Genomic DNA, 57,169 nt, shown 5'->3' on the forward strand with positions numbered 1-57,169 from the left:
TGCCTGTGCCAGGAAGATGCTCATCTTCGTCAACGCCGTGGTGGCTCGCGGCACGCCGTGGTGCGGCGAACCACCGATGCGATCATTCCCTGTTACTTAGTTCGACCGGCACGCGTTTCTTCGTCCCGACCTGCGGCTGCTCACGACGTCGCGCGCAGCGGCGGTCAAGGATGGCCGTCGCTCGCCCTAACCTCACCTGATCTTCCGCCAGGCCACGCCTTGACCGACGCGAGCACGGCGTCATCATGGGAAGACGCAGACGACCCCAAAAGGCAGCTACCGTTTAATGGTTGCTACGAAGCTGTCTGAGCGGTCCGCGCCTCCGTTCACAACACTGTTATTGTGGCCACTGACGCCCCTCGCGCCAACTGGGCGTTTTGCACGTGGTGTTGTAGCTTGCCGGCAGCAGCTGCACCGCTGGCAGGAGGAACTGACATGACCAAGGTCGTACTCACCCGCCGCAACCTCCTCGCGGCCGGCGGCTCCGTCCTCGCAACCGGGCTTCTGGCAACCGGCGCTTCCGGCCTCCTGCTGCCGGCCCGTGCGAGCGGCCTCGCGCCGACCGAGTCAATGTTGGGCGGCGCGAACAATTACCGCAAGGGCGCGGCGATCGTGGAGCGGATCGGCAAGGGCGGTTTCTGGATGAGCGGCACCGTGCGCCGCGCCGGCGACGGGGCTCCGCTGGCCGGGCAGCGCATCCAGATCTGGGCGCACACGGTCGAAGGGCGGGAGCACGAGCCGCAGAGCCACGGCGCAACGCTCACCGACAAGGACGGCAAGTTCCGTCTGGAGATGCCGCAGATCATTCCGATCTTCGGCCAGCCGCACGGCCACCTCGCCTATGACAGCGGCGAGTTCAAGACCGTCTTCCTGCGGCCGGTGATGCGGAGCGCGAAGGAGACCAGCCTCGAGGCGCACTTCGTGCTGCAGCCGGCTTGAACCCGACTTGCAGATGACGCGATGGAGATCGGCCCGGGCGCCCCTGATCTGGGTCGCCCTTGCCTTGGCGATTGGCGTGCCGGTCGCCGCTGCCGCGGCCAGCGAGCAGCTCGCCTGGCGCGATCCGGTCTACATCCTCGCCGGCTTCGCCGGGATCATCGCCCTCGGACTCGTGCTCGTGCAGCCCTTGCTGATCGGCGGCTATCTGCCGGGATTGTCGGCCTATCGTAACAGGCGCGCCCATCACTGGATCGGCGGCGCGCTTGCTCTGGCGATCCTGATCCACGTCGCCGGCCTCTGGATCACCAGCCCGCCCGACATGGTCGACGCGCTGACCTTTTCATCGCCGACGCCGTTCTCTCCCTTCGGCGTGATCGCGATGTGGGCCATCTTCGCGGTTGCGCTCCTGGCTCTCTTGCGAGGGCGATTGGGATTGCGGCCGCGAACCTGGCGCATCATCCATATTCCCCTCGCCATCGTCATCGTGGTGGGCAGCGTGGTCCATTGCCTGCTGATCGAGGGAACGATGGAGACGATCTCGAAGGCGGCGCTTTGTGCGCTCGTGCTCGCCGCAACGGTGAAAGTCATGATTGACCTGCAGGTGTGGCGAAAGCGGCGGACGCTGCGCGGGGAGAATGTCGCGCCGCAATGAGCGATGGACCTCACCGCGCCATTGCGAGGAGCCCTTGCGACGAAGCAATCGAAACTGGCTCCGCGGACACATTCGTGGATGCTTCCGTGGATGCTTCGCGGAGCCTGTTATCGGGCCGCGCTTCGCGCGGACCCGTTGGCTCGCCATGACGGAACCTGGCTGCGCCGCCTTGCTTGCCGCGATCATTGCCCCGGCGTAGCCTCGCGCAATGACTGTCACGCCCCCCGATCTGAAAGCGTTCCTGCTCGCGACGCCGTTCTTCGGCGGTCTTTCGGAGGCAAGCCTCGACCTCTTGATCTCGATGCTGGTCGAGCGCCGCTTCGAGGGCGATGCGACCGTCGTGGCCGAGGGCGAGCCGGGGCGCTCGATGTTCATCGTCAAGTCCGGCCGGCTGGCGGTGAGCAAACGGACGCATGCGGGCAACGTCATCCCGATATCGCGTCTGGAAGCTGGCGATTTTTTCGGCGAGATGACGCTGATCGAAATGCAGAACCGCTCCGCCACCGTCGTCGCCGAGGCACCGACGGTGCTATACGAGCTGACGGCCCAAAAGCTCTATGCCTGCTACAAGGCCGACATCCACGCCTATGTGATCGTCCTGCAGAACATCAATCGCGAGCTGTGCCGGCGGCTGCGCCGGGCCGATGATCGCTTCGCGGCACTGCAGAGGAATGGCGACAATTGACGGTCCGCAGGAGACAGAGCCGTCGCGAAACCATCATGTTTCGCTACCGGAGATCGGCCTCGACGGATCCTGGCGATCACGACTTGTCGTGAGCGTACTTCTCCAGGACCAGCCGATTATACTCGTCCCTGACGGCTCTTCTGGAAACATGCCCCTTCCGGTCCTTGGCGATTTTCAGAAGATCGGGGTCGGTCGGTGCCTTCGATTTCCGCCGAAATCTCGCAAAGAGAGGGGTCGTCGGCTCCGACATCCTTCCAAACAGGCGGTCGAACCATCCCATTGTGTCCTCCCGGACAGGTCGCGAGCGAAAAGACTATCACCATGAAATGAGGGGTCAACGTGCCGTGTGACCGCACCTTTTCAAAAAAGCGCGCCAGCACATCGTTTGCAGCGGCCGCGGGCTTGAGCGACGCAGGTCAAACGTCTGGCGCCTCGCGGGCGCGCCCCACCGAACGTAGATCCACCAGCTCTTGTGGCTCGCTTGATGAGCTGCGAACCGACTGCATTCGACAGACAAATTTAGTCTATGGCTGAGGCGCAGGAATTGGAAGAATGCTCGTGATCTTCCAACCGTCGCCTGTTTTCACCAGCACTTGATTCATCAGGAACCGTGTAGGCTGCGCAGTCTGTCCAGGCGGTGAAATCATGAAGGTCACTGGCACATAGAGTTGCGCCACGCCCGTCTGCAATTCGATGACCTTCAGTTCGTCCATTTTCGGGTCAAGGGACCATGTGCCTTGATACAGGGTCTCGAAGCGCTTGATTGCTGCGGCGTGACCCCAGACAGGGGCGCCACGCGTGATCCACAAGAACTGAGCTGAGTCTTGCAAGAGCTCACCAACCTCCTTGAGGTCATGAGCGTTTTGTGCGGCAACAAATCTTGTGAAGAGAGCCTTCACTTCGTCCTCGCTGCCCGCGCGAACCGGGTCAGCCGTCGTCAAAAGCAGGAATGAAGCGAAGAAAGCAAGATGACTTCGTGCGCGGAAGGTCATGATCGTCCTCCCTTGATGTCGCGGCGAAATGATCCGCTCGCGGTTATCCGTTGCAACAGAAAATTACTCCAATGAGGGTCCAAAGACCACGTGATTTCAGCCGGCATGTCCGGCGGTAGGATTTCCGCCTCGGGTCAAAACCCGAGATCGACCGTAACGCTTCTGGCCCGTCGGGCAAAACACCACTTCTTCGGCGCAAGCCCCGTCAACCCCCCTTTCCGCGAAAATATTCCACTTTACCGAAATTCGGAATTGCAGTATCCATCGCGCATCCCGGCCCAAGGAGAGGGGCGATCGTACGTCGTCACGAACGAGGGCCAGGGTGCGGTGGACGCGGCTGCGTCGGGCACGCGGGGTGGACCAGGGCGAGATGAACCTCGTGAGGTCCCGGCCAGTGTGCGGAACGGACGGCGCCAACATCCGGCGAAGCCTCTTGGCGGAGCCGGAAGCTGCGTACGGCAAAACCGTGTGGTCCTGACCGTCGTTGCTACGGTCAAGCCTTGCGGAGATGCTTTTGGGCTCAACCGGGCCTGGCGGCATCGTCAATTCGCGAGGCGACGGAGGCCAGAAGGAACTCGGCTCCGGGGAGAGCAGGCATAAGCCGTCAAACCATCGCGCAGGGAAGGCCGTGTGTTGGGCTTCACCTGTATGCCGCTGTGCAGTTTTCTGCGTGTGCTTTCGCACAGCGGACCGTGGGTGCCAGCCGGCACCCGGCCTTCCCTGCGCCCTCTTCATAGAAGAGGGACACGGAAACGAGCAAAACTCGGGCGTTTCGGGTCGCGAGAACGCCGGTCTGTGCGCGGGCGAGCGCGACGCGAATGGCGCTGCCAGACAGGATCGAGCTCAGGCAGTCATTCAATATTGTATCAATTTGATCCTATTTCCTTGGCCCGGCGCTGTGATTTCGTGTGGCAGTCCTGCGTGGGGCAGTCGGCATCGATGAGCAAGCGATGATTTCGTCAACTCGGCGCATCGAAGTTCAACCCATGGGTACCTTTTGAGCGCGTACATGACCAGGATACTCGTCGGCTTTGCGATCGTCTTGATCGGCGCGGTTGCGGCCGGGGGTTCCATTGCCAAGAAGCAGGCGTTTTTCGAATCGCACCGCCGGAGCCGGCAAGTCATCCTTCACTATACGCTGTCCCGGGTCGACAACCCCATCATCGTTCTCGGCGACAGCATCGTCGAAGCCTCTGCGCTGCCGCGCGAACTGTGCGGCCATGCCGTCGTCAACGCCGGCCTCGACGGTGCCTCCACGACGAGCGACTTGGGCAATTGGTTGATGGACGTGCTCGACGGCAGACCGGCGGCCGCGATCGTGATGGCCTTGGGACTCAACGATGCGCTGGGAGCGGCGCGTGATCTGCCGGAGTTCAAGGCGAACTACAGCGCACTCCTGGTGCAGCTTTCGGAGACGAAAGCCCGCATCGTGGTGCTCGCGGTTCCACCGCTCGAGGTCTCACCTCGTCTGACCGCCGAGGCACAGACGAGAGCAATGCGCCTGATCGAGAGCTACAATTCCGCCTTGCCCGAGCTCGCGCTTCGTGGCGGCGCGACCTTTGCCGCCCTGCCGGCAATGCCGGCGCCGCACACGATCGATGGGGTGCATCTGAACGCCGCCGGATACCAGCTGTGGAATCAAGCCATCCTGCAGGGAGCGTCCGTCGCATGCAGGGCGAGCTGACATCAAGAGTTGCTCCCGTCCGAGCCAACAAGCTGCTCGGTTTGGAGTTGCTGCGCTTCCTGACGGCTTTCGCGATTCTGGTGTTTCACTATCGCCAATTCGCCTTCGTCGGCGACAGGGAAGTCGGGCTTCTCTGGGATCAACTACCGATCTATTGGTTGCTAGCGCCATTCTACTCCAGCGGTCCCTATGCCGTCCGGATGTTCTGGTGCATCAGCGGTTTCATCTTCTTTTGGAAATATCGCGACGCGATCGCCGATCGGGCGCTCGACGGCTGGAGATTCTTTGTCCTGCGTTTCTCCCGGCTCTACCCCTTGCACCTTGCGACGCTACTAGCCGTGGCGCTGTTGCAGCCCCTATATTTCAACGTCAATGGATCGTGGTTCGTCTATCAGAACAACGATCTTGCGCATTTCGTGCTGCAGCTGTTGATGGCCGGCAACGCGACCTCTCAGGATGCGCTGAGCTTCAATGGTCCGATCTGGTCGGTATCCGTCGAAGTGCTGGTTTATTTCTTCTTCTTCGTCATGTTGCTGGCGACCCGTTCCTGGCTGCTCAATGTGGCGCTGATCGCCTTCAGCTTGACGGTTCCTGGAGAGATTGCGGACTGCTTTGGTTTCTTCTACGCCGGCGGCCTCGCGGCGATGGCGCGCCAGTCCCTGCAGTCCTCGCCCGCTCGTGCGTTGGCGGCCGAAATCGCGGGCTGGCTGATTGTCGTGTCGTTGACATGCGGATACTGGCTGATGGGCGGCCGACTGGAATCGATCGGCTTGCTGCTGCTTCTGATCTGCACGCCGATGCTGCTTTACTCTCTCTCGCGCGAGTTGGTTTTGCCGGCCCGGCTTCAGCGGATTCTCGAGGCGGCGGGCAACGTGACCTATTCAAGTTATCTGCTGCATTTCCCGATCCAATTGGCGATGGTGCTGGGCTTTCATGTCATGCAAGCCTCGATTCCACTCTATGACGACGCCTTCTTCGGACTATTCATCGGCATCACGCTTTTGGCGTCGCATTTCACCTACCGTTATTTCGAAGCGCCGGCGCAGGGGCTGATCCGGGCCGCGTTGCTGCCGGTCCGCGGCGGGATTCGCCGGCCGGCCATGGCCTGACCACGCTGCGGTGTTTCGCAGTCATTTCTTAACCAACAAATTCGGCTCCGGCTGGACTCGGTTTGATGTTTACCCGACCTTAGATGCACTCAACCATAAGGCGATGGTCCGCTGGCGCGGCGCAAGCCGGGAACGCAGTAGCTTGCAAGGCTCGCATCGGAGGTCAGGGGGCCGAGATGTCCGCGCTTGAGCTTTGGAACGGTCTTCGATCCGAACGCGAGAGGCCGAACACGGCCAATCTCGGCGGATACGCCATCTATATTTTTCTGATTTCGTTGGCCTGCCTTTACTACGCGGCAAACGCACAGCTCTTGCTCGGGCATTATGATCTCGGCTGGCACTTGGCCGCCGGGGATCTCATCAGGGATCGAGGCAGCATCCCATTCCAGGATCCCTGGGCGTTCACACTTGGCGACAAGCAATGGATCAATCTGTCCTGGCTTTGGGATGTCATCGCCAGCTTGGTCTATGAGTACACCGGCTTTGCCGGCATCGCGATCCTTGTCGTTGCCTGTGGCGCGATCATCGTCGGCTATCTGACCTGGATCACCTTGGGCAACGGCGCCTCGGCGCTGGCGGTTTGCACAGCCGTATCGGCCGCTTCCGTGTTCTATCCGGAGTTTGCCACACCGCCCAATATCTACCTCGCCGCATCGCCGAATACGTCGACAATGCTGCTGTCCGTCGTTTTTTACGCGTTATGCCTGAGGAAGATGCGATATCTGCTGCCGCTCCTCATGATCCCCTGGGCGAACCTGCACGGTGGCTTCGTAATGGGTCTGCTGATCATCGGACTCTTTGCTGGCATGGCGCTGCTTCGCCGCGACTGGGCGAGCTTCAAATACCTTGGCTTCACCGGTGTTGCCTGCCTCGCCGCCACCCTCATCAATCCGCTCGGCTGGCACATTTACGTCGGCGTCATCGAGACACTTGGTCACTTCGTGCAGGCCTGCATCACCGAGTGGAGGCCATACTTCGAGAACTTCCGAGTGCCTGGAAGCATCGCCGGCCTGGCGTATATCTTGATCTTCGTTGCGCTCGAGTTGCGCAACGGACGCTCGGTTGCCGTTCCCCTGGAGGCAAGGCTGTTCGCTTGGCTGTTCCTGGGGCTCGGATTCTACGAGTACAGGTACATGTCCTTCTTCTACCTGTTCTCGACCATTCCGCTCGCACTTCACTTTGATCTGATCCTGCCAAGGCAGCTGAAAGTGCTGGCCGCGGAGGGTCGTCTTCTCACCTCGGGTGTCATCATCATTTGCGCGCTGCCATTGGTGTTCATGTTGAAGGCGCCGGCTCTTACGTTCTCGGACGATTTGATTTCGGAGCAGGACGCCGCTTATCTCGAGGCCAACCTTTCACATGCGCGTGTTCTGAATCATTGGAACGTTGGCGGTCCTCTGATCGCCCGTACGCATGGCGCGGTGCCCGTGTTCATTGATGGTCGGGCGGCAACCGCCTATCCGGATTCGCTGCTGCGCGACTATTTCAGACTGGCCAAATGGAACATCGACGAGTCCGCGTGGGTCGAGATTATCGAGAAATATCAGATCGATGCTGTGCTCTGGCCCACCGGGCACGACGTGCTGAGACGCTTCCTCGTCGACAAGCGCGGCTGGAAGGAACAATATGTTGGTATGCACGAGACGCTTTATGCCAAGCCGTGACCGATGATGATTCTTGCGACGTCCCGCCTGCGCATTTGCGTGTGCAAATTCAGCGGCGGGCGGCGATCGCCGTCAGCTCCAGCTTGACGCCCGCGCCGAGATCCGCAACGCCAATTGCGGCACGCGCCGGCAGATGCTCCGCGGTGAAATAGCGCTTCCACACCTGGTTGAACGCGGCCTTGTCGGCGAGGTCAGCCACGAAGATCGTCACCTGCAGAACGCAGGACAGATCGGAGCCGGCCCCCTCAAGCAGGGTCTTCATCTGGCGCAGCACATCGTCGGCCTGGCCGGCCATGTCGAGCCCGGCATCTTCAGGGACGATGCCGCCGAGATAGAGCACGCCATTATGCTCGACGATCTCGTGGAGCAGTCCTTCATAGGGCAGGGAACGGGTGATCACGATCGCATCCGTGGGTGTTGCGGGCTCGCTGCCGGGCGGAGGGCTCGCGTCGGTGAGGAAAGCTGGTGCTGCCAGACAGGATTGAACTGTCGACCTCTCCATTACCAATGGAGTGCTCTACCACTGAGCTACGGCAGCATGTGCTGGGACAAGAATCGGCCGCCCGAGGGGCCTACCAAGCGGGCCGATATCTGCCACAAGCCCCCCTCCTGTGCAAGCTTGCCAGCCCCGCCAAAACGAGAAAATCGGGCCGATATCGGCGCCAAAATGCCCGTTTTCGCCCGAACTGACCGACTTCACGCCGATTCGGGGTCTGATATCCCTGCCCAACTGGTCAGTTGGCCTGGGGTTCGGATTCGATCCATGTCGCGTTTCGCAAGGGTCCTATCGCGTCGCCTCTTGAGCTGCCACACTTCGATGGCATCCTGCTGCCGGTTGCTGTGATGGAGCCGCGATGGCTGAGGAGACTGACAAGAGCGCGAGCCAGGCGAGGGCGTCCCGGGACGACCGGCTGAAATCGGCGCTGCGCGAAAACCTGAAGCGGCGGAAGGTGCAGGCGCGCGAACGCGCCGCAATCACCGACCCCTCGCAGAACGACGATGGTTCCCTAAATGAGGGGGCCGCCGGCAAGACCTCGCGTTGAACGCCGGCGGCTGGAAATTTGGAGTGCATGCAGTGGCCATGGGGCAGGACGAAACACAACGAATCGACCGTGATGCGCAGCTGTTGCGGTTCACCCGCCCCGAGCAGACTTTTCCGGCGCTGATGCCCGCCGAGATCGAACGGATCAGGCACTTCGGCGAAATCCGCACCTATGCGGACGGCGAGTTGCTGTTCGAGACCGGCAAGCCCGGGCCCGGCATGTTCGTGGTGCTGGCGGGCCACGTCGCCATCACCCAGCGCGACGGTCTCGGTCACGTCACTCCGGTGATCGATCAGGGGCCGGGGCAATTTCTGGCCGAGCTCGGCCAGCTCTCGGGCAGGCCGGCGCTGGTCGACGGCCGCGCCGAAGGCGATGTCGAGGTGCTGCTCGTCCCGCCGGACCGGCTGCGCGCGCTGCTGGTGGCCGAAGCCGAGCTTGGCGAGCGCATCATGCGCGCGCTGATCCTGCGCCGGGTCAATCTGATCCAGGGCGGCATCGGCGGCCCCGTGCTGATCGGGCCGTCGAACTCCGCCGGCGTGGTGCGCCTGCAGGGCTTTCTCACCCGCAATGGCCAGCCGCATCATCTGCTGGATCCCAGCAGCGAGCATGACGCCGCCGAACTGATCGCGCGCTATTCGCCGAAGCCGGAGGATTGGCCGCTCGTCGTCACGGCCGGCGGCACGGTGCTGCGCAATCCCAGCGAGACCGAGCTCGGCCGCGCCATCGGCATGATCGGCGGGGCCAAGGACGACCGCATCTACGATGTTGCCATCGTCGGCTGCGGGCCGGCGGGGCTCGCGACCGCGGTCTATGCGGCGTCCGAAGGTCTCTCGGTCGCGGTCGTCGACACCCGCGCCTTCGGCGGCCAGGCCGGCGCCAGCGCGCGCATCGAGAACTATCTGGGCTTTCCGACCGGCATCTCCGGCCAGGCGCTGGCGGGCCGCGCCTTCACCCAGGCGCAGAAGTTCGGCGCCGACATCATGATTCCGATGTCGGTGAGCTCGCTGGATTGCTCGCGCGCCAACGGCACCTTCGCGCTGGCGCTGGATTGCGGCGACATCTTGCGCTCCCGTTCGGTGGTGGTCGCGAGCGGCGCGCGCTATCGCCGTCCCGATATCGCCAACCTCGACAAATTCGAGGGACGCGGCGTCTGGTATTGGGCCTCGCCCGTGGAGGCGCGGCTCTGCGCCGGCGAGGAGGTGGCGCTGGTCGGCGCCGGCAATTCGGCAGGCCAGGCGGCCGTGTTCCTGTCGGGGCACGCGAAAAAAGTGCTGATGATCATCCGCGGCGGAGGCTTAGGCGCCAGCATGTCGCGCTATCTCATCGAGCGCATCGAAGCGACACCGAACATCGAATTGATGTTCAACACCGAGATCACCGCACTCGAGGGCGACGAGGCCTCGCTGCTGCGGCGCATCCGCTGGAAGAGCCGGCTGTCGGATGACGAGGATTCCGCCGACATCCGCAATCTCTTCCTGTTCGTCGGCGCCGATCCCGCCACCTCCTGGCTCGACGGTTGCGGCGTGACGCTCGATCGCGGCGGCTTCGTCGTCACGGGCGCGCAGTCGGAGCAGAACCAGGGCAAGCTGGTCGCGCCGCTGGAGACCTCCGTGCCCGGCGTCTACGCCGTCGGCGACGTCCGCTCCGGCTCGGTCAAGCGCGTCGGCGGCGCCATCGGCGAGGGCGCGCAGGTCGTGGCCTCCCTGCACGGCTATCTCGGCGACGCCGCAAAACCGGCGCTTTAGGCAAGGACAAGACAAGGCAATGGCAAGCCGCAAGGGACTTGCCATTGCGCCACATCCTGCGGACTATCTCCTCATCCTGAGGAGCGCGCGAAAGCGCGCGTCTCGAAGGATGAAGGCCCCGGTGTAATAGCCGGGCCTCTATGGTTCGAGACGCGTGCTTCGCACGCTCCTCACCATGAGGATGAACATAAAACAAGGATTCAACGGGAGGACCAAATGGCTGAAGTCGTCGTGCTCTACAAGACGCCCAAGGATGCTGCCGCCTTCGACAAGTACTATGCCGAGACGCACATCCCGCTCGCCAAGGAGCTTCCCGGCTTGAAGAACTACGCCGTCAGCAAAGGGCCGGTCGCATCTCCCGCAGGTCCTTCCGGAGTCCATCTCGTCGCCATCCTCACCTTCGACAGCGTGGCCGACGTTCAGGCCGCCTTCGCCAGCCCGGAAGGCAAGGCGACCGGCGCCGACGTGCCGAAATTCGCCAGCGGCGGCGCCGACATCCTGATCTTCGACACCAAGAACGTGTGAGGATCGATTCAACTTTCGTTGAATCCTGCAGACACCAATTGCCGTCGTTTGTGACATTGCTGCAAAAGTTCAGCCATGCGCTTGATCGATTTCGCACGACAACGCATGGCTGCGCTCATGCATGTGACGACAACGCAGGTGGTAATCCGATGAGGAGCGTAATACTATTCTCGTCACCTCAACGCGGAGTGTAGGAGAGATGTCATGATGCTTGGCCTGAGCCTGCCCGCCCTCACGCTGATCCATGTCATCATCAGCCTGATTGCCATCGTCGCCGGGCTCGTCGTGATGTTCGGCCTGCTCGGATCGAAGTCGATGCCGGGCCTGACTGCGATCTTCCTGCTGTTCACCATCCTCACCAGCGCCACCGGCTTCCTGTTTCCGTTCAAGGAGCTGCTGCCCTCGCACATCATCGGCATCATCTCGCTGGTGCTGCTCGCCATCGCCTGTTTCGCGCTCTACGGCATGAAGCTCGCCGGCGTCTGGCGCCCGGTCTACATCGTCACCGCGATGGTCTCGCTCTATTTCAACGTCTTCGTGCTGGTGATCCAGTCGTTCCTCAAGGTGCCCGCACTTGCCGCGCTTGCGCCCGCCGTGCCGCCGGCGCCGCCATCGGGACCGGTGTTCGCCGTGGTCCAGGGCATCGTGCTGGTGTTTTTCGTCGTGCTGACCATCGGCGCCTGGCGCCGCTACAAGCCGCTGGCGTTTGCCTGATCGGTCGCGAACACGCGACGCATTCACTGTCATTCCGGGACGATGCAACGCATCGGACCCGGAATCTCGCGCAACAATCTCTGGATTCTCAGGTGCGCAACCGCGCACCATAGTTCGCGCTGACACGCGCCCGGGAATGACTTTCCACTGAAAGGAGACCCCACCATGCCCACCATCACCACCAAAGACGGCGTCGAGATCTTCTACAAAGATTGGGGCTCGGGCCAGCCGATCGTGTTCAGCCACGGCTGGCCGCTGTCGTCGGACGATTGGGACGCGCAGATGATGTATTTCGTCACGCGCGGCTATCGCGTCATCGCCCATGACCGCCGCGGCCACGGCCGCTCGGCGCAGGTCGCCGACGGCCACGACATGGATCATTATGCCGACGATCTCGCCACGCTCACCGCGCATCTCGATCTCAAGAACGCCCTCCATGTCGGACATTCCACCGGCGGCGGCGAGGTCGTGCACTACATCGCCCGTCACGGCGAGAGCCGCGTCGCGAAGGCCGCGATCCTCTCGGCGGTGCCGCCGCTGATGGTGCAGACCGCGGCCAATCCCGGCGGCCTGCCCAGAAGCGTGTTCGATGATTTCCAGGCCCAGCTCGCCGCCGGCCGCTCGGCCTTCTACCGCGACATCGCCGCCGGCCCGTTCTATGGCTACAACCGCCCCGGCGCAAAACCGCTGGAAGCCGTGATCGAGAACTGGTGGCGCCAGGGCATGATGGGTGGCGCGAAAGCGCATTACGACGGCATCGTCGCGTTCTCGCAGACCGATTTCACCGAGGATCTGAAGAAGATCAACGTCCCGGTTCTGGTGATGCACGGCGACGACGACCAGATCGTGCCGTACGCGGACTCGGCGCCGCTCTCGGCCAAGCTGCTGAAGAAAGGCATCCTGAAGACCTACAAGGGATTCCCCCACGGCATGCCGACCACGCATGCCGAGACGATCAACGCGGATCTCCTGGCGTTTTTCCGGGAGTGAGGCTTCACGACTCTAACCCTCCCCTTATTGTGGGAAAAGCGTGGCTCGCCGCGTAGCGGCGAGCCGGGCGAGGGCTTAACTTGTGTGGAAATTTCGGGGCTCGCGCGCGTTGAGCCCCGTCCATTCAAGGAGAGGCGCCGGCGATGTCGCCCCAGCTCAAACTGATCGCGCTCGACGCCGACGATCTCGCCGTGATCTCGACCCATGTCCAGGACGCCCGTGTCCAGGCTTCCGACATCATCTGGCGGCAGAGCGAGAAGCGGCTTGTGGTCGGAATGAGCCGGCTGGACTGGGAGCAGACATTGGAGGGCGAGACCTCGCCGCGCCGGCTGGTCGCCGCGCTGCGTTTCGACCGTGTGCTCGCCTGCAAGTCGCGCAACATCGACCTCGCCGCGCCGGACAAGGTCCTGGATCTCGTCGGCATTGAATTTCATCCCCAGGACGGCCGCGCCGAGGAGCCCGGCGGCAGCGCCCTGCTGTTGTTCGCCCAGGGCGGCGCCATCCGCCTGGACGTCGAGTGCCTGGAATGCGAGCTGACCGACCTCGGGGCCGACACGCTGGGCACGGCAGTCGAGGGGGAGGGGTGAAGCCGCCGTATACCAGCCCGAATGGGCTTGGGCCCTGTCCGGAACGGCACCTGCCGAGGGTTGACGCAGCTTCCCCGCCGCGCCATTGAGCAGGGGACCTGGTGCGACCCTCCGCCCCTCAAGACCAGCAGAAGCCAAGCGAAACATGCCCGTTCGCCTCGACCGCAGCAGCGCCGATTTCGACCAGCGATTCGCCGCCTTCCTTGCCGCCAAGCGCGAGGCTTCGGCCGACGTCGAGGCCGCCGCGCGCGCGATCGTCGACGACGTGGCCAAGCGCGGCGATGCCGCCCTGCTCGAGGCGACGGCCAAGTTCGACCGCTTGACACTGGATGCATCCTCCTTGCGCGTTTCCGCCGCTGAGATCGAGGCCGCCGTGAAGGCCTGCGAGCCTGCGACGCTGGATGCGCTCAAGCTCGCGCGCGACCGCATCGAGACCTATCACCGTCGCCAGCTGCCAAAGGACGAGCGCTTCACCGATCCGCTCGGCGTCGAGCTCGGCTGGCGCTACACCGCGATCGAATCCGCCGGCCTCTACGTCCCCGGCGGCACGGCCGCCTATCCGTCATCGGTGCTGATGAACGCGGTCCCGGCAAAAGTCGCCGGCGTTTCGCGCCTCGTGATGGTGGTGCCCTCGCCGGACGGCAAGCTCAACCCGCTGGTCCTGGCGGCCGCCCATCTCGGCGGCGTCACCGAGATCTACCGTGTCGGTGGCGCGCAGGCCGTCGCCGCGCTCGCGCATGGCACCGCGACCATCGCGCCTGTCGCCAAGATCGTCGGCCCGGGCAATGCCTATGTCGCTGCCGCCAAGCGGCTGGTGTTCGGCAAGGTCGGCATCGACATGATCGCCGGCCCCTCCGAGGTGCTCGTCATTGCCGACGACACCGGCAACGCCGACTGGATCGCCGCCGACCTGCTGGCGCAGGCCGAGCACGATGCCAGCGCGCAGTCGATCCTGATCACGGACTCGGCGCGCCTCGCCGCCGACGTCGAAAAGGCGGTGGAGGCGCAGCTGAAGACGCTGCCGCGCGCCGCGATCGCAAGCAGCTCCTGGGCCGATTTCGGTGCCGTCATCATGGTGAAGAACCTGGGCGAGGCCATCCCGCTCGCGGACGCCATCGCGGCCGAGCATCTCGAGGTCATGACCGTCGATCCCGACGCACTCGCTGCGAAGATCCGCAATGCCGGTGCGGTGTTCCTCGGGCCGCATACGCCCGAGGCGATCGGCGATTATGTCGGCGGCTCTAATCACGTGCTGCCGACGGCGCGCTCCGCGCGGTTTTCCTCCGGCCTCTCGGTGCACGACTTCATGAAGCGCACCTCGATCCTGAAATGCGGACCCGACCAATTGCGTGCGCTGGGGCCCGCCGCGATGACGCTCGGCAAGGCGGAGGGGCTGGACGCGCATTCGCGCTCGATCGGATTGCGCCTCAATCTGTCATGACAAAGCCGCCCGAACAGGACGACTCGACCAATCGCATCGTCGGCGTCTCGCTCGACGAGGATTCGATCGGCCGTTCCGGGCCCGACATCGAGCACGAGCGGGCGATCGCGATCTACGATCTGATCGAGCAGAACTTGTTCGCGCCCGAGGGTGCGGAGGGAAAGGGCCCGTTCACGCTGCACATCGGCATCACCGGCAACCGGCTGATGTTCGACATCCGCCGCGAGGACGGCACGCCGGTCGTCGCGCATCTATTGTCGCTGACGCCGTTCCGGCGGATCGTGAAAGACTATTTCATGATCTGCGACAGCTATTACCAGGCGATCCGCACCGCGACCCCCGATAAGATCGAGGCCATCGACATGGGCCGCCGCGGCATCCACGACGAGGGATCGCGCACGCTCCAGGAGCGGCTGAAAGGCAAGGTGCGGGTCGACTTCGAGACCTCGCGCCGGCTGTTCACGCTCATTACTGTCCTCCATTGGAAGGGCTGAGCGCGCATGATCCCGAAAAGTGGGAACCGGTTTTCGGATCGGATCATGCGCAAAAACAAAAGAGCGTAAGCGATGGCTGCGCCCCCACGCGCACGCGATCCGCAATCGGTGCTGTTCGCCTGTGCGATGAACAGCGTGCGCTCGCCGATGGCCGAGAGCCTGTTGCAGCACATGTTTCCGCAAGGCCTCTACGTGAAGTCAGCCGGCACCAGGAAGGGCGAGCTCGATCCCTTTGCCGTCGCCGTGATGGGCGAGCTCGGCCAGGACATCTCCGGCCACAAGCCGCAGACCTTCGAGGAGCTGGAGGATTGGGAGGGACTGAATTTCGACCTCATCATCACGCTCTCGCCCGAGGCACATCACAAGGCGCTGGAGCTGACGCGAACGCTCGCCGCCGAGGTCGAATACTGGCCGACGCAGGATCCCACCACCATCGAAGGCAGCCGCGACCAGAAGTTAGCTGCCTATCGCGAGGTCTGCGATCAGCTCCTGATGCGCATCCGGCGGCGCTTCGCCAAGGTTGGCGCGGCGAGCGGGTAGCATCAACCGCACGTAACACCGGCGTCACAGAGAGCAGGCACAGCCGTGGCGGATACCTCGAATCACCAAACTCCGGTTCCCGGGTTGTGAAACCGGCCCCCTTCCGATAGGTTCCGCGCGCAATTCACCCCTGCCTCATCCCCCAAATCACCTGATGCTTGGCCGCCCCAAATTCGTACTTGCCTCCGGTTCGCCGCGTCGGCTGTCGCTGCTCAACCAGGCCGGCATCGAGCCGGATACGCTCCGGCCGGCCGACGTCGACGAGACGCCGAGGCGGGGCGAGCTGCCGCGCGCCTGCGCCAACCGGCTGGCCAGGGCCAAGGCCGATGCGGCGCTGAAGTCGGTGCAGCTCGATGACGAGCTGCGCGGCGCCTTCATCCTCGCCGCTGACACGGTGGTGGCAGTCGGCCGCCGCATCCTGCCGAAGGCGAACCTCGTCGACGAGGCCGCGCAGTGCCTGCGTCTCCTCTCCGGCCGCAACCACCGCGTCTACACCGCGATCTGCCTGGTCACGCCGCGCGAGGCGTTCCGCCAGCGTCTGGTCGAAACCCGCGTGCGCTTCAAGCGCCTGTCCGAGGACGACATCCAGGCCTATATCGGCTCGGGCGAATGGCGCGGCAAAGCCGGCGGCTACGCCGTGCAGGGCATCGCCGGATCCTTCGTGGTCAAGATGGTCGGGTCCTACACCAATGTCGTCGGCCTGCCGCTCTATGAGACCACGACGCTGCTCGGCGGCGAGGGCTTTCCGATCCGCTTCGGCTGGCTCAATACCACCGCCGTGTGAGCCCCAGGGCCGCGCCGACAAAAAAACTCGAAAACAACCCCATGCACAGTAGAATGGCCTCGCCGGGTCCCCGTCGCGGCGCATGTGCGGCTGCATCAGGAACCCGTTTCCTGGCAGGCGCTTGAACCCCATTCCCCCGTGTAAGCTGCCGACACCCATGGACGACAAGGTCAACAAGCCCACCGGGCCGCTCAAAACCTGCCCGATCTGCGGCAAGCCGCAGGCGCAGGCCACCCGTCCGTTCTGCTCCTCGCGCTGTCGCGACGTCGATCTGAACCGCTGGCTGAAGGGCTCCTACGTCATCCCCGGCCGCGATGACGAAACGGACGACGTCGAATAATCAAGCTATATCAAAGCGTTAATGGCCGCGCTGAGGCGCCAAGCACCAGCCGCTGCAACCCCGCCCCACCTTGTGCACAGAAGGGCCGCGCCCGGCGCAGCCTCTTGGCGAAGCCGGGTGGACAGGCCGCTCTCGGCCCACTATAAACCGCCCGCTCGATGGGCTTTGGCCCCTCTCTTGGAGCACGCCCAGGTAGCTCAGTTGGTAGAGCATGCGACTGAAAATCGCAGTGTCGGTGGTTCGATTCCGCCCCTGGGCACCACGGCTCTTCTAAGAGCCTGATATCCAAAGCAGCAATATCAACGGCTTATCCGCTCCTCAGCGAGAGGCGCGCCAATTGGCAGTTGCCGCGCATGATCGATGGATCAAGCAGTACGGTGATAATCCGAGCCAACAGACGAGATGGGACGTCAGGCTGGGCGATTGGTTGTTTGGGTCCCGGGAGGTGCATCGTTGATCGAGCCAGGGTCGCGGCTACCGCGAGCTGGCTGAGCCAATGACCTGGAGCTCCTCAATAGACGTCCTTACCCGAGAGCGTTACAGCGGTCCGGATCATGATGCGAATGTCCAGCCAAATGCTCCAATTGGTAACGTACCAGACGTCGTACTCGACGCGCTTCTTCATCAGGTCGATGGTCGGTGTCTCGCCGCGGAAGCCGTTGACCTGAGCCCAGCCGGTGAGACCGGGTTTGACGTGACGACGACGAGCATAGTCACCGATCATCTGGTCGTAATAATTGTCATGTGCGAGAGCGTGCGGCCGCGGACCCACCAGCGACATTTCTCCGCGCAGCACGTTCCACAGCTGGGGTAGCTCGTCGATGCTGGTCTTGCGCAAGATCCGCCCGATCCTGGTGACCCGCGCATCGTGCTTGCTTGCCTGCTTGACCTCGGAGCCATTCTCCGAGACCGTCATGCTGCGGAACTTCCAGATGTCGAACAGCTCGCCGTTGAAGCCACGGCGTGTCTGACGGAAAATAATGCTGCCCGGCGAATCGAGCTTGACCAGAAGCGCCGTCATGATCAGCAAAGGCGCGAGGAACAGAAGACCGACCGAGGCAAGACTAATATCGACGGCGCGCTTCACGGCCCGCTCTGTGACCGACAGAGGCGCTCGCTGGATTTCGATCGCGACGGATTCGCCGATGGGTGCGAATGGTCGCGATACGAGGTCGGCGATCTCGGAATCCGGCAGCAGGCGCACCGGCTTCGGCACCTGACGCAGACATTGGCTGATGTGTTGAAACAGCGGCAGGTCGGTCCAATTGAAGGCCAGAAGGAATTCGTCGGCGCCTGCCGCGCTCGAGCTTCGAATGATCGTCGCCAGCTCGCGCTCCATGGCTGCGTCGTCGGACTTCAGCGCGGCGTCCAGCACGAAGTGACGCACTACCTGAAAGCCGTTCCTGCGCAAATCCTTGAAGCGCGTTGAAGTAAAGTCGAGCGGCTCGCCGCTGATCAGCACGACTCTTCGTTTGACAGAGTGCCTGCGCGCGAAAGACGAATTCAGTGCGAGGCGCCAGATCACGCGATGGCTGCCCAAGCCGACGAGGCCGACCACCGCAAACACAACGATGGTGATGCGGGACAGCTCGGCCGTCGATTTGAGCAGGAAAGCAGAAAATACCAGAATCGCGAGTGACAGAAGCCACACGGAGGAGGCCACGCGCAATTGCCAGCTCGAATTGACGAGATTGTGTCGGTCGTAACAGCCTCTGAAAAATGCGATCGCAACGAATGCCGTTGCCACGAGAAGCGCGACGCCGAACGAAACATCTCGCTCGGCCAGTGCTGGCAAGAACTTGCGGTGAATCAGGTTTGCGATGGCATAACTGAGCAGGATGAGCAGAAAGTCGCCGGCCATGATGACCAGCTGAAACGGTCTCTGCAGCGCGATGCCGCGCCTCGTCAACATCGAGGATGAGTGCTTCGAACTGTAAGTAGTTAACGACATAAAAGGCTTCATCCCAAAAACTGTATGCGGCAATGCACTTACGAAAGAAGGGTGGCTTCCGAAGCTGGCGACAATTCAACGACAAAGCGTACGAGCATGAACCGTGAGAGAAGGTCGGTGCCTATCGCGGCGCCAAGGTCCTCAGGCACGGCGATGCTCCAGCTGTCGTGCGCTGCGCGCCCGCTACGGAGGCAGGAAGCGGAGCCTCGGCCAGGGGAGGAGGCGGATCTGCGACGAACTGTGCGGTGCTGCCCGAAAAGAAGTAGAGCGTGGACCAGTCCGCGGAGAGTTCGACCCAGTTGCTGTTGCCAGCTCCTCGATTGTTGGCGCCGCTGTGCGGCGAGTCCGAGGAACGCCACCAGTCGGCCCCCACGTTGGCGACTACCTTCATCCCGGGGTCCGTTGTCTTCATGTCGATCTGGACGTAAACAGAATCGACAGCTCCGGCGGCGAAGCTGCCGCGTCTCTCAAGCCATATCAGGTCGTTGCGGCCGGGTGGAGGGCCGTCGACAAGGGTGCCTCCATTCGTTTGAACCTCGACCTTCATTGGGAGCGCAGCGTTCTTGGGAACCATTGCGTCAAAATGGCCTCCGACGATCTCGTTCTCCGTCTGATCCTGTACCAGGATCCACTCCTTCGTGGCGCGGAGGCGCACATAGGTCTTTCCGTTGGCGACGAGGATCTTGCCGTTCTTGTCCGGTGTGGCCGCGCCAAATTTTGGAAATATCGACGCTATTCCCGTGACGGCAGTGAAGTCGGAGGGAGGTTCGCCGTTCTCGGGCTTGGAGGCGCCGTTGCACCAGGACGATGTCTTCGGGACGCCGGCTGGATATGCCTGGCTGTATCCGATGCTGTTCTGTTCGATGACGCTTGAGGCGAGACTCACGGACGTGATGGCGTCCGGTCTCCCACTCGCCGCATCGGCACTCCTCGTAGAGATCGCGATAATTCCAATCAGGCCGAGTGGCAGCAGCCAAGCCGAGACGGATTGCTCGAGGACATGAATCAAACGCGCGGCAGCAGCAGAAGTCGGCGAGCGGAACGGGACGAAATGGCGGGTGTCAGACATAGGACGCCCCATAACCAGTTGAACGTCTCCATCCTAGGAGTCGGAGGAGCTGCAGACTTGACGGTCGTCAAGAATGAACCTGCGACTTAAGAATCGTGCAACCGAATCGGAACGGCCAGAACATTCTGTGTCGCGACGGCTGAATAGTCCGCCTCTCCCCGACAGCCATAGGACCAGCCGCCTGTTGCTACGGCCAGCCGGTTTGTCGTCGAAGCCCTACGTTCTCGGACACGACGACGTCAGCAACTGCGCCTATTCGCTCGTCCGAGGCCGTCGATATAGCGGTGAGCGGAATATGATCAGCCAGGTTTGCGGCTTGGCACACTGCTCCATCGGATTCGGGCGAGTGCTCCCAGCGTCAGGGCGAAAGCCAAAAGGCAGTCGCTCGACAACGTATGGACCGTCGTGGCTGGCTCGCCGAGCATGGAGCGTGAACTGGAGTTGATCGAGGGCTGCCGGGTCTCTTCCGCTGGAGAGGACCGCTCGGTTCCGTTCGCGGCAGTATGCTTCTCTCTGGAGGTGGAGACAGTTTCACCTTGTCCGTTCTGGATGAGATTTTCCCCGTGCCGCGCAGGCGTCGAGGGGAGCGCGGGCGGCAGCTCTCTCACCAGATCGCGCAGTGGCGGAGCTGGGTTCGCGCGGAAACTATCAGTGCTCATGGAATAGAATCCGATCGTCTTCCACTCGGTCGAAAGCTCGATCCAATTGCTGCCACCGATGCCTGGATTATTGCTGTGGTCGTGGAGATAGGGCGCCCGGGCGTCGCGCCACCAGTCGGCGCCAACCATAGCCACGAGACGCAGGTTCGGATCGGTAACCCTCATCTCCATCTGAACGTAGACAGCATCCGCCGCGCCGGGCGGGTAAGTTCCGCGCTCCTTGTACCAGAAATGATTATTGTAGCCGGCAGGGGGTACTTCAAAGGCGATCGTCGCGCCGGCCAGCGGGGTGGCTTTCATGGGAATGGCAACATTGCCGACGAAGTCCGAGACGAAATGTCCCCCGGTCAGCTGCGTTTTCGACTGGTCCTGGACCAACGTCCATTCGCCGGCCTGTTTGATGCGAACGTAGGTCTTGGCGTTGGCGACCTCGACCGTCGCGCCGGGATTTGAATAGGGTGGTTCCCCCACCTTCGGATAGACCTGTCCCCAGCCTTCGACCGCGGTGAAATCCGCGGGCGGCGACCAAAGCCCGCCGTCATTCCAGCCCTGATACCAATTGTAACTCGGAGGCACGCCTGCGGGAAAGCCTTCACTATTCCCGGGAGTGTTCTGCCTGATGAGCTCGGAAAGTGAGAAGTCCATCGACCGTACTTCTCGCTCACGCGCTGGACGGGTCGGGTGCCGGCCATTTTGGGGACGTAAACCGGCCTGCATAGGAAAAGAACAGCGTCATCGAGGTGAAATTGTCGATGAGGTTTTCGGATAGAAAGTAGATGAGAAGCACGGTGTACATCGTCTTCGCCGCCCGATCCTTCAGCGAAAAGACGATGCTGAAGACGAAGACGACGAAGACCAGGAAGTTCAGAAGTCCGTACTCCGCCAGGACGCGCAGGTAGTCATTGTGGGGCGGTAGCGGCAAGACCGTCAGGATGCCGGTCTGACTCGCGCCATATCCGAACAATATTCCGCCGAGTCCCAGCGACGAATATATCTGCCAGATGTTGGTCCAGTGGGTGATGCGGAAGAACGCGGACATGTCCGTCGACCCGGTCAATTCGATCAGCTGCTTCGTCGTCATCCGGGCGACAGTGCTGGGGTCGAGGCTCCAGATGAGTGCGATGGCATTCAAGCCGGTTATCAGCCGATCGAGGGCGCCAGCGGCGTAGGCGACAACGCTGGCGCACGCCAGCAAGATGAGCGCTACGAAGACTTGTGGCCGCAAGGGAAAGAAGGACCAGAGGCCGATCGAGACGATGGTTGCCAGGGCGGGCCCAACGCGGTTCATGACGGCGGCGTTTATGAACTGGCCGATTAAGACCCTGTTTCCGAACCAGGGAGAAAGGGCAAAGAACAAGGCCGAGAAGTACAGCGCCGCCGTATTCGTGTTCGGGAAGTAGGAGAATACGTCGGGATATTCGATACCGGTGTAGACCTGCGTCTGGCCGACGGCCTTGAACAGGAGCGGCAATGCCGCAAGCACGTAGACGCAACGCTTTTCGGCTGGCTGCATCGGCTCGGCCATACCTCGCCCGGCGACGTAGAATGAATAGATCGAGATGAGCTTCAATCCATCGGATAGCTCGAAGGCGCCGAAATTCGTGAGGTAACTCGCGCCCGTAAAGATGCAGGCGAGCGCCAACAGGAGGGTGTAAAAGTAGCTTCTCTCGTTCGTGATCAGGACGTGGCGGGCAGACCACAGGATCAGAAGCAGGCTGGTCGAGTTGCTGAGGACGTTGAATATCGTCGATCCGGTGAAATGATAGAGAAAGGTCAGGAAGTTCAGGAGCACGAGGCCAAAGCAGGTCACCACGAAGAAGCGGCCCTGCATGGTCATAGAACCGGAAGCGAGGTGCGGTGCTCCCTCTCTTCCCAGAGCTAGATCGTTCACGGCAGGCGTACTCCGCGGTTATGAGCTTTCGGTTCCGCGGCGCAGCTCCTCCACGGGAGCGACCCGCTGGGGCCCGACCTGTCGGCAAGATGTCGGGAATTGCCAAGTGTGAGTTGACGGCCGTCAATACCTGCCCGGACGCTTCGTTGGACGCTGAGGTGCCAAAAAAAGCAGTGGAGTCGGCCGTGGAACGTGACACGAGCAGTTCATTCGCCAGAGCGTTCGGTCTGTTATGGCGGCGGCAATGGGTGATTTATCTGTGCCTATTGCTGACGTCCGGCGCGGCCTTTCTTTACTACGCGGCAGTTGGAGACCGCTACGAGGCATATGCCCTGCTTCGTGCCGGGCAAGGGATCAAGGAACGGTCTTCCGGCAACGCGGTAGGCTCGCCGTTCGGGGAGGGCGTCGATCTCCAAAGTCGGATGGAATCGCTGTCGCGTATCGCCAAGATCGATCTGGTCATCCTGGAGGCGGCGAAGAACGTCGGCTACGAGAGACTATCGTCCAATTCAAATCCCACGCTTCTGGCCAAATTCATGGCATGGGGACGGGAGATCGACCTTCGGGACATGTTCACCAAGGAGTCCGAGGAAACGAAGGTGCGGGCGAAGCACGTCGACGAGACCGAAGAAGATATCGAGCGCAACCAGGAGGGCATTCTCAGCTTGAGAGATCGCGTGACCGCGAAGCAGGAGGGGCGCTCCGATCTGCTGAGGATCACGTTCCGCCACAGGGATCCGGTGATCGCCGCGAGCTATCTGAACGAGCTGGCGAGCACGTTGGTCGCCGTACAAAGCCTCGACGTTCAGATGCCGGGTGCGCAGGAGTTCTTCCAGCAACAAACCAAGCGGCTGGAGGAGGAGGCCGAGATTGCAGCCGCAGATCTGAAGCGCTTCTCTGTCGAGGCCTCCATCTATGCCGTCGATGAACAACGGCAGCTGCTGCTCAGGCGTGCCAGCGATCTGTCGGCGCTGATCGCCACGACGCGTGGAGCGATCGAGGACAAGAAGGGACAGAAGCTGTCGGTCGCCGATCAATTGGCGATACTGCGGCCTGTCGCGCAGAACAAGGCTGTGAGTCGCATGGTCACCACGCTCGGAGGCCAAGATGGCCGCAAGAGCCTTGATCCGATCGCGAAGCCGCCGGAGCAGTTTGAGGAGCAGCCGCCATTGCTCCTGATCAAGGTCTATCAGGACAACATGGCAACGTTGATGAAGCTGAATGCCGAACTCAACGGTCAGATGGAGCTCCTGCATCAGCTCGGCACCGAGCTCGAGAAGGTCAACAAGGAGCTGGCATCGCTCTCTGCGAAAGAGGCGGAATACGGCAGGTTGAAGCGGGTTCTGTCGACCGCCTCGGCGGCCGCTGCACAATATGCAACGCGCATTCTCGAAGAGCAGATCAGCTCAGAGGTCGCCAAGAAGAGCCAGCTTTCCAGCCTCAGAGTGGTGCAGAAGGCGGTAACGCCGACAGCGCCTGTCTTCCCGCAAGTCTCGCAGCTGGTCGCATTGGCCCTCGCCGGCGGAGTTCTGCTCGGCTTGGGCGGCATCTTCGGTCCCGAGCTTGCCAAAAGCACCATGCATCATCCAGTGCCGAGGTCGGCCACCGGCATTGAGGAGCACGATCAGATCAAGAACCTGCTGATCGCTGCTCAAAGGGGGGATGGGGTGAAGGAGCTGCATTCTGCCGGACGGGCCGACTACGGGGAAAACAGCGTCGGGCTTGGCGCACGATCACCCAGAATGCCTCCCTTGAAGGGATGAATACAGTGATGCCACGCGAGTGCTGCCATGTGAGGCGTCGGTAACCGTCGCCGGCACCAAGGGTGAGCCCGACATGAAGATATTCAGCATTTGTTGCGTTCGAGACGAGAATGACATCGTCGGAGAGACGCTGAAAGCGGCTCTCGATTGGAGCGATCGGATCTTCGTCTTCGACAATGGAAGTGTCGATGGCACCTGGGAGACGCTTCAGGATCTCGCGAATTGCCATCCCAGGATCGAGCTTGTCGGTCATGACGATCGGACGTTTACCGATGAGCTCCGGGGAGAGATATTCGAAACGCGTCGGCACGTGGCGTCACCGGGAGACTGGTGGTGCAGACTCGATTCTGATGAATTCTTTATCGATGATCCGGTGCAGTTCCTTGGGAACGTACCCCAAAGCTACGGATTCGTTCTTTCGGCGACGATGAACTTCTACTTCACCGATGTCGATTTGAAGAACTACGAAGAGAATCCGGCGGAATGGCTTGCCCGCCCGGTGCAAGAGCGGCTCAGGTACTATCAGAACAATTGGAGCGAACCGCGCTTCGTTCGCCATCGGGCTGATCTGCGTTGGGGAGGGCTGATCTGGCCTCACAATCGCGGGCGAACATTTCCATCACGGATACGCTTGAAGCATTTCCCATACCGCTCGCCGGCGCAGATATCCAAGCGACTGGCGATACGTCAGCAGCAGCCGGGTCTGTTCAAGCACGAGGCGAACCGGGCACTTGCGAAGGGTTTGCAGTCTGAATGGATGGACAAGGGTCCGATGCCCCTGCATGAGCTGGCTTCCTGGCGCGATCGCGTGAGGGAGGCCGCCGAATGTGACGTCGATCGAGGCGATGGGAATTTCCTCGTGCGCGATGACCTGATGCCTCCGCTTCCATCGCCGGCCTTGGACCTGGTGAAGGTTGGCCTGCGGCGGACTCAGGCGGGGAGAGCAATTGTGTCATCGCTCCTGAGATGGCGTCAAAGCCAATTCGGCTGGCGGTGAGTCGTTTGCCTGCCCGTCCGCAATATCGACGGCCTCACCGAAGCTGGACTGAAATTGACAGGAGCAAAGACATGATGGTGAAAGACAGACTGAAATCGTTCGTGAGGTCCGCAGGATACGAAATTCGCCGTCATCATCCGAATTTGGCGGAGTTCCTGCAATCGCGTTCCGTGAACCTTGTTCTGGACGTCGGCGCGAACGAGGGCCAGTTTGTACAAGATCTCAGATTGCAGGGATATACTGGGAGGATCGTCTCCTTCGAGCCGGTGCTTGATGTGTTCAAAAGGCTCGAAAAAAGGTGCGAGGCCGACCAGAAATGGGACTGCCGAAATATCGCATTGGGCGATGTCAACGGCATCATCCAGATCAATGTCAGCAAGAACACGGCCATGAGTTCGATAGTCAACCAGACTGAGATCGGTCGGAACAGCATCTACGAATCCGAGGTCGTTCGCATCGACGAGGTCCAGATCGCCACGCTGGATTCGATATTCGAGGAGTTTGCCGGCGAGCGCGTTTTCATGAAGGTCGATACGCAGGGATTTGAGCAGAGCGTCCTGCGCGGGGGTGCAAACTCGCTTCATAGCCTGCTTGGTGTTCAACTCGAATTGCCGCTGATCCATCTTTACGAGGATACCTGGAAATTCGATGAGGCACTCCGCTTCATGCGAGAGGCGGGCTTTACGCTGAGTCAGTTGCGTCCGGTCACCTACTACTCCCAGGATCCAGCGTCACTGCTCGAGGTGGATTGCCTGTTTAGGCGGACCGATTACGCCGATGGTCTCAGCTACCACTAATTGCCGAACATTTCTGCGGTCGCTCTGGATCTGCAATCAGGCGCCCACTCGGCGAGAATAGCCGCTCGAGATCGGAAAACCGAACAGCAACCAATAGCGCCACAGTGATATGATGAGCGCCGTCAGCAGGATTGCTGCTCCGGCGCCATGGAGTCCGGCGAGCGGCAGCAGCGCCAATTGTGCCAGCACGAGAACGCCCACGTAGGTCAGGTTTGTGACCGTCACGAGGCGGTCGAGATGCGCCGTAAACAGGGCCAGGGCGCCGAAATCAGCCATATAGCGAACGGCCAGTCCGGCGACGATCAGCCAGAATGCCGACCATTGCGCGACGAGCGTGGGAGCCACCCACGGCTGAAGCACCTGGAAAGCAATTCCAATCGCCGCGCTGAGTGCTGCAGTCGCGAGTGCGGTTGTCTGCAGGAAGCGCCAGGCCAGCTGGCGGTGCGCGGAGGGGCCGCTGGTCCGATATGCGCTGATCAGCGATGGGCGCTGCTTTTGTTGAAGGACCAGAGCCAGGAAGGTGGTTGCGGAACTGCCGACCGTCCAGAACAGAAAGTAGATGCCGGCGACCTTCAAACCCAGGAACAGTGTGATCAGGTAACGATCAATATACTGGCTCGTGATGAAGCCGAGGTCGCTCAACAGCATGAGGAAGGACTTCCGGATGGCTTCGGTGATCACGGACAGCCTGAATGGCTGAGAGAAGGATGCCAGCCATGGCCATGACCGGCTGAGGAAAGCGAACAGCCCCACCGAAGCCATGCATCCGATCAGCCAGAAGCCGAACAGATACGGAAGCGATCTGAAGCTGGGGTCCCAGATCGCGAGCGGAACATAGATGAGGATCCAGGCTGCGCCGCGGATGAAGCCGATGGCGTTTGCCCAGACGTGGTGCTGCAGGCTGGAGAGCAGGTAGAAGATGTCGTTGCCGACATGTTCGAACATGATCACGGCGACGATGAGAATCCAGAGAGGCGGAGTGCCGAGGAGGATGGTCACCAGCGTGGCTGTCGTCAGAAGAACCGAGTACGCAAACGTCACGAAATACCAGTAGTGGCGCATGCTATCGATCATTTCGCTCGGGGAGGCCGTTACGGCGTCGCGCATCAGCAGGTGGTTCATACCAAGATTGACCACGATCGGAACGGCTGCGATCGCGCCGGCAGCGAGGCCATAGAGACCCAGCGACGACAGGTCGAGATAGCGGGCAATGAACAGGGTAAGGCCGAATTTGCAGCCCATGACGCTCGCCCGCATGGCCATGACCATGAGATCGACGAGAAGGTGGCTGGGGAAGGCGGGCAGGGCCGGTGTGCTCATGATGCAGGCAGTGAGTTAGGCATAACAGGCCACCATCGCTTGATCTCGCGTCCGGTCCGCTTGATCGGAGAACCTGACTCTCGGCGCAGCCTATGGGTGCCAGAGTCGGGCGAATTGAGAGGTATCAATAACGGATCAAGCGGACGAACTGCGGCCGACCGCGCGCTTGCTGTCGGGCTCGTGTGCGCGGAAGACGCACCACAACCCGTGCCGTCGTCGTCAAGCCAATTGTTCCGAGGTGCCGCGCCTCGAACGACGCAGGCGAGCGGCCAGAGACGGCGGACAAAGGCTGACGGCAACGAAGCGAAGGATGGCTTGCAGGCTCACGCCCTGGAGATCCCGGCGAAAGTGCCAAGCCATGCTCAACATGTCGAGCATGCCTGCGCCGCTCCTGCGAAAGTCTGTCAGCGTGATCAGCCCTCGACGCGCGAAGCAACGCCAAGCCTTGAGCTGGATGCTCTTGCGAAGCTGCGTGTCTTGAACATAAGTCTCCGCAGTATGCGCGATCAAATCAGCGACCTTGCGTCCGTCGCGCAGAAGCCGCTCCACTCCCAATCGCGCCGTCTCCGAATCGTCATGATAGGTGTAGGTCGCGCAGGCCTCGTTGACGAGACCGGCTTTGCCGAGGAGCAGCAGCGGTGCCCATGCGGCGACGTCGGCGGTGTGCGGCAGATCGAGCGGAATGCCGCCGCGTTCGCGCAGAAGGGCCGTGCGCATCACGACGCCGCACATATTGACGGTGATCTGGTCGGTAAGGAACTCATTCAGGATTGCAGTGCCGTCCCGAACGCCGGTGGCGAGAGTCCGACTGGCGCGCGGGGGACGCGTTTGACCGAGTGAAGCCGCGTGTAAATTGCTTAAGGTTACGACAATCGGAAGTTGCGGGTGCTGGTCAATAAGCGCCACGCACCGCTCGAGCAGCGCCGGCGAAATCCTGTCGTCATCGGATACGAAGATGATGTAGTCGCCTCGCGCATTCGCAAGACACGCATTCCAGTTCGGGAGCAGGCCGATATTGGTTTCCTGGGTGATGACGCGCAATCGTGCGTCGCTGAACTGGTCCAGGATCTGCGCCGTATCGTCTGGCGAAGCGTTGTTCGAGACGAGAACCTCGAAATGAGGGTAGGTCTGCGCCAGGGCGGATGCGATGCATCCCTTGAGAAGCGCGGCCCGGTTGTAGGTAGGAATTGCGATCGTGACGTAAGGGCGGGCCGTCTCGGCCGGAAATGCGGTGCTCACGGCCCCGCTCGCATAAGGTGTGGCTAAATACTCCGCGATTTGTCCCGAATGTGTCATGGATTTCGATTGTCACCTTATCGTCGCGGCAATCGCCATGGAGAGGCTCGCCCCCGGCATCATCTGAACTGAGACCAGCCCCTCCGAGTTGACGGCTATCAATTCCGCTGGGTAGCTCGTAGAGCGGCACCTGCTGGCTGCAGGGCATTCCTCCCGGGCGGTCCCAATGCAAAACGCGGGGACGCAAATCTGCGCCCCCGCGTCTACTTACAGCCTACGCCGGAAAACTAGTGTTGGGCAGGCAACGAGAGCGTCTGCGTGAGCAAGGCGTTTGTATCGGTTGTGAGCGGCCCATTCGTCACCGCGGAGGTCGTTATTCCGTCGGTCGCGGCAAACTGATTCATCAGCGCGACCGCCTGACTTGTGCTGCTCAGCAGAGACGCCGAGGTGGAGCTCGACGGCTTTGCAACCAGGGAGACATTGTCATAGAGAGCGCCGAGCCCATCACTGCCTTGGCCCGCAACCTCGCGGAATGTCAGGCGGTCCTGTCCGCCTGTTCCGGTCACCGTGAAATCATAGTTCTTCCAGTCGCCGTCGGGCGGAACCACGCCAACGACCGAGCCATTCCACAGGACTTCGATCGAACAGGTCGAGCTGGAGAACCCCGGCCGCGAGCGCGCATCGAAGGAGAGATCGTATTGCTGACCGGCGACGGTCTTCACATCCTGATAGAGTCCATCACGGGCTCCCATATAATCCAGTTCGCCGAAGTTGCCGCCGTCAGTTGCTTTCACGCCGTTCAGATTGTTCCAGAGCTCTACGGCTCCACCGCTGATGGCGTGCCAGCCTGGAATGTTATCGAAGGCCGCCCAGCGGCCGCTTTCGAGCGGCGTCGACTCGAACGATCCGTTCACGAGCAGATTGGCCTGTCCCGTCCCCGGAGATGGCGTGGCTGGCGGCGCTGTCGCGGCGGTGAGCTCGATATTGTCATAGAGAGCACCCAAGCCGTCGCCACCTTGACTGGAAACCTCGCGGAAAGTCAGGCGATCGTTGCCGCCGGTGCCCACGACCTTGAAATCGTAAGTGTCCCAAGCGGCGCCCGGCGGAACAGCCGCGATGACGGAGCCATTCCACAGCACCTCGATCGAACAGGTCGTGTCGCTGAAGCCAGGTCGCGAACGTGCATCGAAAGACAATTGGTAAACCTGTCCCGCGACGGTCTTTACGTCCTGGTAGAATCCATCTCGGCTGCCGAGATAATCCAGCTCGCCAAAATTGCCACCGTCGCTCGCCCTGACTCCATTGACATTATTCCAGAGTTCGATCGTGCCGCCAGAGATCGCGGTCCAACCCGAAACCGACTGGTAAGCTCCCCAGCGTCCGTCAGCCAAGGCCGTCGCCTCGAACGACCCGTTCACCAGCAAATTCGTTCCATTTGCCGGTGGCGAGCTGACAGGCCCGCTGACAGTCACATTCAAGCCGGCAGATCTCGCGCTGACGTTGCCTGCGGCGTCGGTGGCCATGGCAGTGAAGGCGTGGCTCCCTGCGGCCAACTGTGCCGTTGTCAAACTCCAGGCGCCGCCCGCGCCAGCTTTGGTCGTGCCGATCACGGTCGTCCCCTCAAGGACTCTAACCGTGCTGCCGGCTTCCGCTGTACCACTCAGCGTCAACCGTCCGGCGTTGATCGTGCTAGCCGCGACGGTACCATTCTCCGGTGTGAATGCCGTGATCTTGGGGGCTGCCGGCGCAAGCGTGTCTACGCGCGCGCTGAGGGAAGCCGATTTTTGACTGACGTTGCCTGCAGCATCTGTGGCGGTCGCGTTGAAGGTATGGCTCCCGTCTGCCAATTGGGCTGTGGTCAGACTCCAAGTGCCATTCGCACCGGCCTTGGCCGTACCAATGACGGTTGTACCCTCGAATACCTTGACCGTGCTGCCCGCTTCTGCCGTGCCGCTCAACGTCAGTTGCTTGGCGTTGGTGATTTGGTCGCCGGCGGTACCAGTATCCGGCGTGACTGCCACGATCTTGGGCGATGCCGGCGCCAACGTATCGGAAGGCTCGACCGGAGGTGTTTGAGGCGATCCAAGCAGCGGCGGAGGCAGGTTTGCCTGGAAGGCCGCAGTGCTCATGGAATAGTAACCGATGGTCTTCCACTGGGTCGAAAGCTCGACCCAGTTGCTACCTCCGACACCTGGATTGTTGCTGTGGTCGGCAAGATACGGAGCGGTCGAGCTACGCCACCAATCCACCCCGACCATGCCCACCAGCTTCGCGTTGGGATCGGTCGTCCTCATGTCCATCTGGACGTAAACCCCGTCGACCGTGCCAGCCGTGTAGGTCCCACGTGCTGTTTGCCAGAAATGATCGTTGTAGCCGGCTGGAGGCGCATCAAAGCTCACCGCCCCGCTTTGCAGGCTAGTCACCGTCATCGGGTAACCTGAATTGCCGGTGAAATCTGTGACGAAGTGCCCGCCTGCGATTCCAAGTTTGGACTGGTCCTGGACGAGCAGCCACTGACCGGTCTCCTTGATATGCACGTAGGTCTTTGCGTTCGCGAGCTCGATGTCCGCATTCGGAGATGCGGGAGCCCCTTGCTCGGTATAGACCTGTCCCCAGCCTTCGACCGCGGTGAAGCCGGCAGGCGGAGTCAGCTGACCATCCGGATTCCAACCCTTGTACCAATTGTAGCTTTGCGGAACACCGGCAGGATATCCCTCGCTCTGCCCAAGCGTGTTCTGTTTGATCAGCTCTGCTAATGAAATCCCCATTTCACCTTTCCAGTTGTTCGAATGTGAGTCTGTGAGGCAGCACTCAAGGCTGAGCACGACGATGCGAGGCCAGAAGGTGTGATCGACATCACACCGTTCGCGCCAACCAATCGCTGCTTCTGCTGATACTCGACAGTAGAGAACCGGCCGAACGCCCCGCGGCCACCGTCTTATGTTACCGAAATCGGGCTTACCGAATCACGTTGAGCCTTTCCCGAAAGCATGAACCAAGCCGGTGTGAAGTTCAATCGACCCCTTGCAACGAACTCTTGGTGGTTTTTGTGATTGCATTCAATTTGAGCAGGCGGCTGTCAGAGCAACGTCCCGCGAATGCAACCTGCTGCATTTGCGAATTCACGCTCGCAACAGAATCTGTCATGAATGTGATTGCTTTGTTGCGGAATGGGGTGGCTGTGAGGCATTCCCCGATCATCACTGTTCGACAATGACGTTCGCCTCTTGAAGCGGCACGAGCGGCGTGATCGTCACTCTTGCTATCGCGAGGAAATACCGGCTGTTTTTGTCTTTCGCGTGCCGCAGGGTGGTTGCCTATCGAGCGCATTGCGTCGAATTGTCCCGCCTCAGTAAGACGCATGCCGCTTCTGGCATTTGAGCGTTGCGCATCGGCCTTGTTGGCGAGTGCGGTAGTTGCAATCCGTGCGACGAAAGTCTCCGCATCTCATGCTGCTGCACCGTTGACTTTTGGGCATCGTCAACTCGATTGGATGGTTCGAGCCAAGCGAGACGAACGGCGTCTCTTCTTTGTTTCGCCGAAAGTGTTCGAGCCGGAAGGCATCAACGTGGTCGGCTTTCGCGCGCCAACGGGAATATCATCGCGGAACGATGCGGCTTTTCGCCCGCGCAGATCGTGCTTCGCTGGTAGCGCGAAAACGACACGATCGCGATACCGAAATCGGCAAACGCGGACCGCATGGCCGAGAACATCGACCTGTTCGACTTTGAGTTGACCAGCGAGGATCACGACGTCATTTCGCGGCTCGATCGGCCTAAGGAGCGGCCCGGGGTCCTGCGGTCTATGGGGAACGCGTGTGATGATGCGGCTTGAGGCCCGACCGACGTCGCTCTGCCGAGTTGACAGTCATCAACTTGGTCGTGCCGCAGCGATCTACCGTCCAAACTGCGCCATCCGAAAATGCGCCTGCGCCTGCGCATGCTTCGGTGAGGAACCTAGGACAGGAGATCCCCATGAAGGTTGTTATTCTCGCCGGTGGCTACGGTACGAGATTGAGCGAGCACACTTCGGTGGTACCGAAGCCGCTGGTTGAAATCGGTGGTCGTCCGATCCTGTGGCATATCATGAAGCTGTATTCCCATTACGGCCTCAACGAGTTCGTCATCTGCTGTGGCTACAAGGGCACGGTGATCAAGGACTATTTCATGAGCTACCTGTCTCACCAGGGAGACTTCACGCTCGATCTTCAGCGCAACCGCATCGAAATGCATAGAAACGGATCGGAGCCCTGGCAGGTGACGCTTGTCGATACGGGGGAGAAGACGATGACCGGGGGACGCGTCAAGCGCGTGCGCGAGTATCTCGGGAATTCGACCTTCTGCATGACATACGGCGATGGCGTCAGCGACGTCGACATACGCGCGTTGATCAAGTTCCACCATCAACAGGGCGCGCTGGCGACGGTCACCGCGGTCCAGTTGCCGGGCCGCTTTGGCGCGATCAATCTCTCGTCCGACCGTCCCCGCGCGGCCGGCTTTCGCGAGAAGGACGCGAGCGATGGCCAGGTCATCAACGGAGGCTTCTTCGTCATCGAGCCTCAGGCCCTCGATCTCATCGACGGCGACAGCACGAGCTGGGAAAACGAACCACTTGCCCGTCTGACCGAGCAGGACCAACTCGCCGTCTACAGGCACCGTGGCTATTGGCAGAACATGGACACCTTGCGCGACAAGGCCATTCTGCAGGATCTCTGGGACAGCGGAGATCCACCCTGGTGCGTCTGGAACAAGGCCGGTGCCGCGAATGCAGGCGCCAACCTACCGCACCCCGCAATTCCCGATCGGGCAACCCTTTGAGGAGATGAATCCGATGCGCGTTCTCTTCACCGGAGCTGACGGATATATCGGGGCGGTGCTCGGCCCGAGATTGCTTGAGCGCGGCTATGATGCAATCGGGATCGATACCGGCCTCTACCGCCGCGGCTGGTTGTTCGATGACGGCAGGACACGCCCCATGGTCATGTCGCGCGATACGCGGCAGCTGTCAGTGTCTGATTTGGAAGGCTTTGACGCTGTCGTTCATCTTGCGGAGCTCTCCAATGATCCGCTGGGAGAGAATGACCCTGCAATTACGATGGAGATCAACCATCGTGGGTCCGTCGGATTTGCCCGCAAGTGCAAGGAGGCAGGAATCGGACGATTCATCTACGCGTCCTCCTGCAGCATCTACGGCGCCGCCGGCAGCGAGGTGAAATCCGAGACGTCTTCCTGCGAACCTCAGACGGCCTATGCGCGATGCAAAGTGCTCGTCGAGCGCGATCTCGTCGAGCTGACCGACTCCCGGTTCACGCCCGTGTTTCTGCGCAACGCCACCGCGTTCGGAGCGTCTCCCCGACAGCGCTTCGATCTGGTCCTGAACAACCTTGCAGGGTGGGCGTTCACGACGGGAAAGATCCGCGTCATGAGCGACGGTACCCCTTGCCGCCCGTTGGTTCACATCGAAGACATCTGTCAGGCCATCCTGTGCGCTCTGGAGGCGCCCCGCGAGGCGGTTTGCGCTGAGGCGTTCAATGTCGGCGACGAAAGTCAGAACTACACGGTGCGAGAAATCGCGGAGATCGTGAACGACACTTTCACCGGTTGCGATCTTTCGTTCGGCCCGAGTGGTCCTGACAATCGCAGCTATCGGGTCTCCTTTGCGAAGATCAAGGCGCACATGCCGAATTTCCGCTGCCAGTGGAATGCGCAGCGCGGCGCGAGTCAATTGAAGGGGGTGTTCAAGCGCATCCAATTGGACGAAGCGACCTTCAATGCCGCGCCGTTTACGCGTCTTTCCGAACTTCGGCACCTGCAGCACACCGAGCAGTTGGATCCCCATCTGCGGTGGACGCCGATCCCCGAGATGCTCCCGGCGATTGCGCGCACTTAGTATCTTCTGCGGCGGAAAGCTTCACGCATTTGTCTGCCGACGCCGATGGACTCGTATCGAGGCCATTGGCGCGGCAACGTGCCGCAACAGTTGGAAACGATTTATTGTAATCTGTTGACTTTTCCCCAACTATTCCTAATATTGTTGCAACGCGGCAATTCCTGGTTGAAAGGAGGGGGGCGTGTCGCCTGAAGGGGGATTCCCAAGCAGACGTGCCGATCAAAGTGTTCTGTCGTTTTTTTCCGTTCAAACTGCGACGTTGTGAGAGTCCCGGGTAAGAGTACGGGATTGCTCGGAGATTGAGCAGTGCCTGCAATTCTAATTGTTGATGGGCATAGTGTTTATCGCAGCGGCCTCCGTGATGTGATTGAGGCCCGCCTCAAGAAGTCTCGCGTCTTAGACGCGCCGCAACTCGCGAATTTCGAGCTGCAGACAAATATAGATTTGATCCTGATTGATCAGGATTGCCTGAATCAGCATTCGCTTGAGGTTCTGTCCGAGATTGTCGACTTGAGGCCGGCTACTCGCATTGCGGTGATGTCGGCTTCGAGCAGGCGCGCGGACGTGCTGAAATGCCTTTCGGCTGGGTTTCACGGGTTTTTGCCCAAGCTTCAGTCGGATGAGGAATTGCTGTCCGCGATCGGCGATCTGTTGACCGGGCGCATCTATGTTCCGCGGTGGCTGGCCGATGACGACGTCAGCCGGCCGGAGCCACCTCAGGCCGTCAACCTCAAATTGGAATCTCTGCGATTGACGCGCCGGCAGAACGAAATCCTTCCATTGCTGGCTCAGGGAATGTCGAACAAGGAGATTGCGCGCGAGCTGAGCATCGCGGAGGGGACCAGCAAGATCCATACGGCGGCGCTCCTGCGCGCGCTTTCTGCTCGCAATCGGACCGAGGCAGCCTTCATGGCCGCCAAGCTTGTCGGGCCCAGGGACAGGTTGGCCAGCAGAATGAAAAGCAAGAGATTCCTGATCGACCAGGATAAGAGCGCAAGCCCCGACATGGTCGTCGGCGACCGACGGGCGCAGCCAATGGATCGATTTGTCCTTCGAAGACCGGCCGGGTGACCGCTGAATTTTCTCGCGCCGTCACAGCCGAGCCGGCCTCGCAGGAGACAAAGCCGGTACCGAAGCACGTAGCCAAGCCGCTGGATCAGGGCAGCTTGTTCTGAGGCGCGCCCCACCCTCGGTGTCATTCCCCGCGAAGGCCGGGACCCAATACTCCCCAGGAAGAAGATTGGCGAAGACTCGTGGTTCGGTACTCGAGAACTGTGGTCGCCTTGATGTAATTCCGGACTCTATTCCTGGTGACGGTGGAGCTCGCTCAAGCGACGTCGACCGCGCTATGATCTTGCATCTTGTGGGTTGGCAGCTTTGTGAGGTGAGAGCCTCGTCGAAGCGAGGGCGACTGGCGACGACGTCTGCTGGTCGCCGAAAGACGAGATGCCGCTCGATGTCGTCCGGAACGATCTTGCCCGACGGTCTCCACGAGGTACATCACGGCTGACCCGATCAAGGTTTCTCAACGCCATTCGCAGCTGTTGCGGCGCCAGCTCGTGCGCAAGGCGCTAGCGAGCGTCTGCGAAGAGACCTGTGGGAAGGGCCTCGGGGCGCTTGTGGCTTCCGATCAAATCGTGTTGAACGGACAATTAGCGCTCTTCAGCTGCGAGTCCTCGAGAATTCGACCCGAGAAAGGACGCTGTGCAATCGGGCGCAGGTGGCACAAGTTTGAGCGCTTTCGCTGCAAGTCTGCACGAGCCTATTGCTCGTTTGAACGTGGCGTAGCCAGCGAATAGTTTCTTCGGCCGGATGGACTAGTCCGAACGGATTAGTCGGAACCGGAAAAATTCTAACGCATTCGCCTGAATATCCTTCGGACCAGGAGCGCCTACACTTCAGCGTATTGGAATACGTGCTGAGGTGAGTTCAAATGCTTAGAGAAACCACTTTCATCCAGGACAGTAGACCTCCTTCCCTCGTTCATAGATCAACCAACGCTCCCGATTTTCGGCGCCCTTCCACGTCTTTCGTCCCCCGTTGCAGGGCTCTTTTTTGGGAAGGAGAGGAACAAGCTCAGAAGATTCAGATCGTCGAGGGGGTCGTGCGGGCCGTTCGCCTTCTCGAGAACGGAAACCGCCAGATACTCGCCTTCTACTGGCCTGGCGATGTCGTCATGCCCACCCATTCGACCCATCAGCAGTTCACAGCGGAGGCCGTGACGGATTGTCGCGTCATCCGATCGAGGACTTCCGGTGTGTGCCGGAGCGACGATCCGTGTGGTGCCCACCAGGTGCTGGCAGATACGCTCACCCTGGTGATGACCATGAGCCAAAAGAACTGTGTGGCCCGCATAGCATGGCTCTTGTTGCGCATTCGGCCGCACCTGCCTGCCGATCCCAAACGTCCTGGCGCGCTCCGGCTTCAATTGCCACGAGCCGATATCGCTGATCACGTTGGGACGTCGCTCGAAACGGTTTGCCGGACCCTGGCCGAGTTCAAGGCGAAGAAGGTCATCGACCTTCCCAATCGCAAGACGATCAAGTTCATCGATCTTGAGGGACTTGCGAGGATTTCGAACGGGCGTTCCGCTGATTGAGCGAATGGTGTTGAGAGCGTCCTGCCGCGAACTGGTTCTATAGTTCGCGGCGATGCATTTTCGAATGTCGGGCGTGATCAGATGAGATCAAAGCCGACACAATCGCTGGCGCGTCAGTCCTTGATCGATCAACCGCATTCTTGCTCGCCTGAACGGTGAATGTCCGATTTTGGCGTTGCGACCGCGACAAGCGTGGCTCGTCGACGGAATACCGGCGCGACCGACCGGCCAATCAAATGAGCTTCCGGCCCGTCCGCCAATGCCCTCTGATATACGGCGAGTGCGCCGTCGATGGCCTCGATGGTCCGGTCGATATCATCGTTGGAATGGGAATAGCTCGTGACCAGAGAGGGCGCCAGCAAGCCGCGGCGGATCGTCTCCTGGAGAAACAACGTGCGGAAGATCTGTGACGGTATGCCGTCGCGATCGCAACAGGCATAGACCAGATTGGACGCCCGGCCGGCGAGCTTGAAGTAACCGGTCAGTCCACGTCGCTGCGTGGCGTCTTCGATGCCCGCCTTGAGGCGGCTTCCTTGGCGGTGGAGCATCTCGATGACCGGTTCGTCCCGATAGGTGTCCATGACGGCCAAGGCCGCAGCCAAGGCGTGAGTCTCGGCGCCATGTGTCGTCGAAAGCAGGAAGACGCGATCGCGATCGTGATCGAGGCCGCCCAGCTCCATGATTTCGCGCTTGCCGAGCAACGCAGAAATGGCGATGCCGTTGCCCAACGCCTTGCCGAAGGTCGATAGATCGGCCTCTATTCCATGGTGACGCTGGGCACAGCACTCCGGCCATCGAAAGCCAGTGATCATCTCGTCGATGATCAAAAGCGCACCGTTCCGATGACAGAGTTCGCGCAGCGCGGCGAGATAGCCTGGCGCCGGCGGCACTTCCTTTTCGGCTTCGAGGATCAGGGCTGCCATCCGGCCGGGGTGCCGGACGAAGAGCGCCTCCGCTGAGGACAGGTCATTGTACCGGAAGCCCTGTGTCAGCTGCGCCGTCGTCTCGGGAATTCCGGCGTTCATAGAGGTCGTGCAGATCGCCCAGTCGTCGTAGGAGAAGAAGGGATGGTCGGAGCAAAGCGCGACCATGTCCCGGCCCGTGTATGCTCGGGCAAGCCGGATTGCAGCCGTCGTGGCCGTCGATCCGTCCTTGGTGAATTTCGCCATGTCGGCGCCGGGGACGAGCGCGATCAGGCGCTCGGCACATTCGACCTCGAGCGCCGACGGCCGCGTAAAGTTTGTGCCTCGTGACATTTGCGCGACTGCGGCGTTCACGACCGCTGGAAAGCCATGGCCCAGCGACACTGCGCGCAGGCCCATTCCGTATTCGATGAACTCGTTGCCGTCGACGTCCCATACATGGCAGCCCGAGCCTCTCGAGATGAAGCCTGGCGCGAGGAGCGGATATTGATCGTCGCCCTTCGCGTAGGTATGTGCTCCGCCTGGAATTGCAGTTCGCGCTCGAAATCGCAGCGCTCCCGACTTTTCGAAACTGACTGGGTGTGATTCTGAAAAGAAACGTGACCTAATGTTCATCATCAAAGCCCTCGCAACGCGTGATTTGTGAAAACCGCAATTACGCGCCGCCCGAGCGTATTTGAGGACTCAAGAACGCTGGGAACTTGAGGATTCTCAACTTGGCGCCAGCCGTGACCGGGATTCCGGGCGATTGCCGCAGTGCGGTGAGCGCAGAGCTAGCCGACCTTTCGGCATTCCCCAGGCGTGGGGGACGGAGCGGCTCAGCCGGGGGGTGCCTCACCGCTCCCGCGGCGTCATTTGAACGCCGCCCTTGCATGGCCCGCCGTTATTGAGCTTTGTCAGGTTTGCGAGCCCGGCCCTGGCTAATCTGCCGTGAGGTCACGTCACAGATTGAGCGGGCAATGTCTGAATTCGATCAAGTCAGGACCGCAAACTACGCAACCCAGTTCAGGGCCACCCTCGACTGGCCCGTCCTCGCCATCGCAGTTGCGCTGGTCAGCGTCGTTGCGTGGGATCTCGCCCTGCTATGGCTTGCCGTCAAGCTTTGCCGGATCATGTTTCTGTCGTAGCTGAACCTATTCATCCGCCGCATGACATTTTCCGAAACAATCCTCGCCGGCGCCTACACGGTGGAGATCGATAGGCATCAGGACAGCCGCGGATACTTCGCTCGGGTGTTTTGCGCCGACACATTCCTCGCGCACGGTCTCAAGCCCGTGGTTGCGCAGGGAAGTATCAGCTACAACGCGAAGCGCGGCACTTTGCGCGGGCTGCATTTTCAGTATCCGCCCGTTGCCGAGAACAAGTATGTCCGATGCACCAAGGGGGCGGTGGCCGACGTCATCGTCGACCTGCGGCCGGAATCGCCAACCTATCTGCGGCACGTCACCGTCAACCTCTCCGCCGACAATGGCCGCGGGCTCTACATCCCGGAGCGCTTCGCGCATGGATTCGTCACGCTCACTGACGATACGGAGCTGATCTACCTCATTAGCAACTATCACACGCCGGGAGCAGAAGGCGGGCTGCCGCATGACGATCCTTCGCTCGGAATTTCCTGGCCGGCAGAGGTGCGCGTGCTCTCGGACCGTGACAGAACATGGAAGCCCTACAGCGATATCGCAGACGAGCTGAAGGCCCGTATGAATGTCGCCGGCTCCAGGATGTCGTAGGTGAGGGCTCGTGTTCCGCAAAAGTGAACGTGACTTGACGGCCGTCAATAGCTTTGCCCCGGACAACGCTAGCCTTTCGGTGACATCACAGATTGCCACCGGCAGGAGCCACAGAATGCTGAAGGAAGCGGCATCTACCCTCAACGTCAAGTCCCCAACCGCGCAAGCCATAGAGTTGAGCTGTTGTCGTTTCTGCAACGCGCCCCTTGAACGCGTGTTCATCGATCTCGGAATGTCTCCGTTGGCGAATTCATATCTTCGCAACGAGAAGGCCAAGCAGGACGAGCGTTTCTTTCCGCTGCGGGCCTACGTTTGCGGAGAGTGCTTCCTCGTCCAACTCGAGGAATGGGAGGCGCCGGAGAATATCTTTGGAGACTATGCCTACTTTTCGTCCTATAGCGATTCATGGCTGCAGCACGCCAAGTCGTACGTCTCCCGGGTCATCGAAAGGTTCGGAATCGGGGCGAACAGCAAGGTCGTCGAGATCGCGAGCAACGACGGCTATTTGCTGCAATACTTCGTCGAAGCCGATGTGCCGGTTCTAGGCATCGAGCCGGCCCAGAACGTCGCCGCCGTTGCGCGCGCGAAGGGCATTCCGACCCGTGTGGAATTCTTCGGTGAACGTGTAGCACGTACCTTGCGACGCGAGGGGCTGCGCGCCGATCTGCTGATCGGAAACAACGTCCTGGCTCACGTGCCGAACTTGAACGACTTCGTCAAAGGCATGAGCGTTCTTCTTGCTGATTCCGGTGTTATCACGATGGAATTCCCCCATCTGATGCGTCTGTTTGACGAATGCCAGATCGACACGATCTATCATGAGCATTTTTCGTACTTCTCGTTCATCGCCGTCGAGAAGATCTTTGCGGCACATGGCTTGACCTTGTTCGACGTCGAAGAGTTGCCGACCCATGGTGGTTCGTTGCGAATCTATGCTCAGCACGCCAACAAGGGATGGCACCCGATTTCCCATCGGGTCGTGGATCTCAGACGCCGCGAAATCGACGCCGGATATGCCAATCTCGATTACTACGACGCGTTCGAAGAGCGCGCCATGCAGACCAGGCAAAAGCTTCTTTCCTTTCTCGAGGAGGCAAAGCGACAGGGCAAGCGCGTCGTCGGCTATGGCGCCCCTGCCAAGGGAAATACTCTCTTGAACTACTGCGGCATTACCACTGATCTCATTGAGTATACGGTCGACCGGAACCCGCACAAGCAGGGGTCGTTGCTGCCGGGGTCGCACATTCCAATTTTCGAGCCCGAGCGCATCAACGTGACGAAGCCGGACTACATCCTCATTCTGCCCTGGAACCTGAAGCGGGAGATTGTCAGCCAGCTGTCGTTCGCCCGCAGCTGGGGCGCTCAGTTCGTCGTGCCCATTCCCGAACCCAGGATCGTGGATTGAGTCAATCGGGATCCTAGGGGAGGGGACGCATGGACGATATAGCAGGGCATGCAGACCTCGCTGATCTCAGGGAGAGTGACGCGGCCGTTGACCTGTCGGCGGACGAGACCGGGCGTGCGCTCCACGAGTTTATCGCAGACATGTATCCCATCGCCCGGAGCATAACGGGGGATGGTGTCCGAAGAACGATCGATCTCATCCGAAACCATATCCCGCTTACCACCTGCGAGGTCCCGTCCGGCCTCCAGGTATTTGACTGGACCGTTCCACCGGAGTGGAACGTGCGCGATGCGTACGTCAAGAACAGCGCCGGCGAGCGCGTGATCGACTTCAATGAGTCGAACCTGCACCTTCTTGGCTACAGCATGCCGGTGAGGGCGCGCATGACGCTCGAGGAGCTCAAGCCTCACCTCTATTCGGATCCGGATAAGCCGGACTGGATCCCCTATCGGACCAGCTATTACAAGGAGACCTGGGGCTTCTGTCTGTCGCACAATCAACTATTGGCGATGCAGGAGGACGACTACGAGATCTGCATCGATGCGGATCTCGCTCCGGGCCATCTGACTTACGGGGATCTGAGACTGCTTGGTCGGACCTCGGAGGAGGTGCTGATCTCCTGCCATATCTGTCATCCGTCGCTCTGCAATGACAACCTGTCCGGAATCGCGGTGGCAACGGCGCTCGCCCAGCACCTGCGGAAGATGGAGCTCAGGTACACTTATCGCTTCGTGTTCGTTCCGGGCACGATCGGGGCGATCACCTGGCTGGCCCTCAACGAGGCACACGTCGGCCGCGTGAAGCATGGATTTGTGTTGACCTGCGCCGGCGATGCGGGGGCGATGACCTATAAGAAGAGCCGCCGCGGCAATGCGGAGATCGATCGCGCCTGGTCTTACGTGCTTGAGCAGAGCGGCGAACCGCACGAAATTCAGGAGTTTTCACCTTACGGCTACGACGAGCGGCAATATTGCTCGCCCGGCTTCAACCTCCCGATCGGCACCGTGATGCGAACGCCCTTCGGCAAGTTCGCGGAGTATCACAGCTCGGCCGACAATCTGGACTTTGTTCGTCCCGCTGCGTTGTACGATACCCTGACGAAGGCGATCGCAGCTATCGATGTCATCGAGAACAACGTCTGCTTTCACAACGAAAAACCGTTCTGCGAACCAAAATTGGGCAATTATGGCCTTTACCGTGGACTCGGCGGGCTCGCGGCCGGAGACTTCCAGATGGCGCTGTTGTGGGTCCTGAATATGTCGGACGGGAATTATTCGCTCCTCGATATCGCCGAACGATCCAAGTTGCCTTGGGGTACGATAAAGGAGGCCGCGGCCGGGCTGAGGGCGGCTGGTCTCATCCAGCAAATCGAGCCGCGCCCGAAGAATTAGTGTGGTCAAGGCGAGGCGCATCTGGCGCGCCGACAGGACCCGAGACGGCGGAATGCCAACCGTTTGGACCCATCTGCTGGTGATCGCTCGCTTGCCCGAATTCGAGCCGGCACGGACGAGCACATGGCCATGATCCAAAGGGCCGCCACCATCTTCGGGTGGGCGGCACTCGTATTTATCACATTTGCAACGCTATCCCCGATTCAGAGCCGCCCGACATTGGCCGGCCTTCGGGTCGAGCACTTCGCTGCCTTTGCCGTAACGGGCTTTGCCCTTGCGTTCGGCGCGCCACATCGCACACGAGGCATCGCTGTCATGATGATCGTCAGCGCGGTTATTCTCGAAAGTGTCCAGCTGCTAACGCCAGATCGGCATGCCCGGCTTCTCGATGCCCTCGTGAAGGCCATCGGAGCGGTCTGCGGGGTCGGCGCCAGCCGTCTGGCTCTCGGCTGGGCATTTTCGATCGAACCCCGCACGTCGGCATCCGCGAAACGTCATCGCTAGCAAGCCGGGCTGCTTTGGAACTGCGGCTGGCGCGCTATCGCTCCCGCAAGCTTTCCTGCTTGTACCGCATGATCGGTGACAAGAGATAGCTGATGACGCTGCGTGAGCCGGACTTGATCTCGACGGTGGCGGCCATGCCGGGAGAAAGGCCGACGCGCTTGTTCTCGACGTTCATGTAGTTGCGGTCGAGTGACACGCGTGCCGAATAGACCAGCTCCTGCCCCTGCGGCTCGCTGCTGGCCGTCCCCATGCCCAGAGACTTCGTGTTGTTGTTTTCCGGCGGTTTGTTGCGGGGAATGGCATCCTGGGAGATACTGATGACCTTGCCCTGTATCAGTCCGTACCGGGTAAAGTTGAAGGTATCGATCTTGATCGCTGCGTCCTGGCCCGCTTCGACGAAGCCGATATCCTGATTTGAGATCATGGCTTCGACTTCGAGATTGCTCTCGAGCGGAACGATCATCATGATTGGTTGCGCGGGCGTGACCACACCTCCAACCGTGTGAACGGCGAGCTGCTGTACGATGCCGTCGATTGGCGCCGTCAGGCTTTGCAGGCCGATATGTCGCTCGGCCTTGATGACGTCCTGACTGAGGCCGGCGGCTTTCTGCTCCGCCTTGACGAGCTCCTCGAACAAGGTGCGTTCGTACTCGGCAACGGTCTTGTTGCGGGTCTCCGCCAGGACCGCGATGGCTGCATCGGCTTCGCTGAAGCGGCTCTGCTGAACGAGTATTTCCTGCCGTTGGCCGAGAAGCTCCTGGTAATCCGCCAAATATTGCAATTTGGATCCAAGTTCCTTCTGGTACAGCTGCTCGCGTATCTCGACGCGCTGCTGCAGCGGGCCGATCGTAGCCTTCAGCTTGTCGATCGACGCTTTCGAGGTGGCTCGTTCGGCTTCCTTTTGCGAGATCTGGCGGTCGATTGCGGTGAGCTTCGTGGCCTGCTCGGAGGTTTGGCTGGCGAGAAAACGACGATGCAGCTCGATCAGGTCGGGTGTGGCGGCGGGTGGCGGGCTAAAGGCCGAAGCGGGGTCGGACTTGCTCGACAATAGCGCCTTCAGGCGGGCGACATCGAGCTGCGAGCTCAGCAGATCGCTCTTGAGACGGTTCAGCTCTGCCGCGGACATGGTCGCATCCAGATCAATCAGGCGATCACCGGCTCTGACGGACTGGCCATCTTGAACGTAGATTGTACGGACGACCGCGGTCTCGAAGGGCTGGACGGTCTTGGTGCGGTCGCTCGGGATGATCTTGCCAGGAGCGACCGCGACGATGTCGATGGTTCCAATGCAGGCCCAGATCAGGGCGACAACAAAACCCGCCGCTATGCTGACGACGATCGAGCGTCCCACTGGCGAGGGCGGAGTCTCGACGATTTCGAGCGCCGCGGGGAGAAAAGCGAGCGCTTCGCTGGGATGAGCGCCGCGGGACGGCGTTAGTCCTGCAACGGCGCGTCCCAGCTTGCGGGCGTGATCCGCGAAAATAATGACGGCATTCCCGCTGTTTGCGTTCTGGGGCGGTTGCGCCGGCGCCGCTGCCTGCGGCTTGGACATTGCAGGCGCGCGACTGACGAGGGACGAAAACAGTGCCGCCAGCCTTGCCCCTACGAGCAGGGAGCGCTCTTTTGAACGCCGAAGGAATTCCAGGCCGGATCGCGAACAGCGGAGAAACCAACTGGTGATGGCGCGTCGCCGGGTGATCACGACCAGCCGTCCGTCCCAATTGGACTCGAGATCGTGTCTTGCAATGATGGATGGCCTTTCGGCGCCCGACGACATCACCACGGCCTCGTGGCCATGTACCCTTCCGAGCAGGAGAAAGCTCCCACCGCGAATCGGCAGGATGCCCGGCAGGGCCGATGCTGAAAGCCTGTCCCAGTCGGTCCGCACGCAGCGTGCGGAAAGATCGAGCTCCTTCGCATAGGCCAGCATTTCCGGGACATCGATCGGCGTGGAGCCGAACCGCTGGCGAATGTGATCGAGGCTGCTATCAAGACCGCGCAATCGGAGCAGCAGGTCGAACACAAACAGCCCGGGATCGTCGAACGTCGTTGCAGTCGTGTGTTTCATACGGCCTCGTCAATGCCGGCGTGAGCGCGTCCGTGTCGTCGGTTCGTGCCGCCGCAAGCGAAAAGCAGATTACGCAAGGTCATGGAAGCCTGCTTGCAGGCGGAAGAGCTTTGAATAGCGTCCTCCGCGTTTGATCAGCTCCTGATGAGAGCCATCCTCGACCAGGCGGCCCTCTTCGATCGTGATGATCCGATCGGCCATTCGTAAGGCCGATAGCCGGTGCGCAATGATCAGAACGGTACGGCCTTGTACGATTTTCGCCATGTTCTGTTGAACGATGTGCTCGCTTTCATAATCGAGTGCGCTGGTCGCCTCGTCGAAGATCAGGATCCGGGGATCGGTTACCAGCGCGCGGGCAATCGCAATGCGCTGACGCTGTCCGCCGGAGAGGCTGCTCCCGCGCTCGCCCACGATTGTGTCGTACCCGTTCGGGAGCTGCAAAATGAAATTGTGAGCACCGGCCATCGTGGCTGCTTCGACCACCCGTTCCGTCGACGTCCCGGGGTCTGCGAAGGCGATATTGTCCCGGATCGAGCAGTTGAAGAGCACGCTGTCCTGGAGAACCACGCCGATCTGTCGTCGCAACCAGGCAGGATCGACCTGTGTCACGTCGATTCCGTCGACCATGACCCGGCCTCGCTCCGGCACATAGAGTCGCTGCACCAGCTTGGCCAAGGTGCTCTTCCCCGATCCCGAGGAGCCCACTATTCCAATGACCTGCTTTGCGGGAACGTGCAGCTGCACGTCTCGAAGGATCTCAGGTCCATCGATGCGGTAGCGGAATGTGACATGTTCTAACGAAATTTCGCCCCGGATGGTCGCTAGCGACATCTTGCCGGGGCTGTAAACAGGCTCCGGCTCTGTATTCAGGATGTCGCCGAGGCGCGCGATCGAGAGCCTGGCCTGGTGGAAGTCCTGCCAGGTTTGCGCTAAGCGCAGGACCGGAGCGCTGATGCGGCCGGAGATTAGATTGAAGGCAACGAGCTCGCCGACGGTCAGATCGCCGGCCATGACGAAACGCGCGCCGAAATAAAGGATGGCGACGCCGACCAGCTTGTTCACGAGCTGGACCGACTGGCTCGACACGTTCGCCAGGCTGATCACGCGAAAGCTCGCTGCCACATATCCGGCGAGTTGTTGTTCCCAGCGGCGTTGCATCTGGGGCTCCACGGCCATCGCCTTGAGCGTTTCCATCGCGGTCACACTCTCGACAAGAAAAGCCTGGTTCTCCGCACCCCGCTGAAATTTTTCGTCGAGCCGCTGCTGAAACAGAGGCGTCGCTCCGGCCGAAATCGCGACATAGATCGGAAGCGATGCGAGAACGATCCAGCTGAGGGCCGGCGAGTAGAAGAACAGCACTGCAATGAAGACGACCGAGAAAGAGAGGTCGATGACCAGTGTCAGGGCCGAACTCGTCAGAAAATTGCGGATGTTCTCGAGTTCCCTGACCCTTGCGACGGAGTCACCCACCCGCCGCGCCTGAAAGTAGCCGATCGGCAGGGCTAGCAGGTGACGGAACAGCCGGGCGCCGAGCTCGACATCGATCCGATTGGTGGTGTGCGAGAACAGGTATGTGCGCAGAATTCCAAGCACCGTTTCAAAGACGGCGGTCGCTACGAGGCCGATGGCAAGCACGTCCAGCGTGCTCATGCTGCGATGTACCAGGACCTTGTCGATAACGACCTGGAAGAAGAGGGGAGAGATCAGAGCAAATAGCTGGAGGCAGAAAGAGGCGGCGAGAACCTCCAGCAGCAGCCGCCGGTATTTTCGGATGGCTCCGAGGAACCAGGTGATGTCAAACCGGCGCGCCAGATCGGAAAGCGAAGCCCGGCGTGTCATCAGGATGACCGCGCCGTCCCAGGTGGCTTCGAGTTCCATTCGAGAGATGGCTACCGGCTGCGGCCGGCCGGGCTCGAGCGCGATGACCCGTTCTTCGGTGGCCTTTCCGAAGATGAGAAATTGGTCGCCTCGGAGGATGGCGAGCGCCGGCATCGGGAGAGCCGGTAGCTTTGACCAGTTGGTTCTGACGACGCGAGCCTTCAGCCCGAGTTCCTTGGCGCAGCGAAGGATCTCGGCGACCCGGATGACGTCCCCAAATTGATGACGGATTCGCTCTGGATCTATGGCAAGGCCGTTGAATCGGAGCATCATGACCAACGCAATCAACCCTTGATCGGGGGTTGCGCCAGTTGGCTCAAGGTGCTCGGGCATTCTCGCTCCGCGTTGCATCGAGCAGTTGCGACTCGGCAATTCCGTTGCAGTTTTCAGCGATCATGAAGATGTGTCGTTTGGGCGCCCTGGCGTGTCCTTGATGGACCCCCGGTATCCGGCGATTGGGGCTGCATTCCGACTCGAATGAGGCCAGAAACTCATCTTAGGTCATGCCCCAGTGGTAAGTTGACGTCCGTCAATACCGGCGCATGGCGGCCGCCTATCATCTAGCGATGGTTGTGGTTGCGACGATATCAGCCTTGCACGGCTCGACTGAAAGCGACTGTGACGGCGTCATTGCTGGCCTCGCAGTACGGCCGGTTCCGATCTCCAGGTTAGGGCTGTGCCGATGACGGAGCCCTCCTACGATTGCAGCGAAGATGTCGCCGTTGCGGCGGCGCGTTCGAGGTCGGGCCTGGAGCACAATGACAATGACAGTTTCTCTCAACGAGAACGGCTCGGAGCACCGCATCGGCGTGCTCTGAAGGTGCTATTCGCAAACAAGTTCTTCTTTCGGAACGGCGGCTCCGAAGTCGTGATGTTCGACGAGATGGATTTGATGCGGCGGCGGAATGTCGACGTCGCCGAATTCTCCATGCATGACGATCGAAACATTCCATCACGCTTTCAGTCGTACTTCGTATCGCAGAAGTCGTACCGCGCATCATCCAGGCGCGAGAAGCTTAGATCGGCGTTGTCCTTCATTCATTCGTCCGAAGCCGTTTCGAACATCAAGCGTCTCATCCGCGATGAGAAGCCGGACATATTGCACTGTCACAACATCTATCACCAGCTGACTCCCTCGATCATCACTGCCGCGGCCGAAATGGGAGTGCCGGCCGTCCTCACCCTTCACGACTACAAGCCGGTGTGTCCCGTATATACGCAGCTCAGCGGTGGACAGCCCTGCGCGAGATGCGGTGACGGCGCCTTCGAGGCGATCCTCACTCGCCGTTGCGCCGACGGATCTCTCGGACGCAGCGCGTTGCTTTGGGCTGAGGCGCGTTATCATGCGCTGCTCGGAAGCTACCATCGCGTCCAGAAGTTCATTGCACCGAGCAGGTTCATGTATGATGCCATTGTCCGTCGGTTCGGCGGCGAGAAGGTCGTTCATATTCCGAACGGGATAGATGCATCGCGTATCGATGCCTCCATCGGCGATGACGGATACGCATTGTATTTTGGGCGCCTCTCGTCCGAGAAGGGTGTCGAGAACCTCCTCGAAGCTCACGCGGCGGCTCAAGGCGCCTGGCGGCTGGTGATCGCCGGCACCGGGCCGCTTCTCGACGAGTTCAAGCGGAAATACCCTGCAGTAGATTTCAGGGGGCATCTTACAGGCATCGACCTCCAGCGAACGATCAGGGAGGCCGGCCTGATTGTCGTGCCCTCGGTCTGGCACGAAAATAGCCCGCTTTCGATCCTCGAAGCGATGGCGCATGGCAAGCCGATCGTCGCTTCGCGCATTGGTGGAATTCCCGAGCTGGTCAGGGACGGGACCACAGGTCTGTTGTTCGACCCCGGCGACGTCATGCAGCTCTCCGAAAAGATCGGAGCGCTTCTCGTCGATCGCGGTCGTCGCGAGATCTTCGGGCGCAATGCGCGGACTATCGTCGAGAACGAATACTCGCTCGAGGAACATGGCTCGGCGTTGTTCTCGTTGTACGAGGATCTGCTTGCATCAGTCGGTTCACATAGGAAAGTTGGATCATAAAATGGACCTTACCGTCATTTCCACGTTCCGCTGCAACTCCAAGTGCCAGATGTGCTACATCTGGCAGAATCCGACCGAGCCAAAGGAAGAGGTGTCGCTGGCCACGTTGTCGAAGCTTCCTTCCGGATTCGACAATCTGAATGTATCGGGTGGAGAACCGACGCTTCGCAAAGATCTCGGAGAGATGATCGACCTTCTCTACCCAAAAGCAAGGGTGATGGAGATATCATCGAACGGGCTGCATCCGGAGCGGCTTGTCCCAATCATCAAGAAGCATCCCAACATCAAGGTGCGCTTCTCGCTCGAAGGCGATCAGGAGACAAGCGATAGAATTCGTGGCGAGAAGGATGGTTACTACACGAAAATTGCCGGGCTCCGTATGCTGCGCGAAGCCGGAGGCACCGACCTTGGCTTTGCCATGGTCATCCAGGACGAAAACGTTGATCAGCTCGTCAATGTCTACGAGTTCGCTCGCAAGGAGGGATTCGAGCTGGCAACGTCTACGCTTCACAATGCGTGGCAGTTCTACAAGAACGACAATTACTTCTACGATCGCAAGGCGGTCGCGCGCAAGGTCGAGGGGCTGATCTCGGCGATGCTGCGCAGTCCGAAGCCAAAGAACTGGTTTCGGGCCTATCTGAACCTTGGTCTGATCGAGAAGATTCTCGGCCACGATCGGCTGATCCCATGCAGCGCAGGAAAAGATTTCGCCTTTATCGACCCCTGGTCCGACGTGTGGGCCTGCAACGTCCGCTCGGATCTGCCCATGGGAAATCTCGCGCGGCAATCATGGAGCGAGATCATGAATAGCGAGGCCGCTCAGCAGACACGGAAGAAGGTCGCGAGCTGTGGGCAGAATTGCTGGATGGTGACCACCGCACGGACCGCGATGCGATCCAACCTGATTCCTCAGCTTCCGAAGAGCGAGCCTCTGCTATGGGTCCTCAAGAATAAGCTCAAGGTCTCGATGGGCAAGAGCATATGCTTTGACAGCTACATCAATTATTCCGACGTGCGCCCGTCGCCGCACGTCGAGCGAACGTCGTTTTTGAACAAGAACGTCAAGGCCCGGCTGGTCAAGGGCCGCATGACGCCGGACGAGCATTACCCGTTACGGACCTTCATGAATAACTAGGTTGGGAGGAAGTCCAGATGAGCAGGCGTGAGATCTACATGTTCGGCTTCCGCGGCTTCCCTCAAGTTCAGGGTGGTATCGAGACACATGCAGAGAATCTCGCACCGAGGGTGGTCGAGCTCGGCAGGCGGGTTACCGTCTGCATGCGGTCGCCCTATGTCGCGCCGGATATCCCCAAGATATGGAGGGGGGTGCGGGTCCTGCGGCTGTGGACCGTAAGCAACAAGTACCTCGAGACTCTGCTGCATTCCGTCGTCTGCGCAATCGTTGCAATGGTGCGGCGGCCGGCATTGGTCCACATTCATGGCATAGGTCCAGCGATCGTAACGCCATTGCTTCGTGCCGTCGGCTTGCGGGTCGTGGTCACGCATCATGGCGAGGATTACAACAGGGAAAAATGGGGCTGGGCGGCGCGCACGGTGCTGAGGACCGGCGAAGCTCTCGGAATGCGCTACGCCAACAAGCGCATCGCGGTCAGCCGCAGCATCGGTGATCTGGTCACGTCCAAGTATGGCAAACCATGCGAGGTGGTGCCGAATGGCGTGGTGTTCTCGGACTTGCCGCAGCAAAGCGAAAAGGTGACCGAGTTGGGATTGGAGCCGGGGCGATACGTATTGACGGTCGGCCGGCTTGTTCCCGAGAAGCGGCAACTCGACCTGTTGCGCGCATTTCTCGCCACCGCGCTGCCAGGGTGGAAGCTCGCCATAGTTGGAAAGATTGATCACAGGAATGAGTACGCAGATCAACTGGTTCGAGAAGCGGCCGGCCACCAGAATGTTGTCATGGCCGGATTCCAGACCGGAGACGGGTTGCGACAACTCTATGCCCACGCTGCGCTGTTCGTTTTGCCGTCGTCGCATGAGGGATTGCCCATCGTGCTGCTCGAAGCGCTCAGCTATGGATTGCCGGTGCTGGTAAGCGATATCGCTCCCAACCTGGAGGTGGTGGGCGATCCCGACCACATTTTCCATGTTGGTGATTGCGAGGAGATGGGCGCGAAACTGTTGGCACTGACGAAGACGCGTTTGAGCGCAACCGAGCGCGAAGCGATTCGCCGCGAAGGCGCGATGCGGTATGATTGGTCCGATATTGCATTGCGAACGATGGACATTTACGACGACGTGCTTGGCCGCAAACGCCAGCAAGGCAATCTGTCGCGCGCAACCTGGGCCACGCGCGCAAGGTCGCGGCATTCTCCATACGGCAGGCCAGCCAACAATTGAGGTCTTGCTGGCGCCCTCGCCGACAAACCGGCGGCATATTCGCGCGGTCCATGCGTTGGTCGGATTGAACTCCGTCCCCGGGCATAGGTGCAAAGGATCGCGCCGGTGACGCGGAGCCTGATCTCAGTCGGGCATCCCGCTTTTCAGCGCCGAGATCTCGGTTTTTTGTGACCCTCTCCTGACTGTTGATTGGCGGTCGCGCCGCTTCGATCTATGGAGGGCATCCAAGATCTGCAGCCCGCGATCGATGCTTGGCGAGCCAGGAACTCTGTGCCGACCCGATCCGCCGGCCAGCCCCAGCAAACGCTGGATTTCTCCTCCTGCCTAGATAATAGACATAGATTGGGGCTTCCGAAAGCAGCAGAACCCTGAGAGGCTTCGCGCGGGGATTCGCAAGCTCGATGAAGCTGGCCAGGTGCCAAAGCGCCGGGCGTTGTCGGATTGTATGAAAATGAGCAGGGTGGATGAACTAACGACCGGTGAGATTGACGAGCGGATTGTCTCGATCATCGAATTGGCCGGTGAAGAATTGATGCGCTTGTCCGATCCGTCATTCGAGTTCGTGTCCGAGCAGATGGCAGGCGGAATATTGACCGTCCACCGGCGCTTGAAAGCAGAGCTTGCAGCTCTCCTCAACCTGCGGACCGTCTACGGCGATCTCATTGTTTGTCGCGTTGTTGCCGATAACTATCCCTGGATTCACAACCAATTGTCGCCGTACCAGCATTTGAGACTTGCGTGGCTTCAGCTCAAGCAGCTGACCAGCATGTTCGATCATTTCGCCACCGAGCTGGATCGCCTTCACGACGAAACGCTGGAGTTGCTCTCTATCGACATCGAAAGGGAGCTTGCTGTTGGCTCCCCTCGAGGAAGCGCGGTTGAGCGGAGTGGGCGGGCAGATCGCTGGTTCCAGGTTATGCCGCAGCGAGAAGTGTCGATGGTAGAGACCATGAGAATCGCAAGCGAGCTCTCGATCGCCGGCGTGGCGGAATATTGTGACGCTGCGCGCCGAGATTTGCTGGAGCAAATCGACGCGACCGTACAGGTCGTCCATTCCGGCATCGCTGGTTTCTTGTCGTGCCGCGGGGGCGAGCTGACGGACCTTATTGGTCGTTACAACGACATGATCAGGAACCTTCAGCTCCGATCTGATCAGAAGTGACGCCGAAGAGTTCAAGCGAGCCCGAAAACTCGGTTCATCCTACAGATTTAGATTCAGGTTTGGAGTCCTGGTGTCCGACGCGCAGGCGGGTGGCTGTCACCTTGCCGGCAACAGTGGTGAGCTCGTAGCTTACTTTTTGCCCTTCGACGAGCGCGGACAGTCCGGCTGCCTCGACCGCGGACACATGAACGAATACGTCCTTACCGCCGCCCTCGGGTCTTATGAAGCCGTAACCCTTGAACCTATTGAACCAGACAACGAATCCGTTTGCCAAAATTCCTCCGGCATTCGCCTAATCAGTCCGATGCAATCATTGAAAAGCTCAGAAATTTACACCGGGAATGGAATTTTCTTCGTGCTTCAACCCCAACTCCCTGGAGTTAGTCCGGGCAGGGGCTGAGTTTTGTTCATTCAGACCGCGCCGGTGCGCCAAAATGTCGCGGGTAAGGCGGACCGGACGAAAAGTTCGAGCCCTCACATTTCGAGTCAATAGCGTACGTGTCGTAAGCAGGGGGAGGCTTCGGAAGCCCTCGGCCACCAACTGAACGGCTATGCCTTGGTTGCAAAATTCAATTAAAAGTGATTGCGTCTCGAAGCCTGCGCAAATCGGGAGCGGCAACCATCTACTTACATGCTTCGTCGCGACAACCGATTGGAGCAAAAGAAATCTGCAATATCCGCCTGGGATGACGTCCGTTGGTGGCGGATTGCGACGGGTCACCTCATGAGATGAAGGGGTCGAAGCGGAAGCTTTAGCCTGCTGGCAATTTTTCGCACGGCTTGTGGCGTCCTTCCAAGACGACGTGAGACTGCATGCAGGCTCTTTCCTTCCAGAATGAGCAGCCGTACCTGCTCGATCTCGTGATGGCTCCAGGGCGGGGCAAGCCTTTGCTTTTCAGTCTGCAGGGACGACATTGTTTCGCTCCTTCCAGGAAGTTACGCCAGGTTCTCTCAGTTAAGAAAGCGGGGTGAGCTGGGATGTCGTCATCACCAGACTTCCTTGCCCCGCATCATAGTTTCGGCTGGCGATTGCCGGAATGGCCGCGCAGTGCCTGTCAAAGGTCGCGCGAATGTTCGTTTCGTCGATTTCATCGACCGTTGCGCGATCGACGAGAGCGTCCCAATCGACTTTGCAGATCACTCGCTTGAGACCATCGAACACCGCGAACAAGATGCCGGAGCTCGAGTCGACGACGGTCATCTCTTGCGAGGCGTCATCGCGAAGGGGCATTGCAATAGATCTCCGTTGCGCGGCTGTTCACCGCTGCTTCGTTGCTACTTGCTGCGCGGATCAGCAGGCGCTCACCACATCCCAGGAACCGCTTCGAATGAGTAGGACGCTAAGGGAAATGGAGCATACTGAATCTGATTACCGTCAAGTTGCGACGCAGAGCGCCGGTGTCAACAGCCGTTCTACGCAAGGAACTCCACGACCGAAATCGGCAAGCCCATGTCAAGAGCTGGACACGCGCAGGCTATAGCTTGGCTGTACGCAGGCTTCACAGTCAGGTTTTCGCTGAAACAGCAAGCAGTGGAATTGCATCGATCTTGAAGCTTGCACCGCCTGACCGCTTGGCTTTGCGTGCGGTGGTAGGATCAGGCTTATTTCCCGATGATTTAACTGACGTCCAGGAACAGGAAGCAGCAGCAGGAACGCGCTGATCGCCTACAAACATGTCTCGATGAGGATGTGGATTGGCTGGGAACAGGCGGGCAAGATTGCGACGGCGGATGAAGGGACCGGCCCGGGCATTGCCTTCGATCCCATCGTCTTCAACTGCACTGCGGATGCCGGCACTGCCTTTCGGCCGCATCTGGAGCAATGAATTCTGTCTCCAAGGGCAGGGCACGCGAGAGACCTTCACAGCAAGTTACTGGTGCACCATGGTCTCCGCCGCTGCCGCAGATTGGATCGTCGACAACGGCACATTGGAGGGGTGCAAAGGGCAAATAGCTGATACTTCAAGTCATTGTTTATGCTGATGCTTTGTGGGGTCTATGCCCAGTCCGCCGCTGGGCATCATGCCCCTGACCTCGGACATCCCCGAGATGTGGCTGCTCCTGAGGCACTACCCTCGTTCGGTATACGTGACCGGGGGCCGCTGATATGATCCTCGGACGGTAAACGGCAGCTCGCCACCATACTTTTCTGCGATGCCGGCCTTCTGATCGGACCTCGATCCCGCTCGCGCCTTATCGCATTGCTTCGACAAGAACGCTGAACAAATTCGTCAACGGCTGCCGCGTCCCCGCTCACATTGGGAGATGTGCCATGGCTGCATCGGACTGGCGTCTCGAAGGCGAATGGATGAAGAACTGCACCTGTGCGTTTGGCTGCCCCTGCGACTTCAACGCACGGCCGACCCAAGGCTATTGCAAGGGATTGGTCGCCATGCGGATCGCCAGGGGGCATTTCGAAGGGACCAGGCTCGATGGTCTCTGCTTTGCGATCACGGTCGATTTCCCCGGCCCGCTGCATGAGGGCAACGGGACAATCCAGCCCATCATCGACGAACGCGCCACGGGGGAGCAGCGACAGGCATTGTTTGATATTTTCTCCGGCAAGCATTCGGCCGAAGGCACGCTTTTCCAGATCGTCAGCATGATCGTCACCAAGATCCACGATCCGGTGTTTGTGCCGTTCGAGTTCTCCTGTGATAAGGACGGACGCGTCGCGAGACTCGTCGCCAAGGGCGTGCTTGAGACCGATGTCGAGCCGATCAAGAATCCGGTGACCGGTGATCCGCACCGCATCCAGGTGGTCATGCCCGAGGGGTTCGAACATCGGGCCGCCGAGGTCGCATCCGCCAACATCCGCTCGACCGGTGCGATCCCGTTCGAGACCCGCGGTACGCATAGCTCGCTCGCCAATGTCGTGCAGACGCCCAAGGGCGTTGCGGCATGATGCGGCGCTGACGCCGACACAAGACCTCAGCGTCAGCTCCTCATCGCTATGGACAAGTCGATGCAGGGGCGCTCGATACTGGAACACTTGCTCCACCGTGACCGGCTGATCGTCGCGATCGGGACCGCCGCAGTGGTGGCGCTCGCCTGGGCCTATCTCGCTGCGGGCGCCGGCATGGACACCGAGATGATGGCCGACATGCCGGACATGGCGCCGATGCCGTGGACGCCGTTTTATGGCGCGCTGCTGTTCGTGATGTGGTGGGTGATGATGGTCGCGATGATGGCGCCGAGCGCGGTGCCCACCGTTCTCTTATATGCGACAGTCAAGCGCAAGCAGGAGGCTGCCTCCCGCGCCGCAATCGATAGCTGGATCTTTCTCGCCGGCTATCTCGTGACGTGGGCCGGGTTCAGTCTCGTCGCAGTCCTGGTGCAAGGCGCGTTCGAACGCTTCGGGTTGCTGTCGATGGCGATGGCAAGCACCAGCACGATTCTGGGCGGCGGCGTTCTGATTGCAGCAGGGCTTTATCAGTTCACACCGCTCAAACAGGCCTGCCTGCGCTATTGCGACAGTCCGCTGTTGTTTCTCAGCCGACATTGGCGGCCCGGCACACGCGGCGCATTCCGGATGGGACTTCGGCACGGCAGCTATTGCGTCGGCTGCTGCTGGTTTCTGATGGTATTGCTGTTCGTCGGCGGTGTGATGAACCTGGCCTGGATCATCGGCATCGCGCTCTACGTCGCCGGCGAGAAACTGCTGCCGTTCGGCCAACGACTGAGTTATGCGGCAGGCGCGCTCCTCATCCTGTCCGGCACCATCGTTCTTGCGCGCGCGATGTGAAAAGCGGTGCAAAGACGGCCAAAATGTGCCGCTTTCGACATGCCGATGTGCCTGACTGCTCAAAACCGGCCGACCTCCGTGATGATACGGATGCTTTGAGCTGAAGAATTGAGCTTCGTCCAAACAGAAACTTAAGGCTGTTTCAGCTAGCCTTGCGCCATGAACAGCACCCGCGCGCCGCCCTTCGGCCGCGGGTTCCCCTGTGCAGTCGAGGCGGAGACAAGCGATGCCAATACTGCGGGCGAGCACGGTTCTGCCCTGGCGGCCGAAGCGGGGGTGCGCGTCGTGATTCCCGCAGGGGCAGTCCGCAAAGCCGGAAGAGCAATCCTGCGGAATGGTCCGCTGCAGATCGCATTGTTCTTTCTGCCCCTGGTCTGGATCGGCTATTTCGCAATCACCGCCTCTGAGCGGATGGATGCGATCAAGCAAGCGCGGTTGCACGGCAACAGCGTTGCCGAATTGTTCGAGGAGAACACCGAGCGCATCTTCGAGCGCGTGGATCAGTCGTTGCTGGTGGTACGGGCACTTTACGCCCAAGATCCGCTGGCCTTCAGCCTGAAATTCTGGTCCGACAAAGCCCGCATCGCCACCGGCGACGTGGTCCAGTTCGCTCTGATCGGATCGGACGGATACATGATCGAGACGACGGCCGGCTATTCCGGTCCGCCGCTCTATCTCGGCGATCGCGAGCACTTCATTCATACCATGACGCAGGCCGACGATCGCCTTTACGTTGCGAAGCCGGTGCTGGGCCGCGCGTCCAGAAAGTGGACGATACAGCTCGCGAGAAAGCTGTTCGATCTGGCCGGCAATCCGGTCGGCGTGGTTGTCGGCTCGATCAGCGTCGACGTCGTCGGCAGGT

At 60.5% G+C, this 57,169-nt stretch carries 53 protein-coding genes and 2 tRNA genes (1 of these 55 cut by a window edge); 37 read left to right on the forward strand and 18 right to left on the reverse strand.

The window, feature by feature from the left end; genetic code table 11:
* Positions 1-435 precede the first annotated feature (435 nt).
* From HZZ16_RS28490 to HZZ16_RS28500, 3 genes are all read left to right on the forward strand, one after another.
* On the forward strand, positions 436-939 hold the full coding sequence (locus tag HZZ16_RS28490) for a peptidase associated/transthyretin-like domain-containing protein (RefSeq protein ID WP_197953144.1): 504 nt from the start codon (positions 436-438) through the stop codon (positions 937-939).
* A 13-nt stretch (positions 940-952) separates the two neighbouring features.
* Entirely contained in the window at positions 953-1,591 is a 639-nt protein-coding gene (locus tag HZZ16_RS28495; RefSeq protein WP_197953145.1) for a ferric reductase-like transmembrane domain-containing protein, read from the forward strand.
* Between the two features lie 208 nt (positions 1,592-1,799).
* Positions 1,800-2,276 carry a Crp/Fnr family transcriptional regulator gene (locus tag HZZ16_RS28500; RefSeq protein WP_197953146.1) on the forward strand — a complete coding sequence of 159 codons (477 nt, stop codon included), beginning with the start codon at positions 1,800-1,802 and terminating at the stop codon, positions 2,274-2,276.
* Positions 2,277-2,352: 76 nt separating this feature from the next.
* Here HZZ16_RS28500 and HZZ16_RS28505 read toward each other — a convergent pair whose 3' ends face one another.
* Both HZZ16_RS28505 and HZZ16_RS28510 read right to left on the reverse strand, forming a co-directional pair.
* On the reverse strand, positions 2,353-2,556 hold the full coding sequence (locus HZZ16_RS28505; RefSeq protein WP_197953147.1) for a hypothetical protein: 204 nt from the start codon (positions 2,554-2,556) through the stop codon (positions 2,353-2,355).
* A 244-nt stretch (positions 2,557-2,800) separates the two neighbouring features.
* Positions 2,801-3,268: a nuclear transport factor 2 family protein gene (locus HZZ16_RS28510; protein WP_197953148.1), complete on the reverse strand. Its 468-nt coding sequence runs from the start codon at positions 3,266-3,268 to the stop codon at positions 2,801-2,803.
* A gap of 1,042 nt (positions 3,269-4,310) precedes the next feature.
* Between HZZ16_RS28510 and HZZ16_RS28515 the strand changes: the two genes are divergently transcribed.
* The 3 genes from HZZ16_RS28515 to HZZ16_RS28525 all read left to right on the forward strand — a co-directional run bounded on the left by HZZ16_RS28515 (position 4,311) and on the right by HZZ16_RS28525 (position 7,725).
* The gene (locus HZZ16_RS28515; RefSeq protein WP_197953149.1) at positions 4,311-4,952 is read left to right on the forward strand and encodes an SGNH/GDSL hydrolase family protein; all 642 of its coding nucleotides are present in this window, start codon (positions 4,311-4,313) and stop codon (positions 4,950-4,952) included.
* Entirely contained in the window at positions 4,937-6,061 is a 1,125-nt protein-coding gene (locus HZZ16_RS28520) for an acyltransferase family protein (protein WP_197953150.1), read from the forward strand. Before HZZ16_RS28515 ends, HZZ16_RS28520 begins: the two co-directional genes overlap by 16 nt.
* Positions 6,062-6,237: 176 nt before the next feature.
* Positions 6,238-7,725 (forward strand): hypothetical protein, encoded by a 1,488-nt coding sequence (locus HZZ16_RS28525; RefSeq protein WP_197953151.1) that lies wholly within the window; start codon positions 6,238-6,240, stop codon positions 7,723-7,725.
* Positions 7,726-7,774: 49 nt separating this feature from the next.
* Here HZZ16_RS28525 and HZZ16_RS28530 read toward each other — a convergent pair whose 3' ends face one another.
* Positions 7,775-8,125: a RidA family protein gene (locus HZZ16_RS28530; RefSeq protein ID WP_197953152.1), complete on the reverse strand. Its 351-nt coding sequence runs from the start codon at positions 8,123-8,125 to the stop codon at positions 7,775-7,777.
* 63 nt (positions 8,126-8,188) lie between these two features.
* Positions 8,189-8,263 (reverse strand) — tRNA-Thr (locus HZZ16_RS28535).
* Between the two features lie 316 nt (positions 8,264-8,579).
* Here HZZ16_RS28535 and HZZ16_RS28540 point away from each other — a divergent pair.
* The 12 genes from HZZ16_RS28540 (at position 8,580) to HZZ16_RS28595 (ending at position 17,190) form a co-directional block, all read left to right on the forward strand.
* The gene (locus HZZ16_RS28540; protein ID WP_197953153.1) at positions 8,580-8,768 is read left to right on the forward strand and encodes a hypothetical protein; all 189 of its coding nucleotides are present in this window, start codon (positions 8,580-8,582) and stop codon (positions 8,766-8,768) included.
* A 38-nt stretch (positions 8,769-8,806) separates the two neighbouring features.
* Positions 8,807-10,513, forward strand: a complete 1,707-nt coding sequence (locus tag HZZ16_RS28545) for an FAD-dependent oxidoreductase (protein ID WP_197953278.1) — start codon at positions 8,807-8,809, stop codon at positions 10,511-10,513.
* A gap of 216 nt (positions 10,514-10,729) precedes the next feature.
* A complete protein-coding gene (locus HZZ16_RS28550; protein WP_197953154.1) occupies positions 10,730-11,038 on the forward strand; it encodes an EthD family reductase in 309 nt (102 codons plus the stop codon).
* 204 nt (positions 11,039-11,242) lie between these two features.
* The gene (locus HZZ16_RS28555) at positions 11,243-11,752 is read left to right on the forward strand and encodes a hypothetical protein (protein WP_197953155.1); all 510 of its coding nucleotides are present in this window, start codon (positions 11,243-11,245) and stop codon (positions 11,750-11,752) included.
* Positions 11,753-11,917: 165 nt separating this feature from the next.
* Positions 11,918-12,742, forward strand: a complete 825-nt coding sequence (locus tag HZZ16_RS28560; protein ID WP_197953156.1) for an alpha/beta fold hydrolase — start codon at positions 11,918-11,920, stop codon at positions 12,740-12,742.
* 143 nt (positions 12,743-12,885) lie between these two features.
* Positions 12,886-13,329, forward strand: coding sequence for a DUF2948 family protein (locus HZZ16_RS28565; RefSeq protein WP_197953157.1), 444 nt, complete (start codon positions 12,886-12,888; stop codon positions 13,327-13,329).
* Between the two features lie 145 nt (positions 13,330-13,474).
* Positions 13,475-14,770: a histidinol dehydrogenase gene (hisD, locus tag HZZ16_RS28570; protein ID WP_197953158.1), complete on the forward strand. Its 1,296-nt coding sequence runs from the start codon at positions 13,475-13,477 to the stop codon at positions 14,768-14,770.
* A complete protein-coding gene (locus HZZ16_RS28575) occupies positions 14,767-15,264 on the forward strand; it encodes a UPF0262 family protein (RefSeq protein ID WP_035706518.1) in 498 nt (165 codons plus the stop codon). Before hisD ends, HZZ16_RS28575 begins: the two co-directional genes overlap by 4 nt.
* Positions 15,265-15,336: 72 nt before the next feature.
* Positions 15,337-15,804 carry an arsenate-mycothiol transferase ArsC gene (locus tag HZZ16_RS28580; protein WP_197953159.1) on the forward strand — a complete coding sequence of 156 codons (468 nt, stop codon included), beginning with the start codon at positions 15,337-15,339 and terminating at the stop codon, positions 15,802-15,804.
* A gap of 154 nt (positions 15,805-15,958) precedes the next feature.
* Entirely contained in the window at positions 15,959-16,588 is a 630-nt protein-coding gene (locus HZZ16_RS28585) for a Maf-like protein (protein WP_197953160.1), read from the forward strand.
* A 157-nt stretch (positions 16,589-16,745) separates the two neighbouring features.
* Positions 16,746-16,928 (forward strand): DNA gyrase inhibitor YacG, encoded by a 183-nt coding sequence (gene yacG / locus HZZ16_RS28590; protein ID WP_197953161.1) that lies wholly within the window; start codon positions 16,746-16,748, stop codon positions 16,926-16,928.
* A 186-nt stretch (positions 16,929-17,114) separates the two neighbouring features.
* Positions 17,115-17,190 (forward strand) — tRNA-Phe (locus HZZ16_RS28595).
* 249 nt (positions 17,191-17,439) lie between these two features.
* Here HZZ16_RS28595 and HZZ16_RS28600 read toward each other — a convergent pair.
* The 4 genes from HZZ16_RS28600 to HZZ16_RS28615 form a co-directional block, all read right to left on the reverse strand.
* The gene (locus HZZ16_RS28600) at positions 17,440-18,789 is read right to left on the reverse strand and encodes an undecaprenyl-phosphate glucose phosphotransferase (RefSeq protein WP_246510488.1); all 1,350 of its coding nucleotides are present in this window, start codon (positions 18,787-18,789) and stop codon (positions 17,440-17,442) included.
* A 211-nt stretch (positions 18,790-19,000) separates the two neighbouring features.
* Positions 19,001-19,948 (reverse strand): hypothetical protein, encoded by a 948-nt coding sequence (locus HZZ16_RS28605; protein WP_197953162.1) that lies wholly within the window; start codon positions 19,946-19,948, stop codon positions 19,001-19,003.
* A 299-nt stretch (positions 19,949-20,247) separates the two neighbouring features.
* Positions 20,248-21,252 carry a hypothetical protein gene (locus tag HZZ16_RS28610; protein ID WP_197953163.1) on the reverse strand — a complete coding sequence of 335 codons (1,005 nt, stop codon included), beginning with the start codon at positions 21,250-21,252 and terminating at the stop codon, positions 20,248-20,250.
* A 16-nt stretch (positions 21,253-21,268) separates the two neighbouring features.
* On the reverse strand, positions 21,269-22,498 hold the full coding sequence (locus HZZ16_RS28615) for an O-antigen ligase family protein (protein WP_197953164.1): 1,230 nt from the start codon (positions 22,496-22,498) through the stop codon (positions 21,269-21,271).
* A 185-nt stretch (positions 22,499-22,683) separates the two neighbouring features.
* On the opposite strand from HZZ16_RS28615, the gene HZZ16_RS28620 reads away from it, so the two are divergent.
* The 3 genes from HZZ16_RS28620 (at position 22,684) to HZZ16_RS28630 (ending at position 26,055) form a co-directional block, all read left to right on the forward strand.
* Entirely contained in the window at positions 22,684-24,261 is a 1,578-nt protein-coding gene (locus HZZ16_RS28620) for a GumC domain-containing protein (protein WP_197953165.1), read from the forward strand.
* Positions 24,262-24,334: 73 nt separating this feature from the next.
* The gene (locus HZZ16_RS28625; protein ID WP_197953166.1) at positions 24,335-25,258 is read left to right on the forward strand and encodes a glycosyltransferase family 2 protein; all 924 of its coding nucleotides are present in this window, start codon (positions 24,335-24,337) and stop codon (positions 25,256-25,258) included.
* A gap of 71 nt (positions 25,259-25,329) precedes the next feature.
* On the forward strand, positions 25,330-26,055 hold the full coding sequence (locus HZZ16_RS28630) for an FkbM family methyltransferase (protein ID WP_197953167.1): 726 nt from the start codon (positions 25,330-25,332) through the stop codon (positions 26,053-26,055).
* 36 nt (positions 26,056-26,091) lie between these two features.
* Here HZZ16_RS28630 and HZZ16_RS28635 read toward each other — a convergent pair whose 3' ends face one another.
* The 4 genes from HZZ16_RS28635 to HZZ16_RS28650 form a co-directional block, all read right to left on the reverse strand.
* Positions 26,092-27,375, reverse strand: a complete 1,284-nt coding sequence (locus tag HZZ16_RS28635; protein ID WP_197953168.1) for an MATE family efflux transporter — start codon at positions 27,373-27,375, stop codon at positions 26,092-26,094.
* A gap of 219 nt (positions 27,376-27,594) precedes the next feature.
* A complete protein-coding gene (locus HZZ16_RS28640; RefSeq protein WP_311974244.1) occupies positions 27,595-28,614 on the reverse strand; it encodes a glycosyltransferase family 2 protein in 1,020 nt (339 codons plus the stop codon).
* A gap of 284 nt (positions 28,615-28,898) precedes the next feature.
* Positions 28,899-31,379 (reverse strand): Ig-like domain-containing protein, encoded by a 2,481-nt coding sequence (locus HZZ16_RS28645; RefSeq protein WP_197953170.1) that lies wholly within the window; start codon positions 31,377-31,379, stop codon positions 28,899-28,901.
* 244 nt (positions 31,380-31,623) lie between these two features.
* Positions 31,624-31,974 (reverse strand): hypothetical protein, encoded by a 351-nt coding sequence (locus HZZ16_RS28650; protein WP_197953171.1) that lies wholly within the window; start codon positions 31,972-31,974, stop codon positions 31,624-31,626.
* A gap of 611 nt (positions 31,975-32,585) precedes the next feature.
* Here HZZ16_RS28650 and rfbF point away from each other — a divergent pair.
* From rfbF to HZZ16_RS28670, 4 genes are all read left to right on the forward strand, one after another.
* Positions 32,586-33,428 carry a glucose-1-phosphate cytidylyltransferase gene (rfbF, locus tag HZZ16_RS28655; RefSeq protein WP_197953172.1) on the forward strand — a complete coding sequence of 281 codons (843 nt, stop codon included), beginning with the start codon at positions 32,586-32,588 and terminating at the stop codon, positions 33,426-33,428.
* A complete protein-coding gene (locus tag HZZ16_RS28660; RefSeq protein ID WP_246510490.1) occupies positions 33,376-34,500 on the forward strand; it encodes an NAD-dependent epimerase/dehydratase family protein in 1,125 nt (374 codons plus the stop codon). Before rfbF ends, HZZ16_RS28660 begins: the two co-directional genes overlap by 53 nt.
* 306 nt (positions 34,501-34,806) lie before the next feature.
* Positions 34,807-35,571: a LuxR C-terminal-related transcriptional regulator gene (locus HZZ16_RS38190; RefSeq protein ID WP_197953173.1), complete on the forward strand. Its 765-nt coding sequence runs from the start codon at positions 34,807-34,809 to the stop codon at positions 35,569-35,571.
* Positions 35,572-36,433: 862 nt separating this feature from the next.
* Positions 36,434-37,099, forward strand: coding sequence for a Crp/Fnr family transcriptional regulator (locus HZZ16_RS28670; RefSeq protein ID WP_197953174.1), 666 nt, complete (start codon positions 36,434-36,436; stop codon positions 37,097-37,099).
* 128 nt (positions 37,100-37,227) lie between these two features.
* Here HZZ16_RS28670 and HZZ16_RS28675 read toward each other — a convergent pair whose 3' ends face one another.
* Positions 37,228-38,640, reverse strand: a complete 1,413-nt coding sequence (locus HZZ16_RS28675) for a glutamate-1-semialdehyde 2,1-aminomutase (protein WP_246510492.1) — start codon at positions 38,638-38,640, stop codon at positions 37,228-37,230.
* A gap of 341 nt (positions 38,641-38,981) precedes the next feature.
* On the opposite strand from HZZ16_RS28675, the gene HZZ16_RS28680 reads away from it, so the two are divergent.
* The 5 genes from HZZ16_RS28680 to HZZ16_RS28700 all read left to right on the forward strand — a co-directional run bounded on the left by HZZ16_RS28680 (position 38,982) and on the right by HZZ16_RS28700 (position 43,052).
* Entirely contained in the window at positions 38,982-39,149 is a 168-nt protein-coding gene (locus tag HZZ16_RS28680) for a hypothetical protein (RefSeq protein WP_197953175.1), read from the forward strand.
* A gap of 21 nt (positions 39,150-39,170) precedes the next feature.
* Entirely contained in the window at positions 39,171-39,752 is a 582-nt protein-coding gene (locus tag HZZ16_RS28685) for a dTDP-4-dehydrorhamnose 3,5-epimerase family protein (protein WP_197953176.1), read from the forward strand.
* Between the two features lie 115 nt (positions 39,753-39,867).
* Positions 39,868-41,157, forward strand: a complete 1,290-nt coding sequence (locus HZZ16_RS28690) for a class I SAM-dependent methyltransferase (protein ID WP_197953177.1) — start codon at positions 39,868-39,870, stop codon at positions 41,155-41,157.
* A 29-nt stretch (positions 41,158-41,186) separates the two neighbouring features.
* Positions 41,187-42,548 (forward strand): DUF4910 domain-containing protein, encoded by a 1,362-nt coding sequence (locus tag HZZ16_RS28695; protein WP_197953178.1) that lies wholly within the window; start codon positions 41,187-41,189, stop codon positions 42,546-42,548.
* A gap of 123 nt (positions 42,549-42,671) precedes the next feature.
* Positions 42,672-43,052 (forward strand): VanZ family protein, encoded by a 381-nt coding sequence (locus HZZ16_RS28700; protein WP_197953179.1) that lies wholly within the window; start codon positions 42,672-42,674, stop codon positions 43,050-43,052.
* Positions 43,053-43,086: 34 nt separating this feature from the next.
* On the opposite strand, the gene HZZ16_RS28705 is transcribed toward HZZ16_RS28700, so the two are convergent.
* Both HZZ16_RS28705 and HZZ16_RS28710 read right to left on the reverse strand, forming a co-directional pair.
* On the reverse strand, positions 43,087-45,120 hold the full coding sequence (locus tag HZZ16_RS28705) for an HlyD family type I secretion periplasmic adaptor subunit (RefSeq protein WP_197953181.1): 2,034 nt from the start codon (positions 45,118-45,120) through the stop codon (positions 43,087-43,089).
* A gap of 69 nt (positions 45,121-45,189) precedes the next feature.
* Positions 45,190-47,331, reverse strand: coding sequence for a type I secretion system permease/ATPase (locus tag HZZ16_RS28710; protein ID WP_197953183.1), 2,142 nt, complete (start codon positions 47,329-47,331; stop codon positions 45,190-45,192).
* A gap of 349 nt (positions 47,332-47,680) precedes the next feature.
* Between HZZ16_RS28710 and HZZ16_RS28715 the strand changes: the two genes are divergently transcribed.
* The 4 genes from HZZ16_RS28715 (at position 47,681) to HZZ16_RS28730 (ending at position 52,562) form a co-directional block, all read left to right on the forward strand.
* Complete coding sequence (locus HZZ16_RS28715; protein WP_197953185.1) at positions 47,681-49,042, forward strand: glycosyltransferase family 4 protein; 1,362 nt, start codon at positions 47,681-47,683, stop codon at positions 49,040-49,042.
* Positions 49,005-50,177, forward strand: a complete 1,173-nt coding sequence (locus tag HZZ16_RS28720) for a radical SAM protein (protein ID WP_246510494.1) — start codon at positions 49,005-49,007, stop codon at positions 50,175-50,177. The genes HZZ16_RS28715 and HZZ16_RS28720 overlap by 38 nt, the downstream gene beginning before the upstream one ends.
* A gap of 17 nt (positions 50,178-50,194) precedes the next feature.
* Entirely contained in the window at positions 50,195-51,400 is a 1,206-nt protein-coding gene (locus tag HZZ16_RS28725) for a glycosyltransferase family 4 protein (RefSeq protein WP_197953186.1), read from the forward strand.
* A gap of 451 nt (positions 51,401-51,851) precedes the next feature.
* Entirely contained in the window at positions 51,852-52,562 is a 711-nt protein-coding gene (locus HZZ16_RS28730) for a hypothetical protein (RefSeq protein WP_197953187.1), read from the forward strand.
* 34 nt (positions 52,563-52,596) lie between these two features.
* On the opposite strand, the gene HZZ16_RS28735 is transcribed toward HZZ16_RS28730, so the two are convergent.
* The 3 genes from HZZ16_RS28735 to HZZ16_RS28745 form a co-directional block, all read right to left on the reverse strand.
* Positions 52,597-52,836, reverse strand: a complete 240-nt coding sequence (locus HZZ16_RS28735; protein WP_197953188.1) for a cold-shock protein — start codon at positions 52,834-52,836, stop codon at positions 52,597-52,599.
* 681 nt (positions 52,837-53,517) lie between these two features.
* The gene (locus tag HZZ16_RS28740) at positions 53,518-53,793 is read right to left on the reverse strand and encodes a DUF1488 family protein (protein WP_197953189.1); all 276 of its coding nucleotides are present in this window, start codon (positions 53,791-53,793) and stop codon (positions 53,518-53,520) included.
* A 274-nt stretch (positions 53,794-54,067) separates the two neighbouring features.
* A complete protein-coding gene (locus HZZ16_RS28745) occupies positions 54,068-54,385 on the reverse strand; it encodes a hypothetical protein (protein WP_197953190.1) in 318 nt (105 codons plus the stop codon).
* A 449-nt stretch (positions 54,386-54,834) separates the two neighbouring features.
* Between HZZ16_RS28745 and HZZ16_RS28750 the strand changes: the two genes are divergently transcribed.
* The 3 genes from HZZ16_RS28750 to HZZ16_RS37995 form a co-directional block, all read left to right on the forward strand.
* Positions 54,835-55,467: a DUF1326 domain-containing protein gene (locus HZZ16_RS28750; protein ID WP_197953191.1), complete on the forward strand. Its 633-nt coding sequence runs from the start codon at positions 54,835-54,837 to the stop codon at positions 55,465-55,467.
* 60 nt (positions 55,468-55,527) lie between these two features.
* A complete protein-coding gene (locus HZZ16_RS28755; RefSeq protein WP_246510495.1) occupies positions 55,528-56,307 on the forward strand; it encodes a DUF2182 domain-containing protein in 780 nt (259 codons plus the stop codon).
* Positions 56,308-56,661: 354 nt separating this feature from the next.
* A protein-coding gene (locus HZZ16_RS37995; RefSeq protein ID WP_197953193.1) for a bifunctional diguanylate cyclase/phosphodiesterase crosses the window boundary here: on the forward strand, positions 56,662-57,169 show its beginning. 2,060 nt of this gene lie beyond the right edge of the window; the window shows 508 of its 2,568 coding nt (coding positions 1-508); the start codon lies at positions 56,662-56,664; the stop codon falls past the right edge of the window.

It is taken from the genome of Bradyrhizobium glycinis (assembly GCF_016031655.1).
GTDB classification, from domain to species: Bacteria; Pseudomonadota; Alphaproteobacteria; order Rhizobiales; family Xanthobacteraceae; genus Bradyrhizobium; species Bradyrhizobium glycinis.

Coding starts and splice junctions, on each gene's coding strand:
- HZZ16_RS28490 (WP_197953144.1), top strand. CDS start 436: ATGACCAAGGTCGTACTCACCCGCCGCAACCTCCTCGCGGCCGGCGGC.
- HZZ16_RS28495 (WP_197953145.1), top strand. CDS start 953: ATGACGCGATGGAGATCGGCCCGGGCGCCCCTGATCTGGGTCGCCCTT.
- HZZ16_RS28500 (WP_197953146.1), top strand. CDS start 1,800: ATGACTGTCACGCCCCCCGATCTGAAAGCGTTCCTGCTCGCGACGCCG.
- HZZ16_RS28505 (WP_197953147.1), bottom strand. CDS start 2,556: ATGGGATGGTTCGACCGCCTGTTTGGAAGGATGTCGGAGCCGACGACC.
- HZZ16_RS28510 (WP_197953148.1), bottom strand. CDS start 3,268: ATGACCTTCCGCGCACGAAGTCATCTTGCTTTCTTCGCTTCATTCCTG.
- HZZ16_RS28520 (WP_197953150.1), top strand. CDS start 4,937: ATGCAGGGCGAGCTGACATCAAGAGTTGCTCCCGTCCGAGCCAACAAG.
- HZZ16_RS28525 (WP_197953151.1), top strand. CDS start 6,238: ATGTCCGCGCTTGAGCTTTGGAACGGTCTTCGATCCGAACGCGAGAGG.
- HZZ16_RS28540 (WP_197953153.1), top strand. CDS start 8,580: ATGGCTGAGGAGACTGACAAGAGCGCGAGCCAGGCGAGGGCGTCCCGG.
- HZZ16_RS28545 (WP_197953278.1), top strand. CDS start 8,807: ATGGGGCAGGACGAAACACAACGAATCGACCGTGATGCGCAGCTGTTG.
- HZZ16_RS28550 (WP_197953154.1), top strand. CDS start 10,730: ATGGCTGAAGTCGTCGTGCTCTACAAGACGCCCAAGGATGCTGCCGCC.
- HZZ16_RS28555 (WP_197953155.1), top strand. CDS start 11,243: ATGATGCTTGGCCTGAGCCTGCCCGCCCTCACGCTGATCCATGTCATC.
- HZZ16_RS28560 (WP_197953156.1), top strand. CDS start 11,918: ATGCCCACCATCACCACCAAAGACGGCGTCGAGATCTTCTACAAAGAT.
- HZZ16_RS28565 (WP_197953157.1), top strand. CDS start 12,886: ATGTCGCCCCAGCTCAAACTGATCGCGCTCGACGCCGACGATCTCGCC.
- hisD (WP_197953158.1), top strand. CDS start 13,475: ATGCCCGTTCGCCTCGACCGCAGCAGCGCCGATTTCGACCAGCGATTC.
- HZZ16_RS28575 (WP_035706518.1), top strand. CDS start 14,767: ATGACAAAGCCGCCCGAACAGGACGACTCGACCAATCGCATCGTCGGC.
- HZZ16_RS28580 (WP_197953159.1), top strand. CDS start 15,337: ATGGCTGCGCCCCCACGCGCACGCGATCCGCAATCGGTGCTGTTCGCC.
- HZZ16_RS28585 (WP_197953160.1), top strand. CDS start 15,959: ATGCTTGGCCGCCCCAAATTCGTACTTGCCTCCGGTTCGCCGCGTCGG.
- yacG (WP_197953161.1), top strand. CDS start 16,746: ATGGACGACAAGGTCAACAAGCCCACCGGGCCGCTCAAAACCTGCCCG.
- HZZ16_RS28600 (WP_246510488.1), bottom strand. CDS start 18,789: ATGGCCGGCGACTTTCTGCTCATCCTGCTCAGTTATGCCATCGCAAAC.
- HZZ16_RS28605 (WP_197953162.1), bottom strand. CDS start 19,948: ATGTCTGACACCCGCCATTTCGTCCCGTTCCGCTCGCCGACTTCTGCT.
- HZZ16_RS28610 (WP_197953163.1), bottom strand. CDS start 21,252: ATGGACTTCTCACTTTCCGAGCTCATCAGGCAGAACACTCCCGGGAAT.
- HZZ16_RS28625 (WP_197953166.1), top strand. CDS start 24,335: ATGAAGATATTCAGCATTTGTTGCGTTCGAGACGAGAATGACATCGTC.
- HZZ16_RS28630 (WP_197953167.1), top strand. CDS start 25,330: ATGATGGTGAAAGACAGACTGAAATCGTTCGTGAGGTCCGCAGGATAC.
- HZZ16_RS28635 (WP_197953168.1), bottom strand. CDS start 27,375: ATGAGCACACCGGCCCTGCCCGCCTTCCCCAGCCACCTTCTCGTCGAT.
- HZZ16_RS28645 (WP_197953170.1), bottom strand. CDS start 31,379: ATGGGGATTTCATTAGCAGAGCTGATCAAACAGAACACGCTTGGGCAG.
- HZZ16_RS28650 (WP_197953171.1), bottom strand. CDS start 31,974: ATGCGTCTTACTGAGGCGGGACAATTCGACGCAATGCGCTCGATAGGC.
- rfbF (WP_197953172.1), top strand. CDS start 32,586: ATGAAGGTTGTTATTCTCGCCGGTGGCTACGGTACGAGATTGAGCGAG.
- HZZ16_RS28660 (WP_246510490.1), top strand. CDS start 33,376: ATGCAGGCGCCAACCTACCGCACCCCGCAATTCCCGATCGGGCAACCC.
- HZZ16_RS28670 (WP_197953174.1), top strand. CDS start 36,434: ATGCTTAGAGAAACCACTTTCATCCAGGACAGTAGACCTCCTTCCCTC.
- HZZ16_RS28675 (WP_246510492.1), bottom strand. CDS start 38,640: ATGATGAACATTAGGTCACGTTTCTTTTCAGAATCACACCCAGTCAGT.
- HZZ16_RS28680 (WP_197953175.1), top strand. CDS start 38,982: ATGTCTGAATTCGATCAAGTCAGGACCGCAAACTACGCAACCCAGTTC.
- HZZ16_RS28685 (WP_197953176.1), top strand. CDS start 39,171: ATGACATTTTCCGAAACAATCCTCGCCGGCGCCTACACGGTGGAGATC.
- HZZ16_RS28690 (WP_197953177.1), top strand. CDS start 39,868: ATGCTGAAGGAAGCGGCATCTACCCTCAACGTCAAGTCCCCAACCGCG.
- HZZ16_RS28695 (WP_197953178.1), top strand. CDS start 41,187: ATGGACGATATAGCAGGGCATGCAGACCTCGCTGATCTCAGGGAGAGT.
- HZZ16_RS28700 (WP_197953179.1), top strand. CDS start 42,672: ATGGCCATGATCCAAAGGGCCGCCACCATCTTCGGGTGGGCGGCACTC.
- HZZ16_RS28705 (WP_197953181.1), bottom strand. CDS start 45,120: ATGAAACACACGACTGCAACGACGTTCGACGATCCCGGGCTGTTTGTG.
- HZZ16_RS28710 (WP_197953183.1), bottom strand. CDS start 47,331: ATGCCCGAGCACCTTGAGCCAACTGGCGCAACCCCCGATCAAGGGTTG.
- HZZ16_RS28715 (WP_197953185.1), top strand. CDS start 47,681: ATGACGGAGCCCTCCTACGATTGCAGCGAAGATGTCGCCGTTGCGGCG.
- HZZ16_RS28725 (WP_197953186.1), top strand. CDS start 50,195: ATGAGCAGGCGTGAGATCTACATGTTCGGCTTCCGCGGCTTCCCTCAA.
- HZZ16_RS28730 (WP_197953187.1), top strand. CDS start 51,852: ATGAGCAGGGTGGATGAACTAACGACCGGTGAGATTGACGAGCGGATT.
- HZZ16_RS28740 (WP_197953189.1), bottom strand. CDS start 53,793: ATGCCCCTTCGCGATGACGCCTCGCAAGAGATGACCGTCGTCGACTCG.
- HZZ16_RS28750 (WP_197953191.1), top strand. CDS start 54,835: ATGGCTGCATCGGACTGGCGTCTCGAAGGCGAATGGATGAAGAACTGC.
- HZZ16_RS28755 (WP_246510495.1), top strand. CDS start 55,528: ATGCAGGGGCGCTCGATACTGGAACACTTGCTCCACCGTGACCGGCTG.